At 70.1% G+C, this 55,576-nt stretch carries 45 protein-coding genes; 33 read left to right on the top strand and 12 right to left on the bottom strand.

The genetic code is table 11. The features are described 5' to 3' along the window. Window positions 1-113: 113 nt before the first annotated feature. Window positions 114-1,667: a multicopper oxidase family protein gene (locus ACWC09_RS38760; protein WP_450855741.1), complete on the bottom strand. Its 1,554-nt coding sequence runs from the start codon at window positions 1,665-1,667 to the stop codon at window positions 114-116. A 214-nt stretch (window positions 1,668-1,881) separates the two neighbouring features. Continuing rightward, a complete protein-coding gene (locus ACWC09_RS38755; protein WP_450855740.1) occupies window positions 1,882-2,538 on the bottom strand; it encodes an N-acetylmuramoyl-L-alanine amidase in 657 nt (218 codons plus the stop codon). A gap of 60 nt (window positions 2,539-2,598) precedes the next feature. On the opposite strand from ACWC09_RS38755, the gene mnmA reads away from it, so the two are divergent. From mnmA to ACWC09_RS38730, 5 genes are all read left to right on the top strand, one after another. Continuing rightward, the gene (gene mnmA, locus ACWC09_RS38750) at window positions 2,599-3,729 is read left to right on the top strand and encodes a tRNA 2-thiouridine(34) synthase MnmA (RefSeq protein WP_450855739.1); all 1,131 of its coding nucleotides are present in this window, start codon (window positions 2,599-2,601) and stop codon (window positions 3,727-3,729) included. A gap of 118 nt (window positions 3,730-3,847) precedes the next feature. Then, window positions 3,848-5,146: an AAA family ATPase gene (locus ACWC09_RS38745; protein ID WP_450855738.1), complete on the top strand. Its 1,299-nt coding sequence runs from the start codon at window positions 3,848-3,850 to the stop codon at window positions 5,144-5,146. A gap of 22 nt (window positions 5,147-5,168) precedes the next feature. Next, window positions 5,169-5,936 (top strand): RloB family protein, encoded by a 768-nt coding sequence (locus tag ACWC09_RS38740; RefSeq protein WP_450855737.1) that lies wholly within the window; start codon window positions 5,169-5,171, stop codon window positions 5,934-5,936. A gap of 121 nt (window positions 5,937-6,057) precedes the next feature. After that, complete coding sequence (locus tag ACWC09_RS38735; RefSeq protein WP_450855736.1) at window positions 6,058-8,673, top strand: N-6 DNA methylase; 2,616 nt, start codon at window positions 6,058-6,060, stop codon at window positions 8,671-8,673. Then, window positions 8,663-9,886, top strand: coding sequence for a hypothetical protein (locus ACWC09_RS38730; RefSeq protein ID WP_450855735.1), 1,224 nt, complete (start codon window positions 8,663-8,665; stop codon window positions 9,884-9,886). The genes ACWC09_RS38735 and ACWC09_RS38730 overlap by 11 nt, the downstream gene beginning before the upstream one ends. On the opposite strand, the gene ACWC09_RS38725 is transcribed toward ACWC09_RS38730, so the two are convergent. Both ACWC09_RS38725 and ACWC09_RS38720 read right to left on the bottom strand, forming a co-directional pair. After that, window positions 9,855-10,052, bottom strand: coding sequence for a DUF397 domain-containing protein (locus tag ACWC09_RS38725; RefSeq protein ID WP_450855734.1), 198 nt, complete (start codon window positions 10,050-10,052; stop codon window positions 9,855-9,857). The two genes, ACWC09_RS38730 and ACWC09_RS38725, sit on opposite strands and share 32 nt — an antisense overlap. Window positions 10,053-10,060: 8 nt before the next feature. Then, the gene (locus ACWC09_RS38720) at window positions 10,061-10,909 is read right to left on the bottom strand and encodes a helix-turn-helix domain-containing protein (RefSeq protein ID WP_450855733.1); all 849 of its coding nucleotides are present in this window, start codon (window positions 10,907-10,909) and stop codon (window positions 10,061-10,063) included. 270 nt (window positions 10,910-11,179) lie between these two features. Here ACWC09_RS38720 and ACWC09_RS38715 point away from each other — a divergent pair, with 270 nt between their 5' ends. The 4 genes from ACWC09_RS38715 (at window position 11,180) to ACWC09_RS38700 (ending at window position 17,084) form a co-directional block, all read left to right on the top strand. Next, window positions 11,180-11,725, top strand: coding sequence for an ATP-binding protein (locus tag ACWC09_RS38715; RefSeq protein ID WP_450855732.1), 546 nt, complete (start codon window positions 11,180-11,182; stop codon window positions 11,723-11,725). 146 nt (window positions 11,726-11,871) lie between these two features. Further along, window positions 11,872-12,438, top strand: a complete 567-nt coding sequence (locus ACWC09_RS38710; protein ID WP_450855731.1) for a Uma2 family endonuclease — start codon at window positions 11,872-11,874, stop codon at window positions 12,436-12,438. Between the two features lie 156 nt (window positions 12,439-12,594). After that, entirely contained in the window at window positions 12,595-16,260 is a 3,666-nt protein-coding gene (locus ACWC09_RS38705) for a type I restriction endonuclease subunit R (RefSeq protein ID WP_450855730.1), read from the top strand. A gap of 71 nt (window positions 16,261-16,331) precedes the next feature. Further along, entirely contained in the window at window positions 16,332-17,084 is a 753-nt protein-coding gene (locus ACWC09_RS38700) for a M48 family metallopeptidase (protein ID WP_450855729.1), read from the top strand. Here ACWC09_RS38700 and ACWC09_RS38695 read toward each other — a convergent pair. From ACWC09_RS38695 to ACWC09_RS38675, 5 genes are all read right to left on the bottom strand, one after another. Further along, complete coding sequence (locus tag ACWC09_RS38695; RefSeq protein ID WP_450855728.1) at window positions 17,081-18,721, bottom strand: glycosyltransferase family 39 protein; 1,641 nt, start codon at window positions 18,719-18,721, stop codon at window positions 17,081-17,083. The two genes, ACWC09_RS38700 and ACWC09_RS38695, sit on opposite strands and share 4 nt — an antisense overlap. A gap of 11 nt (window positions 18,722-18,732) precedes the next feature. Continuing rightward, window positions 18,733-19,722, bottom strand: coding sequence for a glycoside hydrolase family 26 protein (locus ACWC09_RS38690; RefSeq protein ID WP_450855727.1), 990 nt, complete (start codon window positions 19,720-19,722; stop codon window positions 18,733-18,735). Further along, window positions 19,719-21,377 (bottom strand): glycosyltransferase family 2 protein, encoded by a 1,659-nt coding sequence (locus tag ACWC09_RS38685; protein WP_450855726.1) that lies wholly within the window; start codon window positions 21,375-21,377, stop codon window positions 19,719-19,721. Before ACWC09_RS38685 ends, ACWC09_RS38690 begins: the two co-directional genes overlap by 4 nt. Window positions 21,378-21,504: 127 nt before the next feature. Further along, entirely contained in the window at window positions 21,505-22,287 is a 783-nt protein-coding gene (locus tag ACWC09_RS38680; RefSeq protein ID WP_450855725.1) for an alpha/beta fold hydrolase, read from the bottom strand. Window positions 22,288-22,324: 37 nt separating this feature from the next. After that, complete coding sequence (locus ACWC09_RS38675) at window positions 22,325-22,648, bottom strand: DUF427 domain-containing protein (protein ID WP_450855724.1); 324 nt, start codon at window positions 22,646-22,648, stop codon at window positions 22,325-22,327. 50 nt (window positions 22,649-22,698) lie between these two features. On the opposite strand from ACWC09_RS38675, the gene ACWC09_RS38670 reads away from it, so the two are divergent. The 11 genes from ACWC09_RS38670 to gatB all read left to right on the top strand — a co-directional run bounded on the left by ACWC09_RS38670 (window position 22,699) and on the right by gatB (window position 34,212). Next, on the top strand, window positions 22,699-23,238 hold the full coding sequence (locus ACWC09_RS38670; protein ID WP_450855723.1) for an LOG family protein: 540 nt from the start codon (window positions 22,699-22,701) through the stop codon (window positions 23,236-23,238). A gap of 30 nt (window positions 23,239-23,268) precedes the next feature. Next, entirely contained in the window at window positions 23,269-23,958 is a 690-nt protein-coding gene (locus ACWC09_RS38665; protein WP_450855722.1) for an SDR family oxidoreductase, read from the top strand. Between the two features lie 40 nt (window positions 23,959-23,998). Then, window positions 23,999-25,000 (top strand): methionine synthase, encoded by a 1,002-nt coding sequence (locus ACWC09_RS38660; protein WP_450855721.1) that lies wholly within the window; start codon window positions 23,999-24,001, stop codon window positions 24,998-25,000. A gap of 15 nt (window positions 25,001-25,015) precedes the next feature. After that, on the top strand, window positions 25,016-27,208 hold the full coding sequence (gene ligA / locus ACWC09_RS38655) for an NAD-dependent DNA ligase LigA (RefSeq protein ID WP_450855720.1): 2,193 nt from the start codon (window positions 25,016-25,018) through the stop codon (window positions 27,206-27,208). 258 nt (window positions 27,209-27,466) lie between these two features. Beyond that, window positions 27,467-29,704: a putative bifunctional diguanylate cyclase/phosphodiesterase gene (locus ACWC09_RS38650; protein ID WP_450855719.1), complete on the top strand. Its 2,238-nt coding sequence runs from the start codon at window positions 27,467-27,469 to the stop codon at window positions 29,702-29,704. After that, window positions 29,705-30,037, top strand: coding sequence for a DUF4267 domain-containing protein (locus ACWC09_RS38645; RefSeq protein WP_450855743.1), 333 nt, complete (start codon window positions 29,705-29,707; stop codon window positions 30,035-30,037). It begins immediately after the preceding gene. Between the two features lie 26 nt (window positions 30,038-30,063). Next, a complete protein-coding gene (locus tag ACWC09_RS38640; protein ID WP_450855718.1) occupies window positions 30,064-30,555 on the top strand; it encodes a cupin domain-containing protein in 492 nt (163 codons plus the stop codon). A gap of 84 nt (window positions 30,556-30,639) precedes the next feature. Beyond that, window positions 30,640-30,936, top strand: coding sequence for an Asp-tRNA(Asn)/Glu-tRNA(Gln) amidotransferase subunit GatC (gene gatC / locus ACWC09_RS38635; RefSeq protein WP_007384860.1), 297 nt, complete (start codon window positions 30,640-30,642; stop codon window positions 30,934-30,936). Window positions 30,937-30,940: 4 nt separating this feature from the next. Continuing rightward, window positions 30,941-32,443: an Asp-tRNA(Asn)/Glu-tRNA(Gln) amidotransferase subunit GatA gene (gatA, locus tag ACWC09_RS38630; protein WP_450855717.1), complete on the top strand. Its 1,503-nt coding sequence runs from the start codon at window positions 30,941-30,943 to the stop codon at window positions 32,441-32,443. Further along, window positions 32,440-32,682, top strand: coding sequence for a hypothetical protein (locus ACWC09_RS38625; RefSeq protein ID WP_356356448.1), 243 nt, complete (start codon window positions 32,440-32,442; stop codon window positions 32,680-32,682). The genes gatA and ACWC09_RS38625 overlap by 4 nt, the downstream gene beginning before the upstream one ends. A 15-nt stretch (window positions 32,683-32,697) precedes the next feature. Next, window positions 32,698-34,212, top strand: a complete 1,515-nt coding sequence (gatB, locus tag ACWC09_RS38620; protein ID WP_450855716.1) for an Asp-tRNA(Asn)/Glu-tRNA(Gln) amidotransferase subunit GatB — start codon at window positions 32,698-32,700, stop codon at window positions 34,210-34,212. A gap of 54 nt (window positions 34,213-34,266) precedes the next feature. Here gatB and ACWC09_RS38615 read toward each other — a convergent pair whose 3' ends face one another. Then, entirely contained in the window at window positions 34,267-35,064 is a 798-nt protein-coding gene (locus ACWC09_RS38615; RefSeq protein ID WP_450855715.1) for a methyltransferase domain-containing protein, read from the bottom strand. Window positions 35,065-35,250: 186 nt separating this feature from the next. Here ACWC09_RS38615 and ACWC09_RS38610 point away from each other — a divergent pair, with 186 nt between their 5' ends. From ACWC09_RS38610 to ACWC09_RS38580, 7 genes are all read left to right on the top strand, one after another. After that, window positions 35,251-35,553, top strand: a complete 303-nt coding sequence (locus tag ACWC09_RS38610) for a hypothetical protein (RefSeq protein ID WP_450855714.1) — start codon at window positions 35,251-35,253, stop codon at window positions 35,551-35,553. 203 nt (window positions 35,554-35,756) lie between these two features. Further along, complete coding sequence (locus ACWC09_RS38605; RefSeq protein ID WP_450855713.1) at window positions 35,757-37,985, top strand: MMPL family transporter; 2,229 nt, start codon at window positions 35,757-35,759, stop codon at window positions 37,983-37,985. After that, window positions 37,963-38,535 (top strand): GNAT family N-acetyltransferase, encoded by a 573-nt coding sequence (locus ACWC09_RS38600; RefSeq protein ID WP_450855712.1) that lies wholly within the window; start codon window positions 37,963-37,965, stop codon window positions 38,533-38,535. Before ACWC09_RS38605 ends, ACWC09_RS38600 begins: the two co-directional genes overlap by 23 nt. Before the next feature lie 71 nt (window positions 38,536-38,606). Beyond that, complete coding sequence (locus ACWC09_RS38595; RefSeq protein WP_450855711.1) at window positions 38,607-39,164, top strand: hypothetical protein; 558 nt, start codon at window positions 38,607-38,609, stop codon at window positions 39,162-39,164. A 197-nt stretch (window positions 39,165-39,361) separates the two neighbouring features. Continuing rightward, window positions 39,362-39,541: a hypothetical protein gene (locus tag ACWC09_RS38590; RefSeq protein WP_450855710.1), complete on the top strand. Its 180-nt coding sequence runs from the start codon at window positions 39,362-39,364 to the stop codon at window positions 39,539-39,541. 173 nt (window positions 39,542-39,714) lie between these two features. Then, complete coding sequence (locus tag ACWC09_RS38585; RefSeq protein ID WP_450855709.1) at window positions 39,715-42,750, top strand: helix-turn-helix transcriptional regulator; 3,036 nt, start codon at window positions 39,715-39,717, stop codon at window positions 42,748-42,750. Window positions 42,751-42,775: 25 nt separating this feature from the next. Then, window positions 42,776-43,018, top strand: a complete 243-nt coding sequence (locus tag ACWC09_RS38580) for a DUF6191 domain-containing protein (protein ID WP_450855708.1) — start codon at window positions 42,776-42,778, stop codon at window positions 43,016-43,018. 15 nt (window positions 43,019-43,033) lie between these two features. Here ACWC09_RS38580 and ACWC09_RS38575 read toward each other — a convergent pair whose 3' ends face one another. After that, a complete protein-coding gene (locus tag ACWC09_RS38575) occupies window positions 43,034-44,188 on the bottom strand; it encodes a PQQ-dependent sugar dehydrogenase (protein ID WP_450855742.1) in 1,155 nt (384 codons plus the stop codon). Between the two features lie 179 nt (window positions 44,189-44,367). Further along, window positions 44,368-45,366 (bottom strand): aldo/keto reductase, encoded by a 999-nt coding sequence (locus ACWC09_RS38570; protein WP_450855707.1) that lies wholly within the window; start codon window positions 45,364-45,366, stop codon window positions 44,368-44,370. Window positions 45,367-45,441: 75 nt separating this feature from the next. Here ACWC09_RS38570 and ACWC09_RS38565 point away from each other — a divergent pair, with 75 nt between their 5' ends. From ACWC09_RS38565 to serA, 6 genes are all read left to right on the top strand, one after another. Beyond that, a complete protein-coding gene (locus ACWC09_RS38565) occupies window positions 45,442-46,392 on the top strand; it encodes a 2-hydroxyacid dehydrogenase (protein ID WP_450855706.1) in 951 nt (316 codons plus the stop codon). A 454-nt stretch (window positions 46,393-46,846) separates the two neighbouring features. Continuing rightward, a complete protein-coding gene (locus ACWC09_RS38560) occupies window positions 46,847-49,882 on the top strand; it encodes a putative bifunctional diguanylate cyclase/phosphodiesterase (protein ID WP_450855705.1) in 3,036 nt (1,011 codons plus the stop codon). 243 nt (window positions 49,883-50,125) lie between these two features. Further along, entirely contained in the window at window positions 50,126-51,970 is a 1,845-nt protein-coding gene (locus tag ACWC09_RS38555; RefSeq protein WP_450855704.1) for an acetolactate synthase large subunit, read from the top strand. Window positions 51,971-52,003: 33 nt separating this feature from the next. Further along, window positions 52,004-52,528, top strand: coding sequence for an acetolactate synthase small subunit (ilvN, locus tag ACWC09_RS38550; RefSeq protein ID WP_356351598.1), 525 nt, complete (start codon window positions 52,004-52,006; stop codon window positions 52,526-52,528). A gap of 115 nt (window positions 52,529-52,643) precedes the next feature. Continuing rightward, window positions 52,644-53,642, top strand: a complete 999-nt coding sequence (ilvC, locus tag ACWC09_RS38545) for a ketol-acid reductoisomerase (protein ID WP_450855703.1) — start codon at window positions 52,644-52,646, stop codon at window positions 53,640-53,642. A gap of 230 nt (window positions 53,643-53,872) precedes the next feature. Next, complete coding sequence (serA, locus tag ACWC09_RS38540) at window positions 53,873-55,462, top strand: phosphoglycerate dehydrogenase (RefSeq protein WP_450855702.1); 1,590 nt, start codon at window positions 53,873-53,875, stop codon at window positions 55,460-55,462. Window positions 55,463-55,576 lie beyond the last annotated feature (114 nt).

The raw sequence follows: 55,576 nt of genomic DNA, 5'->3' as shown, positions 1-55,576 counted from the left end.
GCTGCACGCTCCCCCACTCTCGGCTTCGCTCGAGCGGGGGGACCCCCATGGCCCCGCTCGGCTTGGCCAGGAGGTGCCGTGCCTCACGGCCGACCTGATCCGCCGGACACCCCCTAGCTGTCCGTGATCATGAGGGACGCCATCATGCCCTCGTCCTCGTGTTGCAGCAGATGGCAGTGGAGCATGTACATGTACGTGTCGTCGGAGAAGTCGGTGAACTCCATGGCGATCTCGATCGAGCCGCCGCCGACCACTTCGTAGGTGTCGAACCAGCCGAGGTCGACGCCGGTCGGGTCGTCGCCGTTGATGGAGATCAGCTGGTACGGCACGTCATGCAGATGGAACGAGTGTTCCAGCTGGGTGCTGTTCTTGATCGTCCAGATCTCCTTGGACCCCAGCGTGGTGCTGATCATCGCCATGGACGACATGCTGGTGCCGGCCGAGCCGTTGATCAGCATCGTGGCGCCGCTCTGGCCGAGCGTGATCGTGCGGGCCGTGAAGTCACTGGTGTCGTACCGGTCGATCGTGTTGAGCGAACTCGGCAGGTCGTCCGGGGTGTCGGTGCCGGACGCGGTGATCGCGAGCACGTCGTAGGTGCCGCTGCCGCCCCGCACCCAGCCCGTGGTGACGACGGCCTGGAGGGTGACCGCGTCCGACAGGTCGAGGACGAACTCGGCGCGTGCCCCGGCCACCAGCCGGATGGAGTCCACCTCGGTGGCCGCGGTGAGATAGCCCTGGTCGGTGGCGATCTGGTTCAGCGTGCCGCCGTCGCTGCGCTGGATGGTGATGATGTCGGACGGTGAGGCGTTGAGGCACCGGAACCGGGTGCGGGTCTTCGTCGCCGTGAAGGTGAGGGTGGTGTCGTCGACGTTGGTGCCGTTGAGCAGGAGCGGGAAGCTCAGTCCGTTGGTCAGGTAGCCGGTGAGGTTGTACTTGATGTCGCCGCTGCTGTCGGTGGCGAGGCTCTGGAAGATGAGCGGGATGTCGTCCGTGCCGTAGGTGCTGGGCAGGTCGGAGGAGGCCGTGGAGTCGTCCTCCACGATGATCATCCCGGCCAGTCCGTGGACGGCCTGCTTGGCCGTGGTGCCCAGCGCGTGCGGGTGGTACCAGAGCGTCTTGGCGTCGTCCTTGACTGTGAACGTCGGGGACCAGGTCTCCCCGTCGGCGAAGGCGACCTGGGGGCCGCCGTCCATCTTGGCCGGGACATGGGCGCCGTGGAAGTGGACGGTGGTGTCCTCGCCCAGGCTGTTGGTGATGTTGAGCAGGACCGTGTCGCCGTTGGTCCACTTCATGGTGGGGCCGAGGAAGGACTGGTTGTAGCCCATCGTGCTGCTGGTGACCCCGGAGAGCACCTCGGCGGTGCCGGTCTTGGCCTCCAGGGTGAAGGTGGTGGTGCTGTCGGAGGTGGTGCCCTCCAGGAGGTCCGGGATGGTCAGGGTGGCGGTGCTGTCCGCGGCACTCGCCTTGTTCTTGCCCGCCTCGGTCAGCAGGGAGAAGGCGGCCCCGGCGCCCGCGACGGCGCCGAGACCGACCCCGGCCATGCCGCCGAGGAACTTGCGCCGGTGCACGCCCTTGCCGCCGGCGGTGCGGCTGGTCTTGGTGTGCTTGGTCTTGCCGTGTGTACCCGTGTCGCCCGTGGGGCCATCGGGCGTGGTGATGTCAGCCATGGGTCGGGATGTTTGACGTGAGGTCTGTGTAAGGACTGGGCCGAACTTAGGAGCGAGCCGCGAGCGCTGTGAACGGGCAGTGAGCCGCGCGCACATTCAACTCCCTTGAATGAAAACCAAGTTGAGGAATGCCTGATCCCGCATGACGTGCGGGACGCATCGGACATCCTGCGGCCCCGCCAGATTTTGCCCGCCCGTTGCCTAAGGCGATGAGTCAGCCGTGGGCCTGCTTCACGAGCTTCATGTACCGCTCCCAGTCCCAGTACCGCCCGGGATCGGTGTGGTCCGTCCCCGGCACCTCCACATGCCCGATGATGTGCTCCCGGTCGACGGGTATGCCGTACCGCCCGCATATCCCGGCCGTCAGCCGGGCGGAGGAGGCGTACATCGCGTCCGTGAACGAGGATCTGCGCTCCACGAACCCCTCGTGCTCTATGCCGACACTGCGTTCGTTGTACTCCCGGTTGCCCGCGTGGAACGCCACGTCCAGCTCCCGGATCATCTGCGTGATCTGCCCGTCCTTGCGGATCACGTAGTGGGCCGCGGCCTGGTGGCCGGGGTCCTTGAAGGCCTTCACCGCGCTCGCGTAGCTGCCCTGCGTGACATGGATGACCACCCGGTCTATCGCGTAGTCGTCCGGCCGGTCCGCCCGCCGGTAGTTCGCCGAGGAGGCCGCGATCCACCGCGCGCCCCGGAAGTCCACCGCGCCCGCCACCCGCGGCCTCTCCACACCCGGCAGCCGCCACCACAGATGCGCCAGCTCCTCGCGCGCCAGCGCGGCCGTGCCGACGGCGGCCGCCGCACCGCCGACGATCAACGCACGCCGCCCGAGCCGCCTGTCGGCGTCCATGGCCCTCTTCCCGTCCCCCATGTGATCGTCAACGGATACTCGTGGGCTCCGGTTCCCGCGGGCCCTTACTCTTGAAGGGCTATGACTCACACCCCGCAGCGCCCCCGCCCCCTTCGCGTACTCGCCGCCATGTCCGGCGGGGTCGACTCCGCCGTCGCCGCCGCCCGTGCCGCGGAAGCCGGCCACGACGTGACCGGCGTCCACCTCGCGCTCTCCGCGAACCCGCAATCGTTCCGCACGGGCGCGCGTGGCTGTTGCACCATCGAGGACTCGCGGGACGCGCGGCGCGCCGCGGACGTCATCGGCATCCCGTTCTACGTCTGGGACCTCGCCGACCGCTTCCGCGAGGACGTGGTCGAGGACTTCGTCGCCGAGTACGAGGCCGGCCGCACCCCGAACCCGTGTCTGCGCTGCAACGAGAAGATCAAGTTCGCCGCCCTGCTCGACAAGGCGCTCGCGCTCGGCTTCGACGCGGTCTGCACCGGCCACTACGCCCAGGTGATCGTGAACGAGGACGGCACCCGCGAGCTGCACCGCGCCTCCGACATGGCCAAGGACCAGTCGTACGTCCTGGGTGTCCTGGACGAGAAGCAGCTGGCGCACGCGCTCTTCCCGCTGGGCGACACGGTGACGACCAAGGACGAGATCCGCGCGGAGGCCGAGCGCCGCGGCCTCGCGGTCGCCAAGAAGCCCGACTCGCACGACATCTGCTTCATCGCGGACGGCGACACCCAGGGCTTCCTCGCGAACCGCCTCGGCAAGGCCGAGGGCGACATCGTCGACGAGTCCGGCACCAAGGTCGGCACCCACGAGGGTGCGTACGGCTTCACCATCGGCCAGCGCAAGGGCCTGCGCATCGGCACCCCGGCGCCCGACGGCAAGCCGCGCTACGTCCTCGACATCTCGCCCGTGAACAACACCGTGACGGTCGGCCCGGCCGCCGCCCTCGACGTCACCGCCCTCACCGCCATCAGGCCCCGCTGGTGCGGCACGGCCCCCTCCGGCCCCGGCACCTACACCGCCCAGCTCCGCGCCCACGGCGGCGAGACCGAGGTCACCGCCGAACTGGTCGACGGCACCCTGGAGGTGTCCTTCACCGAGCCGGTCCGCGGCGTCGCCCCCGGCCAGGCGATCGTCCTCTACGACGACACCCGCGTGGTGGGCTCGGCGACGATCGCCACCACGGCTCGCCGGGAAGCCGCCACAGCCTGATCATCGAGAACTCGCAGGAGCTGGCACCGCCCCACCACCCGGCATAGGCTGGCCCCGCGGAAGGCCCGCACAGTGTGAGCCGGCGGCGGGACCTCCCCGCCCCTTCGGGAGGTGGACGGTGCTCCTGCGCTTTCGAGTGGCGAACCACCGCTCGATCCGGGACGAGGCCGAGCTGACACTTGTCGCTGCAGCAGGCAGTGCTGACAGTTCCGACAGCATCGCGCGGGACAGCGGGATCGCTCAGGACGATGGCGGGCACGTGCCGGTGCTGCCCGTGGCCGGGATCTTCGGTGCGAACGCTTCCGGCAAGAGCAACCTGCTCAGCGCATTCCACGCCATGCGGGAGGCGGTACGCACCTCCTTCGCGGACTGGGCCAAGTATCCCGGGGTGCCTGACCGGCAGCCCTTCAAGTTGGACGCCGCCAGCGCCGAGGAGACCACCCTCTTCGAGGTCGACCTGGTCCTCGGCGCCCGTACCCCCGTCCGTTACACGTACGGCTTCGAACTCTCCGACGACCGGGTGGAGGCCGAATGGCTGCACGCCTACCCGGGCGGCATCCGACAGGTCTGGTTCGACAGGGAGGCGGACCGCCCGGCGGAGGACGGCGACGAGTACCTCTTCGAGAGCCCGGCCTTCACCGGCCGCCGCGACGACCTGGTCGCGCTCACCCGGCCGAACGCCCTCTTCCTCTCCACCGCGGCCACCCTCAACGACCCTCAACTGTCCGCCCTGCACCGCTGGTTCCTGAACAACCTGTGGCTGATGACCCCGGGTGAGGACATCACACACCGTGCCGACTGGACCAAGCGCCGCCTCACCGAGCTCCACGCCGACACCGGCTACCGCGAACGACTCGTCCAGCTCCTGGCCTCCGCAGACCTGGGCGTCACCGGCTTCGATCTCGATCCGGACACCGGCGCGGTCTCACTTCGGCACCGGACGGAGGGAGCGGAAGCGGTGGCTCTCGACTTCCTCACCGAGGAAAGCTTTGGTACGCACGCGTGGTTCGCTTTTCTCGGCCCGATGCTCGCCGTCCTCGACAACGGGACGACGCTGCTGGTCGACGAACTCGACTCCAGTCTCCACCCCACGCTGGCCGCCGAGGTCGTGCGTCTCTTCCAGGACCGCAAGGCCAACACCAAGGGCGCCCAGCTGATCTTCACCACCCATGACGCCACGCTGCTCGGCAACGCCGTACTCGACCGTCCGCTCCGCCGCGATCAGGTATGGCTCACCGCCAAGACGAAGTCCGGCGCGAGTGAGCTGTATCCGCTGGTCGCCGCCCACCCGGAAGCGGGCGAGGACCTGGAGCGGGGCTATCTGCGTGGCCGGTACGGAGGGGTGCCCCGGGTGACCCCCGGTGAGATCGCCCGCGAGGTGTCCTGGCTGGAGGAGAAGGCGGCAGCGACGGCGTGAGCGAACGGGGTGGGCACGGAGCATGAGCAGCAGGCGCAGGTCGAAGAAGGACGCGGCGAGCACGGTGATGCCGCCGCAGGCGCCTCCGTCGCAGTACTCACGTCGCGAGCGGGTGCTTTACGTGGGATGCGAGGGCGAGGTGACCGAGTACGACTACCTGCGGTACCTCAACAAGGAGTTCGGGAGCGGGGACAGCGAGACCGGCCGACCACCCTTCACCATCAAGCCGGTCCGCAAGGCCGACGGCCTGATCCCGTCCCGTACCGTAAAGGCGGTGGTCGAAGCCGCTCAGGGGGAGGACGAGACCTGGGTGCTCTTCGACCGGGACAGCCACCATGACATCCCCGAGGCATTCGAGGCCGCCGCGGCCTCGGACACCGAGGTCTGCTTCTCCCACCCCTCCTTCGAACTGTGGTTGCTGCTGCACTTCCAGCCGTTCGGCGGCGCCCAGGGCGCGGCGAAGAACACGCACGTCGTGGAGAAGCTGCGCAAGGCCGACCCCGCGTACAAGCGGTTCGACAAGCCCGACAAGGGTCTCAACGATGCCCGTACCAAGGCGCTGAAGGGCAAGGAGGCGGCGGCGGTGCAGCACGCGCGAGCCCTGGTCGGTCAGTGTGAGCACGGTTCGTGCAAGCCCGCCAACGCCACGTTCGAGGCGCCGAAGTACGGTCGCTCGGCGAAGGAGCGGGCCGCCCGCTCCGGACACGCCAAGAACTGCGAAGTCCTGAGCCGGGACCCGTCCACGGACGTGTGGCGGCTCCTGGTCAGTCTGGGCATCGTGAAGGTCTGAGCGGCGGCGGCGCATGCCCGGCCATGCCGGTCTAAATGTTCCGTTATGGGCGGTTGGCTCCTGGGGTTGCGGGCCGTCTAGTCTTCCGTAGCACCTCCATTTCCATACGAAGGATCAGCGCGTGGCCAGAATCACCCTGCCCGAGCTCGAACGCCATCTCTTCTCGGCCGCCGACATCCTGCGCGGCCGGATGGACGCCTCCGAGTACCGCGACTTCATCTTCGGGATGCTCTTCCTGAAGCGGGCCTCGGACGAGTTCGAGCCGGAGTGGAAGCGGGTGTACGCGGAGCGGCTCGCGCAGACCGGCGGCGACGAGGAGAAGGCGCTGGCCAAGGCGGACAACCCGGCCGCCTACCCCCGCGTCTTCTACGTGCCGCCACGAGCACGCTGGTGGCGTGGACCCCACCACGACCTGGAGAGGCCGGAGAGCCCGGCGCCCGGCATCATGGCCCTGACCGAGAAGGTCGGCCAGGGCCTCGACGAGGCTCTGGTGGCGCTCCAGGACAGCAACGACCTGCTCGCGGGCATCGCCTCGCACATCAACTTCAACGAGGTCGTCGGCACCAAGCCGCGCTTCACCGACCCCGAACTCCGTTCACTGATCCGGCACTTCAGCCTCTACCGGCTGCGCAACGAGGACTTCGAGTTCCCCGACATGCTGGGCGCGGCCTACGAGTACCTCCTCGGCCGGTTCGCGGACTCGGCCGGCCAGCGCGGCGGCGAGTTCTACACGCCGCGTTCGGTCGTACGGATGATGGTGCGCCTGGTCGACCCACAGCCCGGGGAGTCGGTCTACGACCCCTGCGCGGGCTCCGGCGGCATGCTGATCGCGGCCCGCGAGCACGTCGAGGAACACGGCGGCGACCCCGAGGAACTCTCGGTCAACGGCCAGGACAAGAACGGCCCTTCCTGGTCCATGGCCAGCATGAACATGGTCCTGCACGGCATCCACACCTTCGACCTCCAGAACGGGGACACCCTCGCCGAGCCGCTCCACCTCGACGAGAACGGGCGGCTGCGCAAGTTCTCGGCGATCCTGTCCAACCCTCCGTTCTCGCTCCCGTACGACGAGGACGCCGTCGCCAAGGCCGACCAGGACCACGGCAAGCGGATGCAATGGGGCTGGACGCCGGGCAGCGGCAAGAAGGCCGACCTGATGTTCGTCCAGCACATGGTGTCGGTCCTGGAGGAGGACGGCGGACGGGCGGCCGTCGTCATGCCGTACGGGGTGCTGTTCCGGAGCGGCAAGGAGCGTGACATCCGCGTCGGGATGCTGGAGGCCGACTGCGTCGAGGCGGTCATCGGCCTCGGCCCGAAGCTGTTCTACGGCGCGGGCGTCCCGGCCTGCATCCTGATCCTGCGGCCCCCGCACGGGAAGACCGACCCGAAGCGCCTGAAGAAGGTCCTCTTCATCAACGCCGACCGGGACTTCACACCCGGCAGCAACCAGAACGAACTCGGCCCCGAGCACATCGAGAAGATCGTGACGGTCTTCCGTGAGTGGCGCCTCATCGACGGCTACTCACGCGAGGTCCACCGCGACGAACTCCTCGCGCCGGACGCGAAGGGCGTCCCCGAGGCGAACTTCAACATCCGCCGCTGGGTGGACAATTCACCGCCCGCGGAGCCGCAGGACGTACGGGCGCATCTGTACGGGGGTGTGCCGGTCGCCGAAGTCGCGGCGAAGGAGGGGCTGTTCAAGGCGTACGGGGTCGATGCGGGGTCGCTGTTTGTGCGCAGGGACGGTGGCGAGGGTGATGAGTCCTGCGGGTACTACGACTTCCTGCCGGAGGGCGCGGAGGCGACGGCCGCCCGTATTCCGCGACTGACGTCTGCGCGGGAGGCGGAGCTGCGCGAGACATATGACGAGTGGTGGTCGAAGAGCTCCGGTCTCTTTGCTCAACTCGCGGCGGACAAGAAGCTGATGGACCTGCGCAGCGGGCTCCTCGACGGGTTCACGTCGGCTGTCGGCGGGGCCGGGGTCCTGGACGAGTTCACGACGGCGGGCATCATCGCCGCGTGGTGGACGGAGAACCGCTACGACATGAAGGCCCTCGCGGTGGGCGGCTTCGAACGGGTATTGGAGGGCTGGGTCGACTCCGTCGAGGCGATCGTCGACCCGGCGGTCCCTGGCGGCGGCGCGGACGACGCGAAGCGCTCGTCGGTCTCTCCGGCGGAGCGGCGCCGGGCTCTTGACCAGCCGGTGGTACGGGAGTTGATCCCGGAGTTCCTGGAGGCGGTGGCTGCGGCGGACAAGGCGCTCGCGGAGGCGGAGGCCGCGGCGAAGATGGCGGCTGAGGCGAAGGCGGCGGTCGTGGGTTCGGGTACGGACACGGAGGACGAGTCCGACGCCGAGTCCGGTGAACCGGCGGAGCCGGTGTCGCCGGAGCAACTCGCCGCGCTGGACAAGGCGTTGGCGGTAGCCAAGAAGGCTCTGACGGCGGCACGCAAGAAGCGCAAGGCGCTGGACGACCGTTTCCTGCCGGACCTGAAAGCGGCGACGGACCTGAAGAAGGCCGAGGATGGTGGCCCGGAGGGCGTCGTCCTGGCGGTCCTCCGCCGTGACCTGTCCGACCGCCTCAACGTGGCGCTGGCGACGGGCCGCCGCGAAATCGTCGCCTCCTTCCGACGCTGGGCCGAGAAGTACGAGGTGTCGCTGACGGCCCTGGAGGAGGAGAGCGGGGACGCGGCGAAGGGGCTTGCGGAGTGGCTGGGGGTGCTGGGCTATGGGCGTTGAGGTTCGATCCACGGTGGCACTCAAAGATGTGCTGCGAAAGGTGGAGACCGGATGGAGTCCGGTCTGCGACTCGGCGCGACCGGCCACGGACGAGTGGGGGGTTCTGAAGCTCAGCGCGGTTACTTCGGGGAAGTTTGTTGCCTCGGAGGCGAAGCGACTTCCCAGCGAGGTCCTGCCGAGGACCGCCTTTGAAGTACGGCCCGGCGATGTCCTCATGTCCCGGGCCAACGGGGTCAAGGCGCTCGTGGGTGTTGCCTGCACAGTGAATCAGGTGCGCCCGAGACTGCTTCTGCCGGACTTGGTGTTCCGGCTGGTTGCTGATCCTGACGTGCTGGACCCCGGATTCTTGGGAATCGTGCTGACCTCGGCTGCTGCGCGTCGGCAGATCGAGGCGGCCATGCGCGGGACCAGCGGCCAGTACAAGGTGTCGCAGGCCGACGTACGAGCGCTGGGGATTCCGCAATTGCCGCTGCCTGAACAACGCGACATCGTCGCGGCGCACGAGGCGTTCGAGCGGCGGATCGGGGCGTTGGCGCGGGAGTTGGCCAAGCTTCGGGTCGTTGAGCAGGCTGTCGTGGCCCAGACGATGGCTGAGGCCACCCGAAGAGTCGATCTTTCTCAATGCCTGATCGACATCGAGTCTGGGTGGAGCCCTGCATGCGACGCTGAGCAGCCTGACGTCGATGAATGGGGTGTCGTCAAGGTAAGCGCGGTTACGTCTGGCCGGTTCATCGACGGCGAGGCCAAGCGCCTGCCGATGGGGCAGGTTCAGCGCCCGGAGCTGGAGATCAAGAAAGGCGATGTCTTGCTTGCGCGGGCCAATGGTGCCCGTTCTCTGGTGGGAGTTTCTTGCTACGTCACTGCGACTCGTCCACGGCTCATGCTGTCGGACAAGCTGCTGCGACTCATTCCAGACCGGACAGCGGTTGACCCCGTCTATCTGGCAATCTTGCTCGGAACTCCGGGGGTTCGAAGGCAGATTGGAAACTTGCTGAATGGCGGAACAGGCCAGAACAACATCACGCAGGCCGACGTACGAGCCCTGAAGGTTCCGCAACTGCCGCTGCCCGAACAGCGCGACGTCGTTGCTGCGCACGAGGCGTTTGAGCGGAGGATCGGGATGCTGGAGCGAGAGCTGACCAGGCTTCGTGTTACGCAACGGGCCGTAGTCGAAGACCTCCTCAGCGGCCGGTCCCGAGTGACCCGGACCTGAGGCTTTCTATCAGCGCACCGAATGACGCCCGGCCCGTGACGAACGCGGTCGCCGGGCGTTTGCTGTCCCGCACGGCGATCGCGTCCCGTGACGTGGCGACCTCGACGCACGCGTTTCCGGCCGCCTCGGAGTAGGAGGACTTGGTCCAGCTCAGTTCGGGCAGCACGGCACCTTCTAGAGTTCTCCGACGATTTCGAGGATGCGGTCCCTCGATTCCTCCGGATTCAACGCCACCTGTTCGACCAAGTCCAGCCGTCGCCGGAAGTTGGCCAGTTGGGTGGGGCTGTCGAAGAACACCGCGCCGGTGGGGGAGTCCACCTCGACGGTGTCGAGATGGGAGTCGTAGGCCGAGACGTACATCATGGTGTCCCCGGCCATGGGGAACCCTTCTGTGGCCAGCGGGATGACGAGCAGCGTGACGTTGGGGCGTTCACTTTCGGTCAGAAGCCAGTTGAGCTGGGCTTTGGCTGTCTGGCGTCCGCCGATCTGGAACCGGAGCGCGGTTTCATGGATCAGCCCCGTGTATGGGACGGCCCCTTCCTCCACCACTCGGTGGCGTGACAGGCGGTGTGCTACGCGCAGTTCCACCTCCAGACGCGGCAGCGAGGGAACGTACAAGTCGAACAGCGCACGCGCGTGCTCTTCGGTCTGGAACACGCCGGGGATGTGCGCCATTTGAAGTGTGCGCAGGTGGGAGGCGTAGTGTTCCAGCTCAGAGACGTCGAGAAAGTCCGGCGGGATCTTGCCGCGGTACTCGTCCCACCAGCCGTGCGTCCGCCCGCCGGTCATGGCGGCCAGGGCGTCGACGAGACTGGCGTTGTCGCACTCGTAGATGCTGGTCAGGCGGCGGAGTCGAGACTCACTGATGCCAAACCGCCCTGCCTCCACATTGGAGATGGTGGTTCGGTCCGTGCCAAGCAGTTCGGCCGCACGCGGGGCGGACATGCCTGCGGCTTCGCGTAGCCGGCGCAGTTCCGCACCGAACCGGCGCTGCCGGACGGACGGCGTCGGTCGTGGTGCCATCTAGCCTCCCTGAGTTCGCGGTCAGTGTGCCGACGGAGATCCAACCCGTCCACCGATTCCGGTAATTCAACCCGTTGGAGTGGTAACGGTCTCACCCGTTGTACTTTCTGCGCCACTCTTGGTGAACTGTCATCAGCTGAACCGCCGCCCGGCGGAAGCGCACCGGCCCCCTGCCCTCCGGAAGACAGGGATCCGGCACTGCCACCGTCACCCGGTAGTTCGCGACCGGCGCCGCAAAGAACCCGTACCGCACCACGGAGGTAAAACCTCGTGAGCAGCAACGACCTGAGCAACGCACCCAGCAACGAGCCGACCCCACCCGTCAGTTACGACCTCACCTACGGCGACCACCCCACCCCCATCCCCTTCACCGCCCCCTGGGTCTACGAGATCCACCTCCCCTGCGACCCACGCGGCCCCCGGATCGTCAGGGGCACCCTCCGTGCCGTACTCCACGCGCACGGCCTCGGTGAACTCGCCGAGAAGGCAGAGCTGTTGACCTGTGAGCTCGCCACCAACTCGGTGCGGCACACCAAGGGCCCGGTCATCGTCCGGATGCACTGGCTGTGCCCGGCGCTGCGCGTGAGCGTCTGGGACGCCGGCCCGGACCTGCCTCCGTTCGCGCCGGGATCGGCGATGCCTGATCCCACAGCCCTCTGCGGTCGCGGGCTGCCGATCGTCGAGAGCCTCGCCGACCGGTGGGGCGGCTGCGGGGCCGTCGACGGGCCGAACGGCGGGCCGGGCGGCAAGACCATCTGGTTCGAGGTCGCCCTTGGCGGTGATTCCCGGCCGCCGTCCCCGATGCTCGCGGCCTGATCCGCACACCCAGTGCCGTACCTCCCCGCAGTCGACGCAGGCACTGTTCTCACCTGTATGGGTAACGCTGCACGCGTCCCGGTCCAGGACTCACCGCGTCCGTGGTACACCGATCACGCCGTTCCGCGAGAGAAGGCGACGACGCCATGAGCACCCACCCGCAGCCCAACGACAGGTACGCGGACATCGATCACGAGCGTGCCCTGAAGCACGCCATCAGGTACATGGCCGGCAGCCGCGTACAGATCATCGAAGGGATCATCCAACCCGTGCCGCCGACTTGGGACCACGAACGCATCACACGGGTCATTCGCCGTCAGATCGAGGACCGTGTCGACGAACTCGGCTGCGTCGAGGGTTCCGGGGACATCGACCTCCCCGGCTCGCCCAACTGGTACGTTCCGGACATCGCCGTCGTCCCCGAGGAACTCGCGCAGGACGACAACATCGTTGTCACCCCGGATCTGACCCTTCTGGCGGTCGAGGTCACCTCGAAGTCCAACGCCGACACGGACCGCGTCACCAAGCGCAAGCGCTACGCCGAGTACGGCGCTCCGCTGTACCTACTGGTCGACCGTCAGAACCGCGAACTCACCCTCTTCTCCGAGCCGGGCGGACTCGGCTACACCAAGGCCGACGGCCCGCACCCCTTCGGCACCCCGGTCACCCTGCCCGAGCCCTTCGGGATCGTCCTGGACACCACGCGCCTCTGAGCAAGGAGTAGGTGATTTCCGGCCACCCTCCCCGTACTCGCCGCCTGATCCGCGCGCACCCCGCGCCGTGCTCTCCGGCCGCCGATAGAGTTTCGATCACCTGTCCTGTGCCAGAGGGCGGACGGGGATCGAGGCCGGTGGCCGGGGAGGACAGGCGTGGCGGAGCAGCCGGAGTACGTCAGGACCGAGCGGCCGCTGATCGAGCAGCTGACGGCGATGGGCTGGACCCATCTCCGGGGCGGTCTGGCCTCCGGGCCCGCCACCGCGCCGGAGGCCTCGGACCGTAGGAGCTTCGGGACCGTCGTGTACGCGGACCGGTTCAAGGCCGCCGTGGCCAGGATCAACCCGAGGCCGTCGGACGGGGAACCCTGGCTGAGCGACGCGCAGCTCGACCACCTCCTCGCCCTGGTCCAGGGCACCGCTCCGGGGCAGGGCCCGAGGGAACGCGGCGTCGCCGGGAACCTGGAGGTGACCGACCTCCTGCGCAAGGGCCGCAACGCCCGCACCCTGCCGGGCTGGACGAAGGGCGACCCCGAACACGTACGACTCGTCGACTGGGACGGCGAGTTCGGGGCGCGGCCCGACACGCCCGGCGGTGGCAATGACCTGCTCGTCGTCTCCCAGTTCCGGGTCGAGCGCAAGGACGCCACTCCCGTCACGCCCGACCTTGTGCTGTTCGTGAACGGGCTGCCCTGGGTGGTGATCGAGTGCAAGGCGCCGGTCGTGTCCGGGCCTCAGGGAGACGTACGGGCCGCCCTGGACGACGCCGTCGACCAGGTTCTCCGGTGCGCGGGCGTCAACTCCCCGGTCGCCGTACCGGAGTTTGTCCGCTTCGCGCAGGTGCTGGTCGGCACCGACCGCGACCACGCCGAGACCGGCACGGTCACCGCCGAACCCCGGCACTTCGCCCCCTGGCGCACGGTCGCGCCCGTGAGCGAGGACCGCGTACGCGAGGAGGTGCGGAAGCCCGCGTCGGCGGCCCTCACCGACCAGGAGATCCTCGTCGCCGGGATGCTGCGCCCGGCCCATCTCCTCGACCTCGTACGGGACTTCACCACCCGGCTCGGCAGCGGTCACCGTACGGTCAAACTGGTCGGCCGTCACCAGCAGTTCAAGGCGGTGAAGGCGCTCACGCGGAAGCTGGAGGAGCGGGACCGGAAGGCGGCGACCGGCGTGGCCGTCAGCCACCGGGGCGGTGTTGTCTGGCACACCCAGGGCTCCGGCAAGAGCCTGACCATGGCGTTCCTGGTCCGGCACCTGCGCAGCCGGCCCGCGCTGAAGTCGCACAAGGTGGTCGTCGTCACCGACCGCATCGACCTGGAGAAGCAGATCCGGACGAGCCTCGCCGCCACCGAGGAGAAGGTGCACCGCGCGCCGAGCGTCAAGCGGGCCAGGAAGTACCTGGAGGTGGACGTCGGGGACGTCGTCCTCGTCACCCTGCAGAAGGCACAGCGCGACGACACCGCGTACGACGGCCGCGAGGAGTCCCTGCCCGACGCCGCCCCCGCCGACGACGACGAGGAGGGCGGCGAGGGCGCCGGGGGCGAGGGATACGTACAGAACCGGGTGGCCAACCCCCACCACCACGTCGTCGTCCTCGTCGACGAGGCCCACCGGGGCCAGGACAAGTGGCAGGCCGCCCGCTGGCGGGCCATGCTTCCGCGCGCCGCGTTCGTCGGCTTCACCGGCACCCCGGTGATCAGCGACAACCGTAAGCGCAGCGAGGCGATCTTCGGCCCGTACGCCGACACGTACACCCTGCGCGACGCCGAACTCGACGGGTCGGTCAAGCCCGTCCGCTACGAGGCGTACGCCGTACCGCTCGAAGTCGTCGAACAGGCCGCCCTCGACGCCCGGTTCGACGAGAAGGTGCCGTCCGATCCGGAGCTGCGGGCCAAGGTGCTGCGCAAGTTCGGCCGCCGCAAGGAGATCCTGGAAGCCCAGTCGGTGATCGAGGTCAAGGCGGAGCACATGCTCGGCCACTGGGCCAGTACCGCGCTGCCCGACCGCTTCGGGGCGCAGATCGCCACCGTCTCCCGGCTCGCCGCCGTCCGCTACCGCACCGCGCTGCTCGCCGCCCGCGACCGGCTCGTCGCCCGCCTGGACGCGCTCGACCCCGCCCTGATCGACGACCCCATGGCCGCGCACGAGGCCGACGAGGAGGAGCGGGCGCTCCTCATGCTCCTGCCGGACCGCGAGGTGCTGCGCACGCTCGACGCGGCCGTCGTCATCTCCCCGGCCAGGCAGGGCAGCAGGGACCCGGAGTCGTGGCGGCCGTGGATCACCAAGAGCCACCAGGACGCGCACATCGAACGCTTCAAGAAGGGGCTGCCGCCGCGCGACATCACGGCCGACCCGGCATGGAACGTCAGGACACACGGGCTGCAGCCGTCCGGCGCCGGCACCCCGGCGAGCGGCGGCCAGGTGTGGAACGTCGACCTCGACCTGCCCGCGGACGGCGGACCGCCCGCGCCGCCGGACACGGAGGGCGGCGAGCCGCCGGAGACCATGGCCTTCCTGGTGGTCCAGTCGATGCTGCTCACCGGCTTCGACGCACCCGTCGAACAGGTCCTCTACCTGGACTGCAAGCTGTCCGGCGCGGGACTGCTGCAGGCCGTGGCCCGCACCAACCGGCCCTACCCGGCGAAGAAGTGGGGCCAGGTCGTCGACTACGTCGGTATCGGCCGCGCACTGGCCGACTCGCTCGCCGCCTACGACCAGGAGCACCTGCGGCACGTCCTCGGCTACCGGAACGTGTCCGTGGACCACCTCCAGCCGGACTACCAGGGGCCGCAGCCCGACGGCAGCAGCCCGGACCGGGACGGACTGCTGCTGCGGTCCGACGCCGCCGCCAAGGCCCTCCTGGAGGACCTCGCGGCGAAGGTCACCGGTTTCCTGGCCGCACAGAACGTCACCGACTCCGGCGACGAGTCGCAGTGGGAGGACTTCCTCGGCCAGCGCCTCGAAGACCCGCTGCTGCGCGGCGAGTTCGACGAACGCGTCCGCGACTTCCTGACCGCGCTCAACGCGGTCCTGCCGGACCCGATAGCACTGAAATACCGTGCTCTGGCAGGTCAGTTGGGCGTGCTGCAGTACATGGCCAGACGCCGCTACCTCGACGGCCGCGACCAGTTCAGCCCGCGCCGCTACGGGGCCAAGGTCCGCCGGCTCATCTCGCAACACATCCAGACCACCGGGATCCGGCAGCGGATCCCACCCGTCGAACTCACCGACCCGGAGTTCATGGAACGGGTCGACGCGAACGCCGATGCCCGGACCCGCTGTTCGTACATGACCGGCTCGCTGAAGCTGCGCATCAGCGCGAAGATCGGCGGCGACCGGGCGGGCTACCAGCGGTTCAGCGTCCGGCTCGAAGAGATCGTCGCGCGGATGCGGGAGGACTTCGAGCAGGCCGCCGCCGACCTGGCGCGTCTGGTCGGGGACGTGGCCGCGGCGGAGCAGGAGCCGGAGGACGGCGACGGCCTCGACTCCCGGACCGAACGGCTGGTCCTCGCACTGCTCCAGCAGCACGCCGAGGAAGCCGAGCGGGAACCCTGGCCGCCAGACACCGACCTGATCCGGGCGGCCCGCGGCCTCACCGGGGAGATGTCGCTGCTCGTCCGGCGCCCGCAGATACGCACACAGTCCGCTGCCCTTGTCCGGATGCGCAGCGAACTCCGCCAGCGGCTGGAGATCTGGCTCGCCATGGACTGGGACGACATCGGCGATCTCGCAAGCCATCTGACGGAGCTGGCCGTGGAGAGGTACGAGTACTTCCTCGGATACCGGCCGCGCGACGAGGCGGACGACGGGGACGCCTGACTTGGTGACCGCTGACCGCTGCTGACGGCTGCCAAGCAGGAGATGTCGTTGCCGGATGGTAGGAAGTGCGGGTGAGTACCGTCGTCGAACAGGCCATCGCCGATCTCCCCGTGCCCAGCGGGTGGCGGTGGGATGTCGTCGTGCGGCCACGGCGCCGCACCCTCGGCATCGAGATCGCCGAGGACGGCCGGGTGCTCTTCGCGGTTCCCGAGGGCGCGGACCCGAAGGAGGTCGCCGACGCGGTGCGCGGCCGCATGCCGCGTCTCGCCGCCGAGGTCCGCCGCCGCCAGGACCTGCGGGCGGCCGAACCGGTCAAGGACCTGATCGGCGGCGAGGGCTTCGCCTACCTGGGCCGCCGCTACCGGCTCAGGCTCACTCCCGACGACGACGGCGGCCACGTACGACTGCGCCAGGGATGGCTGGAGCTGCCCCGGTCGCTGTCGGCCGCCGCGGACGCGGGGCCCCTGGTGGAGTGGTACAGCAGCCGCGGGGAGCGCTGGCTCGCCGCCCGGCTGCAGCCGCTGGCGGCACTGGCCGGAGTGCGTGATCCGGCGGGAATCGAGGTGCGGGACCTCGGCCGCCGCTGGGGTGCCTGTTCTCCGGAGGGCGCGATCACCGTGCACTGGGCGGTGATACAGCTGCCGGTCGCCCTGGTGGACCTCGTCCTGATCCATGAGCTCTGCCACCTCAGGCACCCCGGCCACGGAGCGGCTTTCCGACGGGCGGTCCGGCTCGCGCTACCCGACGCAGACGTGCGCGAACGGCAGTTCGCGCAGGAGGAGCCGCGACTGTGGCGCGGAGCTGTCTCCTCGACAAGGCCCTAGGACGGCGCCCACAGCTCGAACCGGCTGCTGCCCCACGCCGTGGCGTACGGCACCGTCCCGATGAGGCGGTAGCCGGTCGAGTGCACCAGGGCGTCACGGACCGTCGTGCTCTCGCCGGTCGGGTTGCCCCGGTCCAGCACGATCAGCGTGAAGTGCCGGTCGGACACGGCCGCCCTGAAGCCTGCCGCCCCGGTGAGATGGCGTCCGGAACGGCTCGTGTAGTCGATCGTGTAGGTCGAGTTCCACCGGCGGTACGAGGTGTCCCGGCCCAGCGCGTAGACGGGCACCTCGTAGGTGTCGGCGAGGTAGCTGCCGTGCGCGTTCATGTACGGCCGCAGATCCGCCACCAGACTCCTGGAGTCGGGCCACGCGTGGAAGTTGTCGTACGCCTGCGACATCCCGCTGGAGAGCAGGACCACGCCCAGGAAGATCGCCCACTGCGGGTACTTGAAGTGCGCGCCCATGAGGCGGGTGACGCCGACCCCGGCGAGCGGCGCGGCGAAGAACAGGCCGTAGCCGATGTGCTTGTGGAGCGAGACCTCGGTGTGCAGGTGCAGCTGGTAGGCGGGCGCGAGCAGGGCCGTGCCGACCAGGAGCAGCCCGAGCGTGGCCCGCCAGCGGGCGCCCGGGAGCGCCCCGCGCCAGCCCGGCATCTCGCTCATGCGGCCGCTGCGGACGTACGAGAAGGCCCCCAGGAGGGCCACGGCGACCGCCAGGCCGCCCCAGTGGGCCGAGTCCCGCACGATGGTCCACGAGGGCGTCGTACCCGCCGCACGGGCCGTCGTGGTGGACTGGATCGCCGCCAGGTACCCGGAGGCGTACAGCCCCGCGCCCAGCAGCGCGACGGTGGCCGCCGTGAGCAGCACACCGCGGCCCAACGCCCGCGGCAGACCGCGCCGTTGATAGGCGGTCAGCACCCCGAGCAGCACGACCGTCGGCAGATACAGGGCCGAGGCGTACTTGACCGCCACGGCCAGCGCGGCGACCGGCGCGGCGAGCAGGACGAGCAGCGGGTGCGAGTCCGCGGTGCGTACGACGATCCACGCGGCCAGCGCCAGCAGGAACAGGGCGAGGGCGTCGTAGGTCGCGAAGTTGCCCATGAAGGCGGTGGACTGGGCCACGGCGAAGACGCCGGCCGCGCACAGCCCGGCCCGCTCGTTGAAGAGGCGGCGCGTCATCGCGTACAGCAGCGAGGTGCAGCCCAGCATGCAGGCCAGGCTCAGCGCGCGGGCGCCGGCCAGCCCGAACACCGAGTCGACGGCGGCCGCGAGGACCGGGTAGAGGACGGGCGCGCCGGAGAAGTAGCTGTCGAAGGCGCCGTAGAGCGGGGTGCCGTGCAGCAGATGGGCGATCTCCGCGTGGCCGGCGAAGAGGTAGAGGGCCTCGTCCTCGAAGGCGGTGTTCTGCAGCCGCAGCGACAGGCCCGCCTGCATCACCAGCAGGGCGAGCAGGACGAGTCGGCTGACCCAGATCCGGCGTGAGCTCGGGGCGGCCGACCAGCCGGAGTCGGGGACGGGGCTGAGCGTGTAGCCGGACGGGCGCTGCTTGAGCACGCGCAGCTGCATCGTTTCGGCAACCCGGGACCGCATCTTGGGGCGGGCCACGGGAAGTTGCATGGTGGAGTCGTTGCGCTCCATCTACGGGCCCCCTACGGTTTCCGGACGTCGAAGCCGAAGGAGTCGTCCGCCGCCGCCTTCTTGAACGCGGCGAGCGACAACGGGCCGCTGTCGATGCGCCAGTCGGCCTCCTTCTTGAGGTTGAACCAGACCAGGCCCAGCGCGTCGGCACGCGCGTGTACGCCCGCGAACAGGCCGGCGATCTGGGCGGGTTTGCGCTCCCCGGCCTGGACGCCGGTCTCGGCGATCAGGAACGGCTTGCGGCTGAAGCGGCGGATCTCCGTCAGGGTCGGCCCGAAGAGGGTCCGGAAGGTCGTGGGGCCGCTGAGCGCGTAGTAGCCGACGACACCGATCCAGTCGACGTACGCGTCACCGGGGTAGTACGGCTTGAGCCGCACGTTCGGGACCGGGTTGATCACGTTCGGGCTCCACACCCAGATGACGTCCGCCGCGCCCTCGTCGGTGAACAGGTCGTGGATGTGCCGCCACGCGCGCGCGAAGTCGGCGGCGCCGGTCTTCTTGCTGCCCCAGGGGTACCAGCCGCCGTTCATCTCGTGCCCGAAGCTCAGCGCCAGCGGCCGGTTGTAGTCGCGCACGGCATCGGCGAACTCCCGGATGTACGCGTCGTCCTCGCCGTCGGCGATCTGCGCGGCCGTACGGGAGAAGGGCTCCCAGACCAGGAAGGGCAGCTGGCCGTCGTCCCAGACGGCACGGTTGACGTCCGCCTGGAACGGGTCGCCCCACTTCGCGTAGTACTCGCGCAGGTTGGGCTGCTTGCCCGCCTTCTTGGTGAAGGCCGTCATGGGGGAGGTCGCGCGGGGCGAGCCGTTGAAGGCGACCCCGAGGTACCTGTGGTCGGGCTTGAGCAACGGGCGTATGTCGTAGGGCGGCTCGGCGCTCGGCGACGCCACTTTCGCGTCCGCGGCCGCCGAGGAGACCTGCGGGGCGGGCGGGGCGCAGGCGCTGACGGTCGCCAGCAGACAGCCGACGAGGGCGAGCAGCAGAAGGCGGGGCCCGGTCATACCGCGACCTCCTCGGCGAGCGGCGGCACGGGGGCGGCTTCCTCGGCGTGCGGCTGGATGAGGGCACGGGCGACCGCGACGCCGTAGAAGAGGCCCGAGGCGAGCATCAGGGCGTAGTCGGACGGGCTGAGGGAGGTGCTCATCCGCCAGACCGCGACCGCGATCCAGGCCACCGCCGTCGTCCCGCTCCAGGCCCACATGCCGATCCACAGGCGGCGTGTCTTGCTGCCCTTGGCGCCGCCCGCACCGGTCGGCGTCCAGCCCATCGGGCGGCGGCGCACGGTGTCCCAGATGGCGAAGGCGTGCGCCCAGCCGTACAGGACGCGGGTGGCCCAGGCCTCCAGGCGGTACGGATTGCGGTGCCAGATCGGGTAGATCACCGTCAGGTAGAGCACGCTGGGCAGCACCAGGCCGATGTTCGCGAGCTTCAGCTGCTCGGGGGCCGCCAGCATGATCGTCAGGGCGATCAGCGGGCCGCTGAAGGTCAGCAGCCCGGTCTCGATGTAGTAGACGAAACCGGACAAGTAGCACAGCCGGCTGGCGAACCGCATCTTGGTGCGCCAGAAGTCCTTGCTGCTCAGCATCGCCAGCGAGGCCATGCACCAGCGGTACTGCTGGCTGTAGAAGGCGCCCACGGTGTCCGGGCACACGCCGGTGGACAGCGCGATCGGCACGTACGTCAGGTCCCAGCCCAGGGCCCGCAGCTCGAACCCGGTGTACATGTCCTCGGAGTGCTCGACCAGGCTGGTGCCGCCGATCTCCGCGAGCGCGCTGCGCCGGTAGACCGCGCAACTGCCCACACAGATCGAGCCGTCGCTCTGCTGCCGGGAGACCTGGACGCTGCGGTAGAACAGCTCCTGCACGGCCGCCGCCCCGCGCTCGATCCAGTTCTGCTGATCCAGGACACGGAAGAACTGCGGGGACTGGACGATTCCGGTGCGCGGATCGCGGTCCATGTAGGGCAGCAGCTCGTGCAGCAGATCCGCGCGCGGGGCGAAGTCGGCGTCCAGGATGAGGATGAAGTCACCCGAGGACCGCTCGAAGCCGTGGCGCAGATTGCCGGCCTTCTTCATCCAGCCGCGGTTGGGCCGCACCAGGTACCGGAAGCCGAAGTCGGCGGCCATCGCGCCGATCTCCGGGTCGTCGGAGTCGTCCAGCACGATCGGCGTGACCCGCCCCGGATAGTGCTCGCCCAGGGTGCGCACGTGCAGCCAGGTGTTGTGCAGCACCTCGATGGGCTCGCCGCACACCGGCAGGAAGACGTCCACGTCCGGGTACCGCTCCGGCCGCCACCCCTTGACCAGCCGGCGGTGCCCGCGCAGGTCGAAGCTCGGGGCGAAGGCGTCCAGCCGGAACGAGATCAGATAGCTGACCACGGACAGCACCAGAAGCGGGATGTACGCCCAGATCCAGACACTCGTCGTCGCCGCCCGCACCTGACTGATCACCAGGCAGACGAACCCGACGAGGGACGAGTACGTCAGCACCCAGGTGTGCCGTCGGACGTACGCCACCTTCTCCCGGTCGTCGGGAGGGGAGGGCAGCAGCCCGGGGTGGGTGTGGCCGGAAACGGCCTTGCGGGGTTCGGCCCGGCGGCGGCGCTGCGACGGCACCGTGGATCTGCCGCCGTCGGGCAGGGCGTGCGGGGTGTTCATGGGTCTTGCTCCACAAGCGAGCCGGAATGCCGGGGGACAAGGAGGCTCGCCGCGAAAGCGCGAGTTGATGGTGAATCTTATGTGACTACCGAGCGCGGATCGGTCTCGGGTTGCTCAAGGTTTGCCCTCAAGTCGCTGTGAAGAACTCCGCCAGTGCCGGTGCGAGCACGTTCGGATCCACCATGTGGGTCTGACCCTCCAGGACGCGATACGTCCCCCGGGGCGCGGTTTCGGCCACCGCCCGCGCGGCCTCACGCATCCAGGCGGGGCTCGCGCTGCCCGCGACGGACAGCACGGGCACGTCGATGGCGGCCAGCCTCGCCCGCGGTACCAGCCCGTCGCCCATCACGGCGTTGTCGTACGCGAGACTCGGCGCGATCGACTCCATGCCGGGCCACATGGGGGAGTTGCGGGCGCCCTGGATCATGTCCTCGGCCAGCCCGGTCAGCCTGAGGAACAGTTCGACGGCATCCCCGCGGCGGCCCTGTGCGAGCGCCTCGGTGAGGCTCTCGGTGTACGCGGCGCGCTCCTTGGCGCCGCCCTCGTATACGGCGTACGGCACCTCGTACACGGCGACACCGCGCAGCGGCAGCCCGCTCGCCGCCGCCTCCAGGACCAGGGCGCCGCCGGAGGAGATGCCGTAGAGCGACGCCTCGCCGCCCACGGCGTCGATCAGGGCGGCGAGGTCCTCGACCTCGCGGGCGACGTCGTAGGGCTCGGTGTCGCCGCTCCTGCCGCGCCCCCGGCGGTCGTAGGAGACGACGGTGAAGCCGCCCGACAGCGGTACGGCGAGGGGCGCCACGGTGGCGCCCGTCGACATGGCACCGCTCACCAGGACGACCGCGGGGCCCTCACCGGTGCTCTGGTACGCGATGGCGGTGCCGTCGCGCGAAATGGTGGTGTTGTCCATGCCTGTGCAGACTGCCCCACGGCACGGAAATCATCCGTCACGACACCTCGACTTCGTAGAAGCAGAGATGATCCTTGATCTGCGCGACCTCGGGCTTGGGCTCGGGATACGACCACACCAGGTCCGGTGCGTCGGGCAGCGACCAGTAGGAGGCCGTGCCCTTGAAGGGGCAGTAGGTGTGGGTGTCGGACGGGGTGAGCAGCTCGAGTCGTACGTCCTCCGCCGGGAGGTAGTACCGCACCGGAGACCCCGTCTCCCGCAGCACCAGGGGCCGTTCGCTCTCCGCCAGGACCTGGTCGCCGTGCACCACGCGCACGTGTCGGTCGCCTTGCTCGATGGTGATCTCGTGTCCTTGGGCCATACCGGAAAAGCACTCGCGGGCCCCCGGTTCTTCCCGCGTACGGTGACCTCATGCGAATCTGCGTGTTCCTCTCCGCCGCCGACCTCGACGACCGCTACACGCGGCCCGCGCGCGAGTTCGCGAGACTGCTGGGCAAGGGCGGGCACACGCTCGTGTGGGGCGGCTCCGACGTCGGTCTGATGAAGGTGGTCGCCGACGGCGTGCAGGAGGCGGGAGGCCGGCTGTGCGGGGTCTCGGTCGACTTCCTGGCCGCGAAGGCGCGGGCGGGTGCCGACGAGATGGTGATCGCGAAGGATCTCGCCGAGCGGAAGCGGCTGCTGCTGGAGAAGGCGGATGCCGTGGTCGTCATGGTGGGCGGCACCGGCACCCTTGACGAGGCGACCGAGATCCTGGAGCTCAAGAAGCACGGCCACACCGAGAAGCCGGTGGTGCTCCTGAACACGGCGGGCTTCTACGACGGCCTCAAGGAGCAGTTCCGGCGCATGGAGGAGGAGGGGTTCCTGCCGCGTCCGCTGACCGACCTGGTGTTCTTCGCGGAGGAGCCGGTGGGGGCGTTGGCCTATCTGGAGGAGAACCAGGGCGTGGAGTAGTCCGTCGCCGGTGGGTGCGAGCATGGCGGCATGGCTACACATGTGATCACCGGAGCGGGCTCCGGCATCGGCGCGGCCGTCGCGCGGCGCCTTCACGCGCGCGGGGACGAACTCGTGCTGCACGCGCGTGACGCGGGGCGCGCGAAGGAGCTGGTGGCGGAGTTCCCGGGGGCGAGGACGCTGGTGGGCGACCTGGCCGACCCCGACAAGCTGTCCTGGGCCTTCTCGCACCAGTCGCTCCCCGACCGTGTGGACTCCTTGCTGCACTGCGCGGGCGTGGTCGACCTGGGCCCGGTGGGGGAGCTGACCCCGAAGTCCTGGCGCCACCAGCTGAACGTCAACCTGATCTCGCCCGCGGAACTGACCCGCCACTTCCTGCCCCAGCTCCGGGCCACGCGTGGGCATGTGGTGTTCGTCAACTCCGGCGCGGGGCTGCGGGCGAGCGCGGACTGGTCGGCGTACGCCGCCTCCAAGCACGGCCTGAAGGCGCTGGCGGACGCGCTGCGGAACGAGGAGCACGAGAACGGGGTCCGGGTCACGTCGGTGTATCCCGGGCGTACGGCGAGCCCGATGCAGGCCAAGGTGCATCAGCAGGAGGGCACGGAGTACGACGCCTCGAAGTGGATCGACGCGGAGTCGGTGGCGACGACGATCGTGATGGCCATCGACCTGCCGAGGGACGCCGAGGTGAACGACCTGACGGTGCGACCGGGCCGCTGACGGGTAGGGGCGGCGGGGCCGGGAAACATAGGCTGCTCGTGTGAACGCAGATCTTCCCTTCGGTCCCGCCACCGGCATCGGCTCCATGCCCGGCGGCGACGCCCGCGAGACCGCCAAGACGGTCACCGGCACCTTCGAGGACTTCCCCTTCCTCCCCGAGCTCCCCGCCCGTGGCCCCGGCGCGGACATGATCGGACGGACCGCCGGAATGCTCGTCGAGCTGTACGCGCGCGTGGAGCCCAGCGGCTGGCGGATCGGGGACCGACCGGGGCGGGACACCAAGCGGGCGCGGTCGTGGCTGGGGGAGGACCTCGACGCCCTGGAGGAGTTCACGCAGGAGTACGAGGGGCCGCTGAAGGTGCAGGTCGTCGGGCCCTGGAGCCTCGCCGCCAACCTGGAGTTGAGGAACGGGGAGTCGGCGCTCTCCGACGCCGGTGCGTGTCGCGACCTCGCCGCATCGCTCGCCGAGGGTCTGCGTCTCCACCTCGCCGAGGTCGCCCGCCGCATCCCCGGTGCCCGCCTCGTCCTGCAACTCGACGAGCCCTCCCTCACCGCCGTACTGCGTGGCCAGGTCAAGACCGCCAGCGGGTACCGGACGCACCGCGCCGTGGACCGGCAGATCGCCGAGGCCACCCTCCGCGAGGTCATGGGGGTTCACGGCGACGGCCCCGTCGTGGTCCACTCCTGCGCACCGGACGTCCCCTTCGCCCTCCTCCGCCGTGCCGGCGCCACCGCGATCTCCTTCGACTTCTCGCTCCTCACCGAACGTGACGACGACACGATCGGCGAGGCGGTGGAAGGCGGCACCCGGCTCTTCGCAGGTGTCGTGCCGGGCACGGACGGCCGATTGTCAGACCCTGCCGGTAGCGTCATGGGTGTCAGGACGTTGTGGCGCAGGCTGGGGCTGCAACCGGGGCTTCTCGCGAAGGCGGTCACGATCACGCCGTCGTGCGGACTCGCGGGGGCCTCCCCGGATTACGCGCGCAGGGCGCTCGCCCACTGCGTCCGGGCGGCGAGATCCCTCGCGGACAACCCAGAGTAACGGGAGGACAACACGGTGGCCGGCGACAAGCAAGCGGAGACGACGGTGCCCGCCGAGGCACGGGAGAAGCACGCGAAGCTCGCTGAGCAGATCGAGGAGCACCGCTTCCGGTACTACGTGAACGACGCCCCGGTCGTCAGCGACGCGGAGTTCGACAAGCTGCTGCGGACGTTGGAGGGGCTGGAGGAGGAGTACCCCGAGCTGCGGACCCCCGACTCGCCGACCCAGAAGGTCGCCGGGGCGTACGAGACCGAGTTCACCGCGGTCCAGCACCGCTCGCGCATGCTCTCCCTCGACAACGCCTTCAGCGACGAGGAGCTGGCCGCCTGGGCCGAACGCGTCGCCAAGGACGTCGGCGGGCCCGACTACCACCTGCTGTGCGAGCTGAAGGTCGACGGCCTCGCCGTCAACCTCACCTACGAACACGGCCGCCTCACGCGCGCGGCGACCCGCGGTGATGGGCGGACCGGGGAGGACATCACCCCCAATGTCCGTACGATCGGGGAGATTCCGGACCGGCTGAAGGGTGACAAGGTCCCCGACCTCGTGGAGATCCGCGGCGAGGTCTTCTTTCCCATGGAGAAGTTCGAGGAGCTCAACGCCCGCCTGGTCGAGGCCGGCGACAAGCCCTTCGCCAACCCGCGCAACGCGGCGGCCGGTTCGCTCCGTCAGAAGGACCCGCGCGTCACCGCCACCCGCCCCCTCCACATGGTCGTCCACGGCATCGGCGCCCTGGAGGGCTTCGAGGGACTCACCCGTCTCTCCCAGGCGTACGACCTGCTGAAGACCTGGGGTCTGCCCACCGCCAAGCACAACAGGGTGGTCGACGACCTCGACGGCGTCCGGGAGTTCATCGCGTACTTCGGCGAGAACCGCCACTCCGTGGAGCACGAGATCGACGGCGCCGTCGTCAAGCTCGACGAGATCCCGCTCCAGGGGCGGCTCGGCTCCACCTCGCGCGCACCACGCTGGGCGATCGCGTACAAGTACGCGCCCGAAGAGGTCAACACCAAGCTCATCAACATCCGTGTCGGCGTGGGCCGTACGGGTCGGGTCACGCCGTACGCCCAGGTCGAGCCGGTGACGGTGGCCGGCTCCGAGGTCGAGTTCGCGACCCTGCACAACCAGGACGTCGTCAAGGCGAAGGGCGTCCTCATCGGCGACACCGTGGTGCTGCGCAAGGCCGGTGACGTCATCCCGGAGATCCTCGGTCCGGTCGTCGACCTGCGGGACGGCAGCGAGCGGGAGTTCGTGATGCCGGCCGAGTGCCCCGAGTGCCGTACGGCCCTGCGGCCCATGAAGGAGGCCGACGTCGACCTGCGCTGCCCGAACGCCCGCAGCTGCCCGGCCCAGTTGCGCGAGCGCCTCTTCTACCTCGCGGGCCGCAAGTCGCTGGACATCGAGCACTTCGGTTACGTCGCCGCCGCGGCCCTCACCAAGCCGCTGGAGCCGTCCGACCCGCCGCTGGTCGACGAGGGCGACCTCTTCGACCTCACCATCGAGCAGCTGCTGCCCATCAAGGCGTACGTCCTCGACCAGGACAGCGGCCTGCCCAAGCTCGACCCGAAGACCGGCGAGGAGAAGATCGCCACCGTCTTCGCCAACCAGCAGGGCGAGCCCAAGAAGAACGCGGTCGCCATGCTGGAGAACATCGCGGCGGCCAAGGAGCGTCCGCTGGCCCGGGTCCTGACCGGTCTGTCGATCCGTCACGTCGGGCCGGTCGCGGCCGAGGCGCTGGCCCGCGAGTTCCGCTCGATCGAGCGGATCGAGCAGGCCACCGAGGAGGAGCTGGCGAACACCGACGGCGTCGGCGGGATCATCGCCGCCTCCCTCAAGGAGTGGTTCGCCGAGGAGTGGCACCAGGAGATCCTGCGCAAGTGGCGGGCCGCCGGGGTCCGCATGGAGGAGGAGAGCACCGGCGAGGACGAGGGCCCGCGCCCGCTGGAGGGGATGACCGTCGTGGTCACCGGCACCCTCGAGCACTTCACCCGCGACGGCGCCAAGGAGGCGTTGCAGACCCGGGGAGCGAAAGTGACCGGTTCTGTTTCGAAGAAGACTTCCTTTGTTGTCGTAGGCGACAATCCTGGTTCGAAGTACGACAAGGCGATGCAGCTCAAGGTGCCTGTTCTGAACGAAGAGGGCTTCGACGTCCTGCTGGAACAGGGACCCGAAGCGGCGGCCGAAGTTGCGCTTCCCACAGAGGAGTAGCGGTTGAAGGCCATCTGTTCGGCGCATACCAGATGCATACGGGTGGCCGGAGCCATTCGGGCAACCGGCTACGACCGCTGCCCGTGGAAGCCTTCTGCGGCCTACTGTTGAGATGTGCGCCTGCCGTGCCCAGCTGCGGTTGGGGCATCCCCGTGCTCCTGGTGAGCAAGGGGAAGGGTTTTCCAACGCGGCGCCGTTGATGGATGTCGGGCATCGGGCCGCGTGGCGTGGGCACCGCCGGCTGTGAGAGGGACGGGAATGGAACCGACCGAGAGCGCCCCCCCGGACTCACGGCTGCGCCGGCGCCGGGTCACCGGCGCCTGGCGGACGAGCCGGTGGGCCGGACGGCCCCCGCAGCGTCCGGGCGGGGAGGGGCGCGGCACCGGACAGTACACCGTGACGGACGTACGCGGTGCCCCCCACCTCAACACCGACCACACGTCCCCCCTGCCGGGCACGGACCACGAACGGCACCTGTCCTGGCCCGCCCTGCCCTCGGGTGTCGTCGGCGCGGCCGCCTTCGTCCTCGGCGCCGGGTTCTACCAGGCGTTCACCGGCACCCACGCGCTCTTCCCGTCCGGCACCGTCGGCTGGTCGCTCGCCGTGCTGACCGGCATCATCGTCGGCCACCTGGTGATGCTCGGCCGCTCCCGCTGGTGGGGCGGCACGGGCTCCGGCGCCGCCCTCACCCTCGCCGTCCTGATGCTCTACGGCTGGGTGGCGGCCGGCATGGTCAGCCTCACCGTCGTCGTGCTGGTCGGCATAGCCCGGCGCAACCGCTGGCGGGCCGGCGTGCTGCACGGCTCGGTGGACATCCTCGGCATCGGCGCCGGCGCCCTCGTGCTCGGCGCCTTCGGCCGGGTGCCGTCCGTCGAGAACCCCTGGAACCCCGACAGCTGGACGATCTACACCGCCCCCGAGGTGGTCCTGGTCGCCATCGCCTATCTGCTGGTCACCCGCGCGCTGCTCTGGTATCTGCACGCCCCGCGCGGCGGACTGCCCACCGTCGCCCGTACCGCCCTGGTCAGACAGGGCCTGGTCGCGGTCGCGCTGCTCGGTATCGCCCCGCTGGTGTGCGTGGTCGCCGTCGCCCAGCCGGTGCTGCTGCCGCTGTTCGCCATCCCGCTGATCGCCCTCGACTCCACCCTGTGGATCGCCCGCGCGCGGGCCGAGGAACAGCTGCGCGACCCGCTGACCGGACTGCCCAACCGGCAGTGGCTGCTGGAACGCATCTGGACGGCCCTCGACGACGCCGAGCGCATCGGCGCCCGCTCCGCCCTGATGCTCATAGACCTCGACCGCTTCCGGTCCGTCAACGACACCCTCGGCCATCTCGCCGGCGACCGGCTGCTCCTCCAGATAGCCGACCGGCTGCGCGTCGCACTGCCGCGCGGAGCGGAGGCCGCGCGGCTCGGCGGCGACGAGTTCGCCGTTTTACTACCGGTCGCCGACTCCACGACATCCGCGACCCGCATCGCCCGCGGCCTGGTCACCGCGCTCAGCTCCCCGCTCGACCTCGACGGACTCACCCTCGTCCTGGAGGCCAGTGCGGGCGTCGCCGTTTTCCCGGACCACGCGCTGGACGCGGAGGGGCTGCTGCGGCGGGCGGACGTGGCGATGTACCAGGCGAAGCGGGACCGCACGGGCGTGGAGGTGTACGAGTCCAAGCGGGACTCCAACACACCGGACCGGCTCGGTCTGCTGGGCGATCTGCGGCGCGCGCTGGACGCGCATGAGGTGCAGCTGCACTACCAGCCGAAGGTGCGGTTCGACGGGCAGGTGGCCGGGCTCGAGGCCCTGGTCCGCTGGGTGCATCCCGAGCGGGGGAAGGTGCCGCCGGACGAGTTCATAGCGATCGCCGAGTCCTCGGGGCTGATGCCCCATCTGACGGAGTACGTGCTGGAGACGGCGCTCGGGCAGGTGGCCCGGTGGCGGGCGCAGGGGCTGTATGTGCCGGTCGCGGTGAACGTGTCGCCGCGGGATGTGCACACACCGGGGTTCGCGGGTTCCGTGGCGGCGCGGCTGGCTCGGCACGGCGTGCCGGCGGGGTCGCTTCAGCTGGAGATAACGGAACATGTGCTGCTGGAGGATCCGCAGCGGGCCGCGGACACCTTGGCGGGGCTGACCGGGCACGGCGTGAAGATGTCGCTCGACGACTTCGGTACGGGGTACTCGTCACTGGTGCATCTGCGGCGGCTGCCGGTGAGCGAGCTGAAGATCGACCGGTCGTTCGTGGCTCGGCTGGCGGTCGACACGGAGGACGCGGAGATCGTGCGGTGCACGGTGGATCTCGCGCACTCCCTGGGCCTGCTCGTCGTCGCCGAGGGTGTGGAGGACGACGAGACCTGGGAGCGGTTGCGGGACCTGGGGTGTGACGCCGTGCAGGGGTGGTTGGTGGCGGCCGCGATGCCTCCGGAGGAGGCCACGGCTTGGTTGCTGGCTCGGGGGAGTCGGGGGTGGCAGCGGCCTCGCGCCGCGCTGCCGGCTGCGGAGTAGCTGTTCCGCCTGTTCCTCGGGTATCGGTTCCTGTTCCAGCCGGGTCCCTCCGCCGCGGGATACGGCGTCCCCGCCCGGCCGGAGGGCGACGCCGGGGCCTATCTCTCGATCAAGGGGCTCAGGGACGGCACCCTCGGTGTCATCGGCCTTGTCCTGCTGGTCGCCGCCGGGGCGCACACAGAGGCCTGGCTCATGCTGTGCGTGGCACTCATTCCGCTCGGCGACACGCTGATAGTCCTGCGCAACGGCGGTACGAAGGCCGTGGCCTTCGGGATCCACTTCGCCACCGCGATCGTTGTACTGATCAGTGCCGGGCTGCTCTTCGCGGTCTGACGACGTTTCACAGGGGGAGTCGCATCATGTCGCTGTTCGTACCGAAGTTCGACGAGACCGTCCTGGTCCGTGACGCGGAGGCCGAGGTGGTCGGGGGTGGCCCCGTCGCCGTACGGCTGCTGGCCGACAGCAGCGCCAGCGGCGGTGCCCTGTCCACCGTGCGCGTGACCCTCGCGGAGGGCGCCGACGGCGCCCGGCCGCATCTGCACCGCAACTCCGCCGAGATGTTCTACCTCCTCGACGGCGCCGCCGAGGTCCTCTCCGGCGACGACGTCGTCACCGCCGAGCGTGGCGATCTGATCATCGTCCCGCCGGATCGCCCGCACGCCTTCGCCGCCGCCCCCGGTGCCACGGCGGATCTGCTCATCGTCATCACGCCGGGCGTCGAACGCTTCGAGTACTTCCGCCACCTGCAGCGCATCCGCCTGGGCGAGGTCGCTCCGGAGAGCCTGCTGGAGGTGCAGGAGCTGTACGACAACCACTTCCTGCGCAGCCCCACCTGGGACGCTCGCCGGTGACGGACGAAACCGTTTAACGGCCGGAGGCCGCTGCCCCCTAGGATTGGGCCCAAACCACACACACTCACCCCAGAGGAACGCTGCATGCCTGGCATCACGCGCGAGGAGGTCGCCCACCTCGCCCGGCTGGCGCGTCTGGAGCTGAAGCCCGAAGAGCTCGAACACTTCGCGGGACAGCTGGACGACATCATCGGCGCGGTCGCCCGCGTCAGCGAGGTCGCCGACCAAGACGTACCGCCGACCTCGCACCCGCTCCCGCTGACGAACGTCATGCGGGCGGACGAGGTCCGTCCCTCGCTCACCCCCGAGCAGGCGCTCTCCGGCGCCCCGGCCCAGGAGCAGCAGCGTTTCAAGGTGCCGCAGATCCTGGGGGAGGACTAATCGCATGACGGACCACGTCACCATCATCAAGCTCACGGCCGCCGAGACCGCCGCGAAGATCGCCTCCGGCGAGCTCACGGCCGTCCAGGTCGCCGAGGCCCACCTGGCCCGTATCGAGGCCGTCGACGAGAAGGTGCACGCCTTCCTGTACGTCGACCGCGAGGGTGCTCTGGCGCAGGCGCGCGCCGTAGACGAGAAGCGCGAGCGGGGCGAGAAGCTCGGTCCTCTCGCCGGCGTTCCCCTCGCGCTCAAGGACATCTTCACCACCCAGGGCATCCCGACGACCGTCGGTTCCAAGATCCTGGAAGGGTGGATTCCGCCGTACGACGCCACCCTCACCAAGAAGCTCAAGGCCGCTGACGTCGTCATCCTCGGCAAGACCAACATGGACGAGTTCGCCATGGGGTCCAGCACCGAGAACAGCGCGTACGGCCCGACCGGCAACCCGTGGGACCTGACCCGTATCCCCGGCGGCTCCGGTGGTGGGTCGAGTGCCGCGCTCGCCTCCTTCCAGGCGCCCCTCGCCATCGGCACCGACACCGGCGGTTCCATCCGCCAGCCGGCCGCCGTCACCGGCACGGTGGGCGTGAAGCCGACGTACGGGGCGGTCTCCCGCTACGGCATGGTGGCGTTCTCGTCCTCCCTCGACCAGGGCGGCCCCTGCGCCCGTACGGTCCTGGACGCGGCGCTCCTGCACGAGGTCATCGCCGGGCACGACCCGCTGGACTCCACGTCCATCGACGCGCCGGTCCCGCCGGTCGTCGAGGCCGCCCGCAACGGCAGTGTCGAGGGCATGCGCGTCGGTGTGGTGAAGCAGTTCCGCGGTGAGGGCTACCAGGCCGGTGTCATCCAGCGCTTCGACGAGTCCGTCGCCCTCCTCAAGGAGCTGGGCGCCGAGATCGTCGAGCTGGACTGTCCGTCCTTCGACCTCGCGCTCTCCGCGTACTACCTGATCGCGCCCTCCGAGTGCTCCTCCAACCTCGCCCGCTTCGACGGCCTGCGCTACGGCCTCCGGAGCGGCGACGACGGCACCCACTCGGCCGAGGAGGTCACCTCCCTCACCCGCGCCGAGGGCTTCGGCCCCGAGGTGAAGCGCCGCATCATGCTGGGCACGTACGCGCTGAGCTCCGGCTACTACGACGCCTACTACGGCTCCGCCCAGAAGGTCCGCACGCTCATCACCCGCGACTTCGAGAAGGCCTTCGAGCAGGTCGACGTCATCGTGTCGCCGACCACGCCCACCACCGCCTTCCCGATCGGCGAGCGCGCCGACGACCCGATGGCGATGTACCTGGCCGACCTCTGCACCATCCCGACGAACCTCGCGGGCAACTCGGCCATGTCGCTGCCCTGCGGTCTCGCGCCGGAGGACAACCTCCCGGTCGGTCTGCAGATCATCGCCCCGGCGCTGAAGGACGACCGGCTTTACAAGGTCGGCGCAGCCGTCGAGGCCGCCTTCGTGGAAAAGTGGGGGCACCCGCTCCTCGAGGAGGCTCCGTCGCTGTGACCAAGGCACTCACCAAGGCTCAGGACTTCAAGAAGTCCAAGTCCGGTACGTATGTGTCCATCGCCACCACCGCCTTCGGCGCGCTCGGTGTCGCCAAGCGGATCAAGAAGGCCCGCGCGGAGCAGGACACGCTGCGACTGATCGACGCGACGGTCGCCGCCGTCGGCATCGTCACCGGCCTGGCCATCCTTTACCGCGAGCTGAAGCGGCTGGGCGACGACGACGTCCTGCTGGGCTGAGAGGGAAGTTTCACCGTGACCACCACGACCGACCTGGTGTCGTACGAGGACGCGCTGGCGTCGTACGACCCCGTCATGGGCCTTGAGGTCCATGTCGAACTCGGCACCAAGACCAAGATGTTCTGCGGCTGTTCGACCGAGCTCGGTCAGGACGCCAACACGCAGACCTGCCCCACCTGCCTCGGCCTGCCCGGCGCGCTCCCGGTCGTCAACGCGATCGGCATCGAGTCGGCGATCAAGATCGGTCTCGCGCTGAACTGCGAGATCGCCGAGTGGTGCCGTTTCGCCCGGAAGAACTACTTCTATCCGGACATGCCGAAGAACTTCCAGACCTCCCAGTACGACGAGCCGATCGCCTTCAACGGCTACCTCGACGTACAGCTGGAGGACGGCGAGACCTTCCGGGTGGAGATCGAGCGCGCCCACATGGAGGAGGACACCGGCAAGTCGACCCACGTGGGCGGCGCGACGGGCCGTATCCACGGCGCCTCGCACTCGCTGCTGGACTACAACCGCGCCGGCATCCCGCTCATCGAGATCGTCACCAAGCCGATCGAGGGCGCGGGCGAGCGTGCTCCCGAGGTCGCTCGGGCGTACGTCCGTGAGCTGCGCGAGGTCATCAAGGCGCTCGGTGTGTCGGAAGCCCGGATGGAGATGGGCCAGATGCGCTGCGACGTGAACCTGTCGCTGCGCCCGAACGGCACCGAGAAGTTCGGCACGCGCTCGGAGACGAAGAACGTCAACTCGCTGCGGTCCGTGGAGCGTGCGGCCCGCTTCGAGATCCAGCGGCACGCGGCCGTGCTGAGCAGCGGCGGGACGATCATCCAGGAGACCCGGCACTTCCACGAGGACACGGGGTCGACGACCTCGGGCCGAGTGAAGGAAGAGGCCGAGGACTACCGGTACTTCCCGGAGCCGGACCTGGTGCCGGTCGCCCCGTCCCGTGAGTGGGTCGAGGAGATCCGGGCCGCGCTGCCCGAGCTGCCGCTGGTCCGCCGCAACCGGCTCCTCGCGGAGTGGGGCATCTCGGCCACCGAGATGCAGGCGATCCTCAACGCCGGTGCGCTGGACCCGATCGTCGCCACGATCGACGCCGGTGCCGACGCGGCCTCCGCCCGCAAGTGGTGGATGGGCGAACTGGCGCGCAGCGCCAACGAGTCGGGCACGTCCCTGGACGAGCTGGCGATCACCCCGGCGCAGGTCGCCCGGGTCACCGAGCTGGTCTCGAAGGGCGACCTGAACGACAAGCTGGCCCGCCAGGTCATCGAGGGCGTCCTCGCGGGCGAGGGCACCCCGGACGAGGTCGTCGACAAGCGCGGTCTGAAGGTCGTCTCCGACGAGGGCGCCCTGACCACCGCCGTCGAGGAGGCCATCGCCGGCAACCCGGGCATCGCCGACAAGATCCGCGGCGGCAAGGTGGCCGCGGCCGGCGCCCTGGTCGGTGCGGTCATGAAGGCGACCCGCGGTCAGGCCGACGCGGCCCGCGTCAAGGAGCTGATCCTGGAGAAGCTGGGCGTCGGCGAGGGCTGAGCCCCCGTGCGCGGTGCGGCCCCGGAGGGATGCCCTCCGGGGCCGTACGCATGCTTACTTACGGCGTCCCACGACCCGTACGAATCCCAGTGCGCGGCCTTCGTCGGCCCGTACCATCTCGCCCACCTGGCGGGCCATCGTGCGGTGGAACTCCTCGGGGCTCTCCTCGGCGACCACCTCGCACCACAGCAGCCAGTCCCGCCAGCCGTCCTCCAGCCAGTCGGCGGCCTCGACCTCGACGGCGCCGCTGCGGGTCCAGTGGCGCCGCCACCAGTCGGCGGAGTGGAAGCACCAGTAGCCGGGCTCCCACCAGGCCTTGAGGTGCTCGGGCGGTTCGGCGCCTGCCGGCTCCTCGCGGAGCGCCGGTACGACGACGCCGATCCGTCCGCCGGGCTTCAACAGCCTGGTCAGGGTGGGCAGATAGAGGTCGGCGGTGCCGAAGTACTGGTACGCGTCGATGCTCACGACCGCGTCGAAGGAACCCTCGGCGAAGGGCAGGTCGTGCGCCTCGGTGTGCACGGCCTGGACGCGGTCGGCGAAGCCCGCCTCGGCGATCCGCCGGGCGTTGTCGTCGGGCTTGACCCAGAGGTCGGCCGCGGTGACCTGGGCGTGGAACTCGCGGGCCAGGAAGATCGAGGTCATCGCCCGGCCGCAGCCCAGGTCGAGGACGCGTGCGCAGGGGCGCAGGGTGTCCAGGCCGAGGGCGGGGGCCAGCCATTCCAGCAGCCACAGGGCGTTGGGGCCCATCTGGTTGTCGACGACCCAGCGGGCGTCGTACTGGCTGCTGCGCGGGTAACGAGGGAGGTTCAGACGGTCAGTCAGGTCGTCGTTCGTGGTCCTGATGTCGGGCATCGGTGAACGGGCTCCTTGTGATCTTCGTAGTGGAAGTCGATGCGTAGGAGCTCGGTCGGACCTTCAAACAATGCACCCGCTTCGGTCGTCGGCGAGGGGCCGGTGAGGGCTGACCAGCGGAAGCTAGCAGTTGTGCGGGTCGCCCCGCAGTCGCTTTCTCAGGAGGACGCGCTACGCTCGCCCGCCATGAGCGGACGAGATGATTCCCCGATACGGGACGTCGAGGACGACATGGACACGGCCTACGACGCCCGCCGGGCCCGCTGGACGGCCACCGGGACCGGCACACTGCTGACCCTCGCGGGGCTGGCCGCCTCGCTGCTCCGGCTGACCGGGCCCGCCCCGGCCGTCGTGCCCGGGGCCTACGCCTTCGGCGCCGCCGTCTGTGCGTTCGCGGCGGTGCTGGGCGCCCGTGGGCACACGCGCCGGGCCCTGTGGCTGCTGGTCGTCGGGGCGATGGTGATGGCGCTGGGGGACCAGTTCGACTGAGGTGACAGAGTCATCGTTACTGTCCTGTGATCTGCCTCCCACTCTTGTGAATAAGCCCACGAATGGCGTAAACGATCACTTCTGGCTGTAAACATGGTCCTCGCATTGCTCATGCGTTCTTTGCGGGCTGTTCATGTTGTGAACGACTGTTCCACGAATCTTCCCGGTCAAAGATCCACAAATCGTCCCCCGGGAGCTCGTACGTGGCAGCCCTTGCACGCTGGTGTGTTCGGAACCGTCTCGTCTCGGTACTGCTCTGGCTCCTCGCCTTCGGCGGGGTGACCGCGGCCGCCGCCGTCACCGGCTCGGCGTACTCGAACGACTACGAGGCCCCCGGTACCGAGTCCGGCGCCGCGACCCAGCTGCTGCAGGAGGGCTTCCCGGGGCTGGGCGGGGACAGCGACACCGTCGTCTGGCACACGAGCTCCGGCACGGTCCGCGCCGCCGCCGTCGAGCAGACGATGACCCAGACCCTGGAGAAGATCTCCGACCTGCCCGGGGTCGCCTCCGTGACCGGCCCGTACGGCGACGACGGCTCCGCCCGGATCAGCAAGGACGGGCACACCGCCTACGCCACGGTGACCTTCGACGACCGGGCCGAGGACATCAAGAAGTCCGAGGCCGAGGCCGTCGTCCACGCGGCCAAGGCGGCCGAGGGCGACGGGCTCCAGGTGGAGCTGGGCGGCAGCGCCGTCGCACTCACCGAGTCGAGCGGCGGGCACGTCGCCGAGATCGTCGGTGTGGTCGTCGCGGCGGCCGTCCTGTTCCTGGCCTTCGGGTCGCTCGCCGCCTCCGTGCTGCCCATCGCCACCGCACTGGTGAGCGTGGGCACGGCGTACGCCGCGATCGTGCTGCTCGGGCACGCCATGACCGTCGCCGACTTCGCGCCCATGCTCGGCATGCTGATCGGGCTCGGCGTCGGCATCGACTACGCGCTCTTCATCGTCACCAGACACCGTCGCGGACTGAAACGCGGCCTGTCCGTCACCGAGGCGGTCACCAGTGCCGTGGCCACGACGGGACGCGCCGTCGTGTTCGCGGGTGCCACCGTTTGCATCGCCCTGCTGGGGATGCTCATCCTGCAGCTCAGCTTCCTCAACGGCGTCGCGATCGCCGCCTCGCTGACCGTCGTCCTGACGGTCGCCGCATCCGTCACACTGCTGCCCGCGCTGCTGTCCCTCATCGGCATGCGTGCGCTGAGCCGGCGCGAACGGCGGCGGCTGGACGAGCACGGTCCGCAGCCCGAGCTGCCGACCGGGTTCGCCCACCGCTGGTCGGCGTTCGTGGAGCGCCACCCCAAGGTGCTCGGCGTGGTCGCGCTGGCCGTGATGGCGGTCCTCGCGCTGCCGACGCTCTCCCTCCACCTCGGCACCTCCGACCAGGGCAACGATCCCAGGACGTCGACCACGAGGCAGGCGTACGACCTTCTCGCCGACGGCTTCGGCCCCGGCGTCAACGGCCCGCTCACGCTCGTCACGCACGTCGACGGTGCCGAGGACAAGCTCGCCCTCGACAACCTCGACGCCACCATCCGCACCACCGAGGGCGTCGCCTCGGTGACCCCGGTGACCTACGACACCGGCGGCGACACCGCGTACTTCACGATCGTCCCGACCTCCGAGCCGCAGTCGCAGAAGACCAGCGACCTCGTCGACCGGCTGCGCACCGAGGTGCTGCCGCGCGCCGAGACCGGCACCTCGCTGGACGTCCATGTCGGCGGTGTGACGGCGTCGTACGACGACTTCGCGGACGTGATCGTGGGCAAGCTGCCCCTGTTCGTGGGCGTGGTCATCGGCCTGGGCTGTCTGCTCCTGCTGCTCGCCTTCCGCTCGATCGGCATCCCGCTGAAGGCCGCCGCGATGAACGTCGCCGCCGTCGCCGCCGCCTTCGGCATCGTCGTCGCGATCTTCCAGTGGGGCTGGGGGAGCGAGCTGCTCGGCCTCGGCCGCGCCGGTCCGATCGAGCCCTTCCTCCCCGTGATCATGGTGTCGGTCCTCTTCGGGCTCTCCATGGACTACCAGGTCTTCCTGGTCAGCCGGATGTACGAGGAGTGGCTGGAGACCGGCGACAACCGGCGGGCCGTGCGCGTGGGCCTCGCCGAGACCAGCCGGGTGATCAACTCCGCCGCGGTCATCATGATCTCGGTCTTCCTCGCCTTCGTCCTCAGCGGCGACCGGGTGATCGCCATGTTCGGCATCGCGCTGGCCTCCGCGGTCGCCCTGGACGCCTTCGTCCTGCGGACGCTCCTGGTTCCGGCCCTCATGCACCTGCTCGGCGGCGCCAACTGGTGGCTGCCGGCCTGGCTGGACCGCCGTATGCCCCGCATCAGCATCGAACCGCCCGAGTGCCGTGCCGCCCATGAGAGGCTCACCGATGTCGTGGCGGAACTGGAGAAGGAGCAGCGGGGCGATGTACGCGATATCCCTGGGTGACGACGGGGCCGAACTGCGGCCGCTGGAGCCCTGGCACGCCGAGGAGTTCCTGGCGAACCTGGAGCGCGGGCGGGAGTTCATCGGGCAGTTCATCCCGTTCGGGCAGCAGGCTGTGGACGGGCCCTCCGCGCGCGAGACGCTCCAGCGGTACGCCGACATGCGCGCCGCCGACACCGCCTCCTACCACGGCATCTGGCTGGACGGAAAACTCGTGGGCGGTGTCCTCACGCTGAACTTCGACGCGGCCGAGGGCAACGCCGAGGTCGGCTGCTGGCTGGAGCCCGCCGCGACCGGGCGCGGGCTGATCACGCGGGCGATGCGGGTGCTGATCGACTGGGCGGTGGAGGAGCGCGGCATCCACCGCGTCGAGTGGATCGCCGCCTCGGGGAATCTGCCCAGTCTGAACGTGGCCCGGCGCCTCGGATTCACCCGCGATGGCGTGCTCCGCGAGAGGTACCCCTATGGTGGGGTGCGGCACGACGCCGAGGTGTGGTCGATTCTTGCCCCCGAGTGGCGTGAAGCACGCGAGCGTGCCGCACACAACCAATAAGCAGAGGGCTCTGCGGATCGCCCCGGCGATCATTCAGAAACCTCTCATCCAGCGTCCGTACGGTGCGAGGTATGGGAACCACCAAGACTGATGACGAGGCCGTGACCGAGGCCACCGAAGTGAAGCCCGACGAGGAGACGGTGGACGCCACCGCAGCCGAGACCGAGGAGGAGGCGTCCGTCGAGGCCGACCTTGTCGAGAACGGCTCCGAGGGCGACGAGGAGGGCCCCACCGGCGTCGGGCAGGGCGCGGGTGCGATCGTCTCAGCCGCGCTCGGGTTCGTCTCGCTCAGCGGCAGCTGGGTCGGCACCATCGCGTCCGCACGCCAGGAGCTGAAGGGCCAGCTTCAGGCGCAGACCTCGTCGTCCTCCAGCGTTGCCAAGCTGCTCGACCAGGGGTACTACCAGGCGTGGCACGCCACCGCGCTGTGGGCCGGCGTGTTCGCGCTGCTCGCCCTGATCGCCGGCGTCGTCGTCCTGATCCGTCCCGCGTTCGGCGCCCCCGGGAAGCCGCAGCCCGTCTGGATCAAGTCCGTCGCCTGGGGCGGTGTCGCACTCGGTGTCATCGGTCTGCTCCTGGCCGTCCTCAAGTACACCGACGCCCTGCTCGGAGCGGTCTCCGCGAGCTGAATCACCGCAGGTCCTGAGGGGTCTTAGGGCATCCGCAAGCACCTTACGGAGCCCCTGAGGCCCCTCACGTGCGTCTAAGGCCCCCGGCGCCGCCGAAGATGCGGAACTCTCCCGATGTGGCGCACCCCCCTTGGAGACGAAGGTTGAGGCATCGCAGAAAGCGAGCCCACCGAACCGCCTCTCACAAGGGACACACCATGTACGAGTTCGAGATCTCCCAGATCCGCTCCGCCGAACTGATCCGCCGGGCCGACCAGGAACGCCTGGCCCGCGAGGTCACCCGAGAGCGCCGCGCCGCCCGCCGCGAGGCCCGCCACGCAGCGGAGAACGAACCGCATAGTTTCAGCCTCCGCCGACTGCGGTCACGCGCGGCGTGACGATGGGGGCGGCACCGCTCGACGCCGGTCCGGACAACTCGGCCCGTCCTGCGTTTGAGGACGAGGCCCCTTCAGGGCCGAAGCGGGGGCCTGGGGGCGGCAGCCCCCAGAAGACGGTCACCCCCACACCGCTCACGCCGAAAACCGCTGCCCTCACCTCCGCGGCACATGCGATGCTCGGCCCCGTGGAGACCAGGTCCGTCAGCCCCGTGTTCGTCGGTCGAGCCGAAGAGTTGGACACGCTGAACGACGCGCTCGCCCGTGCCGCCGCGGGCGAGCCGCAGGCGTTGCTCATCGGCGGTGAGGCCGGCGTCGGCAAGACGCGGCTCGTCGAGGAGTTCGCCACGGCCGCCTGTCGGCAGGGCGCCGTCGTCGCGCTCGGCGGCTGCGTCGAGATCGGCGCCGACGGCCTGCCCTTCGCCCCGTTCTCCACCGCCCTGCGCGCCCTGCGCCGCGAACTGCCCGAGGACCTCGCCGCCGCTGCGGCCGGACAGGAGGAAGAACTCGCCCGGCTGCTCCCCGAGTTGGGCGAGGCCACGGGAGGCGGCCGGCACGACGAGGAGGGCATGGCCCGCCTCTTCGAACTCACCGCCCGCGTCCTGGAGCGCGTCGCCGCCGACCGCACCGTCGTCGTCGCCCTGGAGGACCTCCACTGGGCCGACGCCTCCACCCGCCACCTCCTCGCCTACCTCTTCCGCACCCTGCGCTCCGGCCGCCTCGTCGTCCTCGCCACCTACCGCGCCGACGACATCCACCGCCGCCACCCGCTGCGCCCCCTCCTCGCCGAACTCGACCGCCTGCGCACGGTCCGCCGCGTCGAGCTCGCCCGCTTCAACCGCGAGGAGGTCGGCCGCCAGATAGCCGGCATCCTCGCCACCGAACCCGACCCCTCCCAGATCGACGACATCTTCGAACGCTCCGACGGCAACGCCTTCTTCGTCGAGGAACTCGCCGTCTGCGACAGCCGCGGCTGCTTCTCCGGCCTCACCGACTCCCTCCGCGACCTGCTCCTGGTCCGCGTCGAGGGGATGCCCGAGATCGCCCAGCGCGTCGCCCGGATCGTCGCCGAGGGGGGCTCCACCGTCGAGTACCGGCTGCTCGCCGCCGTCGCCCGGCTCGCCGAGGACGACCTCATCGAGGCCCTGCGGGCCGCCGTGAACGCCAACATCCTGCTCGCCACCCCCGAAGGCGACGGCTACCGCTTCCGCCACTCCCTGGTCCGCGAGGCCGTCAGCGACGACCTGCTCCCCGGCGAGCGCTCCCGCCTCAACCGCCGCTACGCCGAGGCCCTGGAGGCCGACCCCACGCTCGTCCCCGCCGACGAACGTGTCATGCGCCTGGCCAGCTACTGGTACCACGCCCACCACCCGGCAAAAGCCCTCCCCGCCGTCCTGGACGCCTCCGTCGAGGCCCGCTGCCGCCACGCCTACAGCGAGCAACTGCGGCTCCTGGAGCGGGCGATGGAGCTGTGGGACACGGCCCCGGACGCCGTACGGGACGAACTGCGCCCCATCGACTACACCGAGGTCTACCCTCCCTGCGGCTGCGACCCGGCCACCACACCCCTGCGCTACCTCGACCTGATGGCCGAGGCGGCCGTCGCCGGGCGGCTGTCCGGCGAGCGCGAACGCGCCCTGAAGATCACCAAGCGGGCGCTGCACCTCCTGGAGGACGACGGCGACCCGTTGCGCGCCGCCTGGTTCTGGGTCCAGCGCTCCCGGCTCGTGCAGGCACAGGGCCGCGGCGACGGCTGGAAGGAACTCGCCACAGCCCAGGACCTGGTCCGCGGCCTGCCGCCCTCCGAGGTGCACGCCGAGGTCCTCACCACCGTCGCCGGCTGGTCCATGCTCCACGAGCCCGGCCCCGACGCCCTCTCGGCCGCCGAACGCGCCGTCGAGTACGCGCGCATGGTCGGCGCCCGCGAGATCGAACTCAACGCCCGCCTCACCCTCGGCGGCCTCATGGTCGACGCCGGCTCGACCGATGCGGGCCTCGCCGAGATGCGGGAGGTCAAGGACCGGGCCATCGAGGAGGGCGTCGCCTACGTCGCCGGCCGTGCCTACGTCAATCTGCCCTCCGAACTCGACGCGGTCGGCCGCACCCGCGAGGCCGTGCCCCTCCTGGAGGAAGGCCTCGCCTATGCCAGGAAGTTCGGCCAGCGGGACTCCGAGGCCTGGGTGTGCGCCAATCTCTCGGAGAGCCTGTACGCCCTGGGCCGCTGGGACGAGGCCGCCGACGCCGCCGCGAGCGCCCTGCGCGTGAGCCACGGTGCCAAGCCCCGGGGCGGTGGCGCCATGTGTCTGGCCCACATCGCCCTCGGCCGTGGCGACCTGCCCGAGGCGTCCCGTCAACTGGCCGCCGCCCGTGGCCACTTGGGCACCCACGACCCCATGCCCCAAGAGACCCTCCTCCTCTCCCATATCGAGATCGGCGTCGCGGCCGGCGAGGGCCGCCTCCTCGACGCCCGCACCGAACTCGCCCGCGTCCTGGACACCGACATGTCGCCCGGCACCCAGCGCTACGGCTGGCCCCTGCTCCTCGCCGCCGCCACCGCCGAGGCCGACGCCCGCGCCCTGCCCACCGCCGGCCAGGGCCGCACCGCCGTTCTCGAACGGCTCCTGGACGCCGCCAAGCAGACCACCACCGGCGTCCCCGTCTGGCTCGCCCACGAGAAGTGGGTCCGCGCCGAGCTCGCCCGCGCCGAGGGCAGGGACACCGCCGACATCTGGTCGGATGTGGTCACCGCCTTCGAGTGCCTGGACCGCCCCTACGACCTCGCCCGCGTCCGCCACCGCCTCGCCGAGGCCCTCCTGGGAGCCGGCGGGGACGACGAGCGCGACCGCGCCACGGAGCTGCTGCGGCTCGCCCACGCCGTCGCCGCGCAGCTCGGTGCCCGCCCGCTCGCCGAGGCCGTGACCCTGCTCGCCCAGCGCGCCCGCCTGATCCTGAACCGTGTCCCGGACCGGCGCTCCGCCGACCCCGTCGAGGCCCTCGGCCTCACCACCCGCGAACGCGACGTCCTGCGCCTGGTCGCCGCAGGCCGCACCAACCGCCAGATCGCCGAGGAGCTCTTCATCTCCCCGAAAACCGCCAGCGTCCATGTGTCGAACATTCTGGCCAAGCTCGGCGTCTCAGGAAGGGGAGAGGCGGCGGCGGTGGCGCATCGGCTGGGGCTGTTCCCGGCCGACACCCTCGACTCGACCAGGTGAGGCACCGAACAGGGAGGCAGGCACCGTGTTCAACGCGTTCGAGGAGCTGTTCGCACCCGGCCGCAAGCACACCCACGACGAGCAGAAGCGACTGGAGCTGACCCGCGAGGACGTCGGCGACAACGACCCCGGACGCGGACCGATCGACCTCGAGTCCGGGCAGGTCGTCATCCGGCCGCCGAAGCCGCCGGAACCGGAGGGATCCCGGGAAACCGAGGAAGCCCGGGAGCCCGAAGAACCCCAGACGCCCGAGGAACCGGAGCAGTAGGGTTCGCCGTCGCCCCTACTTCACCTCCAGCTCCAGAATCCGGTCGTCCCCGCTCTTCGGCGTGCCCCTGCCGTCCGTGTTGCTGGTCGTCAGCCACAGCTTGTCGCCGCCCGCCGAGACCACCGTGCGCAGGCGGCCGTACGTGCCGGTGAGGAAGGCCTGCGGGGCCGCCGAGGCCTCGGTGCCCTTCAGGGGTATGCGCCACAGGCGCCGGCCCTTCAGCGAGGCCATCCATATCGAGCCCTCGGCATAGGCGATGCCGCTGGGGGAGGCGTCGTCGGTGTGCCACTGGGCTATCGGGTTGTGGTACTTGGGGTTGGAGGACCTGCCCTCGGCGTCCGGCCAGCCGTAGTCGTCGCCCGGCTTGATCGCGTTGAGCTCGTCCCAGGTGTCCTGGCCGAACTCCGAGGCGAACAGGCGCTGTTTGGAGTCCCAGGCCAGGCCCTGCACATTGCGGTGGCCGTAGGTGTAGACGGGGGAGTTGGGGAACGGGTTGCCCGGGGCCGGGTCGCCCTCCGGGGTCAGACGGAGGATCTTGCCGCCCAGGGACTTCTTGTCCTGGGCCAGCCCGCGGTTGCCGCTCTCGCCGGTGCCCGCGTACAGCATCCCGTCCGGGCCGAAGGCGATCCGGCCGCCGTTGTGGATATAGCCCTTGGGGATGCCCTTGAAGATCGTGTCCGGTGCGCCCAGCTGCTCGCCCGCCGGCTTCTCGGCGTCGTACAGCATCCGCACGATGCGGTTGTCCGAGGCCGAGGTGAAGTACGCGTAGATCATGTGGTCCGAGGCGTAGTCCCGGGAGAGGGCGATGCCGAGGAGGCCGCCCTCGCCGGCCGGGGAGACGCCGGACACCTTGCCCAGCTCGGTTTTCTTGCCCGTCCTCGCGTCGACCTCGGTGATGGTCCCCTCGTCGCGGGAGGCGACGAGGAGGGCGCTGTCGTCGGGGAGCGGGGCCAGACCCCAGGGTGTGGTCAGGCCCGTGGTGACCGTGCGCAGCACCTTGACCGAGCCCTTGGCGGGCGGGGCCTGCTCGGCCGCTTGTCGCGACGGGGACGAACTCGCGGGCGTCGAGCCCGGTGTCGTACTGCCGCCGCCCGACGATGCACCTCCACTCCCGCCGCCGGAGCAGCCGGCCGTGAGCAGGAGCGCGGTCGCGGCCAGTACGGCCGGCACAGCTCGTCGTAGCACGATCTTGGTCCTTTCGGCGCGGCGGTCCAACGGCAGGTTCTCCTTCTCATACACCGCTCGCGCCCTCCAGGTTCCCGATCAGTCGACCCGGAATCCCCGGCGTCGCGGCGTCCTCCGCGCTCTCGGTCCCGCGCCGGCGAGTCCGGCCGCGGAACCGCCGTTCCTCAGTCCCACGATCCCTGCGCCCCCGGCAACTCCGCCACCTCGGCGAGATCCTGCGACGTCAGCCGGAGGTCGGCCGCCGCCGCGTTCTCCGCCGCCCACCGTTCCTGCTTGGTGCCCGGGACCGGGACCACGTGCCGGCCCTGGGCCAGGATCCAGGCCAGGGCCACCTGGGCCGGGGTGACCTCGGCGCCGTGCCGGGAGGCGATGCGGCGCAGACCGGAGACGATCGGCTGGTTGGCGGCCATCATCTCGGCGGTGAAGCGGGGGTGGCGGGCGCGGACGTCGTCCGGTTCGAAGCCCTCGCCGGGGGTGAGGGTGCCGGTGAGGAAGCCGTTGCCGAGCGGCATCGCGGCCAGGAAGCCGACGTCACGGGCCTCGCACCACGGCAGTAGCGACTCCAGGGCCTCCGGGGACCAGACCGACAGCTCGGCCTCCACCGCGCTCACCGGGAACACCTGCTGGACCCGCTGGAGCTGTTTGATCGTCGCGTCGTGCAGACGGCCTCCGGAGCGGCGGCCGCCGCGCGCGCCGATCGCGCACAGGCCCAACGCCCGTACCTTTCCGGCCTGGACGAGCTCCGCCATCGCGCCCCACGTCTCCTCGACCGGGACCTCCGGGTCGGCGCGGTGCAGCTGGTAGAGGTCGATGACGTCCGTCTGCAGGCGGCGCAGGGACGCGTCACAGGCGCGCTTCACATAGCCGGGGCGGCCGTTGGCCACGACGTGCTGTTCGCCCACCAGCAGGCCGACCTTCGTCGACACGAAGGCGTCCTCGCGCCGCTCCTTCAACACCCGCCCCACCAGCAGCTCGTTGGTGAAGGGGCCGTACATGTCGGCCGTGTCCAGGAGGGTCGCGCCCGCGTCCAGCGCCCGGTGCACCGCCCTGACCGACTCGTCGCCCCGCTGCCGCGACCCACTGTAGGCCCAGCTCATCGGCATGCACCCGAGGCCGACGGCCCCCACCGCGAGTGCTCTCGCGCCGATCGTCCTGCGCTCCACCTGCCCGTGACCCTCCCTCTGCCGAGCCCCCAACCTAACCTCTGCGCCCTCACCTGCCTGACATAGCCTCCTGTCATGACTGCTGACGTGTGGCTTCCGATTCCGCCGGCCGAGATCGAGGACCTCCCCGAGGGCCCGAACTACCGCTTCTGGAACGGCGAGGAGGACTTCCCCGCCGACCCGGCCGACTGCGTCTTCTACGTCGTCCCCTACATGCGGCCCACCGAGGTCGTCGTACGACCGCTGCCCGAGCTGAGCTCCGTGGAGGTCGTGCAGACACTGTCGGCGGGCATCGACGTCCTGCTGCCGGGGCTGCCGCGGCTGCGGCCCGGCGTACAGGTCTGCAACGCGCGCGGGGTCCACGAGGCGAGCACCGCCGAGCTCGCGCTCACGCTGATCCTCGCGTCCCTGCGCGGGATTCCCGACTTCGTACGGGGGCAGGAGCGCGGGGAGTGGCTCAGCGGGTTCCGGCCCGCGCTGGCCGACAAGAACGTGCTCATCGTGGGCTACGGGGCGATCGGATCGGCGATCGAGGACCGGCTCGTTCCGTTCGAGGTCGCGCGGGTGGCGCGGGTCGCACGCTCCGCGCGCACTACGGAGCGCGGGCCCGTGCACCCGCTCACCGACCTGCCCGAACTGCTCCCCGAAGCCGACGTCGTCGTCCTCATCACGCCCCTCACCGAGACCACCCGCGGTCTCGCCGGCGCCGACTTCCTCGCCCGCATGAAGGACGGCGCGCTCCTGGTCAACGTCTCGCGCGGACCCGTCGTCGACACCAAGGCGCTGCTCGCCGAGCTGGAGAACGGCCGAATCACCGCCGCCCTGGACGTGACCGACCCCGAGCCGCTGCCCGCCGAACACCCCTTGTGGCGCGCGCCCGGCGTGCTCATCAGCCCCCATGTCGGTGGCCCCACATCCGCTTTCCGGCCCCGGGCGGAGCGACTCCTGGTAAGCCAGCTGACACGTTTCGTGAACCAGGAGCCCCTGCGGAACGTGATCCTTAGGACAGGCGCAACAGGCGCGTGACCCCGACGACCTGAGCGTCCCGCGCGCGACCCGCGCGACCGGCGCAACAGGCGTGCAGTCCGTTTCCGGCACCCTCCGCAACCTCTCGGACGCGGTGCGTGCCCGTAACGCCGCTGGTCGTCACGGAGCGTAGAGGAACTATGTCCCTGAGTGACGAGACTGGTGTATCGTCCCGACAGGGGCTGCGCCGCGCACCATTCGGCGCCGGGGATGGACATTCCAGACTGTGAGGGGGGCGACGGGCGATGCACGGCCTATGGACGAGCGATCCGACGCGGCGGAGCCGCCGACGACGGCGACTCTGGCGTTCGGCCACGCGCAGACGCGGTCACCACGGCAGCCACGGCTGCCGGCACAGCCACCACCACCGCAGGCACAGCAGCCACAGGGGGCATGCGCACCCAGCGCACCGGGACCCGCACGACGCGGGAGCGGCGCGGACCGGGAGGGCCCGGTGACTTCGCCGCCGCCTGTCACGACCACCCTCGACGGAGTGCTGCGACCACAGCCTTCGCGGGGGGCGCTGCTGCCCCGTCCGCCGTCCATCGGCGGCCGGGCCGGCCTGGTCCACCAACTGGTCCTGGCCCTGATCTGCGCGGGATACGCCGTCGGTTCCGCGCTCGGTTGGGGTTCGGTCGAACTCGCCGACATCATGGGCGACTTCGGGCTGAGCGCGGCCGCGGCCGCGGCCGCCGTGTCCTGTTTCCTCTACGCGTACACGCATTGCGTGCGCTTTCGATCCGCCTGGCTGCTGTTCGCCCTCTCCTCGGCGATGGCGGCCCTGGGCAACGCGGTCTGGGGGTGGTACGAGGTCGTGCTGAACGAGCGCGTGCCCACCGTCAGCTACGCCAACCTGTTCTTCGTCGGGTTCGCGCCGCCCGCCATCGTAGGGCTGCTCGTGCTCGCCAAGCGGCCGGTGACCAAGGCCGGTTGGGTCTGTCTGGGCCTGGACGCCTGGCTGATCGGCGGCTCCCTGCTCACGCTCTCCTGGAGCCTCGCGCTCGCCAAGGCGGCCCAGTCCGACGGGCCGGGCGTGGCCCGCACCGCGCTGCTGCTGGCGTACCCGCTGCTGGACATCGCGCTGGTCAGCGTGGTGCTCGCGCTCCACTTCAGGCGCTCGGCGGCCAACCGCGCGGCGATCAACACAGCGATCGGCGCGCTCGCGCTGACGGTGATGTGCGACGCCCTGTTCAACTCGCCCCTGGTGCACAGCAGCTACCAGTCGGGCCAACTGCTCGACGCGGGCTGGTTCGCCGGCTCGCTGCTCCTCGCGTACGCCCCCTGGGCGGCGCCGCGGGGCGGGCAGCAGTCCGGGGAGGACGACGGGCACACGCGCGTGGTCCGCGAACACCTCCCGGGCCGGCGGGACGACACCCCTGCGCACCCCGCACCCCCGCAAGAAGGTGATCACAGCCGGTACCCGGCCGCCCGCCCCATCGCCGGCTCCCTGGCCGCGCTGACGCCGTATCTCGCCGCCGCCGTCTGCACCTTGGGGATCCTGTACAACGTCCTCAACGGCCGCCGCGTCGACAACGTGGTGCTCATCATCGGGGGCACCGTCGTGCTCGCCCTCGTGGTGCGCCAGGGCATCATGCTGCTCGACAACATCACCCTCACCCAGGAACTGGCGCAGAAGGAGAACCACTTCCGCTCCCTGGTGCAGGGCTCCAGCGACGTCATCATGATCGCCGCGCCCAGCGGTGTCCTCCGGTACGTCTCCCCGGCCGCCGCCGGGGTCTACGGACGGTCCGCCGAGGAGCTGGTGGGCACCGAACTGGCCAATCTCATCCACCCGGAGGACCTGGGCTGCGTGGTGCACGAGGTGCGCCGCTTCCTCGCCGCCAGCCCCCAGGACGAACCCACCACCCGCATCGAGTGCCGCTTCCGGTCCGGCGGTGCGGGCACCTCCCGCTCGAGCGAAGCCGAGAGTGGGGGAGGCTGGCTCAACGTCGAGTCCACCGTCAACCGCCACCACGGCGGCCTCATCTTCAACAGCCGGGACGTGACCGAAAGGGTGCGCCTGCAGGCGCAGCTGCAACACAACGCCGAGCACGACCCGCTCACCGACCTGCCCAACCGCGCCCTGTTCACCCAGCGCGTCCAGCAGGCCCTGTCCGGCCGCCGGGCCGCCGACCGGGTGTCCCTGCGCGGGACGGCCGTCCTCTTCATCGACCTCGACGGCTTCAAGGCCGTCAACGACACGATCGGGCACCAGGCCGGGGACGAGCTGCTCGTCCAGGCCGCCCGCAGACTCCAGGACGCGGTCCGGCAGGGGGACACCGCCTCCCGGCTCGGCGGCGACGAGTTCGCGGCCCTGATCGTGGGGGACGGCACCCGTGACCGCTCCGCGCGCGAACGTCACATCCTGGAGCTCGCCGACCGCCTCAGGATCACGCTCTCGCAGCCGTACCTCATCGACGGCAACGATGTCCGGGTGGCCGCCTCCATCGGCGTCGCCTTCGCCGAACCAGGCCTCGGGGCGGGCGAGTTGCTGCGCAACGCCGACCTCGCCATGTACCGCGCCAAGGCGGGCGGCAAGGGCCGCGTCGAGCTGTACGCACCCCAGATGCAGCAGGACGTCGTACGGAAGGCGGAGCTGGCCACGCGGCTGCGTGCCGCACTGCACGACGGCGAGTTCGCCCTGCTGCACCAGCCCGTGGTCTGCCTGGAGAGCGGCCGGATCACCTCGGTCGAGGCCCAGGCGCGGTGGCGCTCCTCGCAGGGGGTGCTGTTCACGCCGGCCGAGTTCCTGCGGGTCGCCGAGGACAGCGACAAGACGCAGGAGCTGGGCCGCTGGATCCTGGAGGAGGCCGTCGAGCAGGCCGCCGAGCGCACCGCCACGGGGCTCGCCGTGCCCGTGGCGGTCCGGATGAGCGCCCGGCGCCTGTTGGACAGGTCGATGCCGCTCGGCTCGATCGAGGCCCTGCTGACCCGGCACGGGCTGCCCTCCGGGGCCCTGCTGATCGAGCTGTCCGACACCGACCCCAAGGTCTCCCTGGACGAGCTGGAGCGGAGACTGTCCGCCCTGCACCGCCTCGGCGTCCGGATCGCCCTGGACGGCTTCGGCAGCGGCCATGCGGCGATCACGGCACTGCGCAGACTCCCCGTCGACGTGTTGAAACTCGACCGCGGTCTGGTCGATGGCGTCGTCGAGTCCGCGCGGCTGCACAAGATCACCAGCGGGCTGCTCAGGATCGCCACCGACCTCGGGCTGCAGTCCGTGGCCGACGGCGTCGACCTGCCGGAACAGGTGGTCGCCCTGCGCGCGATGGGCTGCACGCACGGACAGGGCATGGCCTTCTCCGGGCCGCTGGACGAGTACCGGCTGCGCAGAGCGCTCGGATCCGGCCATTATCCGGTGCCGCACGGGCCGATCGAGCCCGCGTTCGCGGGCGGCGGCTCACCGGTGTACACAAGTGGTGTGCCCGCCGTTCTCGGAGGCGGAACCGCCCTCCGCTCACATAATGAGACTCCCGTCCCACCCACTTGACACGTGGTGCGCGTCGGGGGGAGGGTCAGTGCCATGCGCACCCGAATTCTCGTACTTGGAAAGCGCGTCGGCTGAAGCTGGTGACGTCCGGACGGACCCGGAACTCCCAGCGACCCCACCCGGCGCGCTCCCCTCGCTTGCCTTATGGCACGAGGGGTTTTTTGTTGCACAGGCACCTGCCGAACGGCAACAGAACCCCGCACAAACCTCGCAAAAACCCTCAGCATCGAGAAGAGAATGACGATGACCGAGCAGGCCACCGGGGCTCATCCGCAGCCGCGGCCCCGATCCGGAGGACAGCAGTCCGCCCCCGAGCACGTCACGGGTGCGCAGTCCCTCATCCGCTCGCTCGAGGAGGTCGGGGCCGACACGGTATTCGGCATTCCCGGCGGTGCGATCCTTCCCGCGTACGACCCGATGATGGACTCGACCCGGGTGCGCCACGTCCTGGTCCGGCACGAGCAGGGCGCCGGTCACGCGGCCACGGGTTACGCGCAGGCCACCGGCAAGGTCGGCGTCTGCATGGCGACCTCCGGCCCCGGTGCCACCAACCTGGTGACGCCGATCGCGGACGCGCACATGGACTCGGTGCCGCTCGTGGCGATCACCGGCCAGGTCGCGTCCAAGGCGATCGGCACGGACGCCTTCCAGGAGGCGGACATCGTCGGCATCACGATGCCGATCACCAAGCACAACTTCCTGGTCACCAAGGCGGAGGACATCCCGCGCGTCATCGCGCAGGCCTTCCACATCGCCTCCACCGGCCGCCCGGGCCCGGTCCTGGTCGACATCGCGAAGGACGCGCTGCAGGCGCAGACGACCTTCTCCTGGCCGCCCGTGATGGACCTGCCCGGCTACCGCCCGGTGACCAAGCCGCACGCCAAGCAGATCCGCGAGGCCGCGAAGCTCATCACGGCCGCCAAGCGGCCCGTCCTCTACGTCGGCGGCGGCGTCATCAAGGCGCAGGCCACCGCCGAGCTCAAGGTCCTCGCCGAGCTCACCGGAGCGCCCGTCACCACCACCCTGATGGCGCTCGGCGCATTCCCCGACAGCCACCCGCAGCACGTGGGAATGCCGGGCATGCACGGTGCGGTCACCGCCGTCACCGCGCTGCAGAAGGCCGACCTGATCGTCGCCCTCGGAGCCCGCTTCGACGACCGCGTCACCGGCAAGCTGGACAGCTTCGCCCCGTACGCCAAGATCGTCCACGCCGATGTCGACCCGGCGGAGATCGGCAAGAACCGCGCCGCGGACGTGCCGATCGTCGGTGACGCCCGCGAGGTCATCGCCGACCTGATCCAGGCAGTGCAGAAGGAGCACAGCGAGGGCCACCAGGGCGACTACAGCGCCTGGTGGAAGGACCTCAACCGCTGGCGCGAGACCTACCCGCTGGGCTACGAGCAGCCGGAGAACGGCCAGCTCTCGCCCCAGCAGGTCATCGAGCGCATCGGGCAGCTCGCGCCCGCGGGCACGATCTTCACCGCCGGTGTCGGCCAGCACCAGATGTGGGCCGCGCACTACATCACCTACGACAAGCCCGCCACCTGGCTGAACTCGGGCGGCGCGGGGACCATGGGCTACGCGGTCCCGGCCGCGATGGGCGCCAAGGCCGGCGCCCCGGGCCAGACGGTCTGGGCGATCGACGGTGACGGCTGCTTCCAGATGACCAACCAGGAACTCACCACCTGCGCCCTGAACAACATCCCGATCAAGGTCGCCGTCATCAACAACGGCGCCCTCGGGATGGTCCGCCAGTGGCAGACCCTCTTCTACAACCAGCGGTACTCCAACACCGTGCTGCACTCCGGGCCCGACGACGTCAACCCGGACGCCCGCGGTACCCGCGTCCCCGACTTCGTGAAGCTGTCGGAGGCCATGGGCTGCTACGCGATCCGCTGCGAGTCCCCGGACGACCTCGACAAGGTCATCGAAGAGGCGAACTCCATCAACGACCGCCCGGTCGTCGTCGACTTCATCGTCCACGAGGACGCGATGGTGTGGCCGATGGTCGCCGCCGGCACCTCCAACGACGAGATCATGGCCGCCCGGGACGTCCGCCCCGACTTCGGCGACAACGAAGACGACTGAGCGAGACAGACGCAGAGAGAGACGTAACCGATCATGTCCAAGCACACGCTCTCCGTCCTGGTGGAGAACACCCCGGGCATCCTGGCCCGGATCGCCGCCCTCTTCTCCCGCCGGGGCTTCAACATCGACTCGCTCGCCGTCGGTGTCACCGAGCACCCCGACATCTCCCGCATCACGATCGTCGTCAGCGTGGAGGAGTTCCCGCTGGAGCAGGTGACGAAGCAGCTCAACAAGCTCGTCAACGTGCTGAAGATCGTCGAGTTGGAGCCCACGCAGGCGGTTCAGCGTGAACTCGTTCTGGTGAAGGTGAAGGCCGACAACGAGACGCGCTCCCAGATCGTCGAGATCGTCCAGCTGTTCCGCGCCAAGACCGTCGACGTCTCCCCGGAGGCCGTCACCATCGAGGCCACCGGCAGCAGCGACAAGCTGTCCGCCATGCTGAAGATGCTGGAGCCCTACGGCATCAAGGAGCTCGTCCAGTCCGGCACGATCGCCATCGGCCGCGGCGCCCGCTCCATCACGGACCGCTCGCTGCGCGCGCTCGACCGATCTGCGTGACGCTGTCATACGGGCGGTCGTCGTCGGCCGCCCGTATCGCGAGACCCGAAGACTTCACTTCCGCCCGCCGTCATACGGTGGGACGCACAACCTGCACTCAAGGAGAGAACCCAAAGTGGCCGAGCTGTTCTACGACGCCGACGCCGACCTGTCCATCATCCAGGGCCGCAAGGTCGCGGTCATCGGTTACGGCAGCCAGGGCCACGCCCACGCGCTGTCGCTCCGTGACTCGGGTGTCGACGTGCGTGTCGGTCTGCACGAGGGCTCCAAGTCCAAGGCCAAGGCCGAGGAGCAGGGCCTGCGCGTGGTGACGCCCGCCGAGGCCGCCGCCGAGGCCGACGTCATCATGATCCTCGTCCCGGACCCGATCCAGGCCCAGGTCTACGAGGAGTCCATCGCCCCGAACCTGAACGACGGCGACGCGCTGTTCTTCGGCCACGGCCTGAACATCCGCTTCGACTTCATCAAGCCCCCGGCCGGCGTCGACGTGTGCATGGTCGCCCCCAAGGGCCCGGGTCACCTCGTCCGTCGTCAGTACGAGGAGGGCCGCGGCGTTCCCTGCATCGTGGCCGTCGAGCAGGACGCGACCGGCAACGGCTTCGCGCTGGCCCTGTCGTACGCCAAGGGCATCGGCGGCACCCGCGCCGGCGTCATCAAGACGACCTTCACCGAGGAGACCGAGACCGACCTCTTCGGCGAGCAGGCCGTCCTGTGTGGTGGCACCTCCGCCCTGGTCAAGGCCGGCTTCGAGACCCTGGTCGAGGCGGGCTACCAGCCGGAGATCGCCTACTTCGAGTGCCTCCACGAGCTGAAGCTGATCGTCGACCTCATGTACGAGGGCGGCCTGGAGAAGATGCGCTGGTCCGTCTCCGAGACCGCCGAGTGGGGCGACTACGTCACCGGCCCGCGGATCATCACGGACGCCACCAAGGCCGAGATGAAGAAGGTCCTCGCCGAGATCCAGGACGGCACCTTCGCGCGTGAGTGGATGGCCGAGTACCACGGCGGCCTGAAGAAGTACAACGAGTACAAGACCGCGGACTCCGAGCACCTGCTGGAGACCACCGGCAAGCAGCTGCGCAAGCTGATGAGCTGGGTCGACGAGGAGGCGTGAGCCTCCGGTGACAGGGCCGGAGCGGACCGCTCCGGCCCCGTTGTCCAGCCCGTCGCATCACGGACGGGTGATCCTTCCGCAGAGGCGTAAGACGACCTTCGCCGCGCCACTACACTGCCGTATTACATACGCGTCAGGCCCACAGCGTCGTGCGTCTTCCACGCGGCCAGTACCCTCCACCGCCAGCGGCCGTCGGGACGGCCGTCCGCATTGGACTTGTGAGGACTCACGTGAGCTCGAAACCCGTCGTACTCATCGCTGAAGAGCTGTCGCCCGCGACCGTGGACGCGCTTGGCCCCGACTTCGAGATCCGGCACTGCAACGGAGCGGACCGAGCCGAACTGCTCCCGGCCATCGCCGATGTCGACGCCATCCTGATCCGCTCGGCCACCAAGGTCGACGCCGAGGCCATCGCCGCGGCGAACAAGCTGAAGGTCGTCGCACGAGCCGGCGTCGGCCTGGACAACGTCGACGTCTCCGCCGCCACCAAGGCCGGCGTGATGGTCGTCAACGCCCCCACCTCGAACATCGTGACCGCCGCCGAGCTGGCCTGCGGTCTCCTCGTCGCCACCGCCCGCCACATCCCGCAGGCCAACGCCGCGCTGAAGAACGGCGAGTGGAAGCGCAGCAAGTACACGGGCGTCGAGCTCGCCGAGAAGACCCTTGGTGTCGTCGGTCTCGGGCGGATCGGTGCGCTGGTCGCCCAGCGCATGTCCGGGTTCGGCATGAAGGTCGTCGCCTACGACCCGTACATCCAGCCCGCGCGCGCCGCGCAGATGGGCGTCAAGGTGCTGTCGCTGGACGAGCTGCTCGAGGTCTCCGACTTCATCACCGTCCACCTGCCCAAGACCCCCGAGACCGTCGGCCTCATCGGCGACGAGGCACTGCGCAAGGTCAAGCCGAGCGTGCGCATCGTCAACGCCGCGCGGGGCGGGATCGTCGACGAGGAGGCGCTGTACTCGGCGCTGAAGGAGGGGCGCGTCGCGGGCGCCGGTCTGGACGTGTACGCGAAGGAGCCGTGCACGGACTCGCCGCTGTTCGAGTTCGACCAGGTGGTGGCCACTCCGCACCTGGGCGCCTCGACGGACGAGGCGCAGGAGAAGGCGGGTATCGCGGTCGCCCGCTCGGTGCGGCTGGCTCTCGCGGGTGAGCTCGTGCCCGACGCCGTCAACGTCCAGGGCGGTGTCATCGCCGAGGACGTCAAGCCGGGTCTGCCGCTCGCCGAGCGCCTCGGCCGGATCTTCACCGCGCTCGCCGGGGAGGTCGCGGTCCGCCTCGATGTCGAGGTGTACGGCGAGATCACCCAGCACGACGTGAAGGTGCTGGAGCTGTCCGCCCTCAAGGGTGTCTTCGAGGACGTCGTCGCCGAGACGGTCTCCTACGTCAACGCCCCGCTGTTCGCCCAGGAGCGCGGCGTCGAGGTGCGGCTGACGACCAGCTCGGAGGCGACCGACCACCGTAACGTCGTGACGGTGCGCGGCACGCTGGGCAACGGCGAGGAGGTGTCGGTCTCCGGCACGCTCGCCGGGCCCAAGCACCTGCAGAAGATCGTCGCGGTGGGCGAGTACGACGTCGATCTCGCGCTGGCCGACCACATGGTCGTCCTCAAGTACGAGGACCGTCCGGGCGTCGTCGGCACGGTGGGCCGTATCTTCGGTGAGGCCGGGATCAACATCGCCGGCATGCAGGTGTCGCGCGCGGTCGCCGGTGGCGAGGCGCTCGCGGTTCTCACGGTGGACGACACGGTGTCGCAGGCGGTGCTGACGGAGGTGGCCGAGGAGATCGGCGCGACGTCGGCTCGTTCCGTGAACCTGGTCTGAGGTTGCCGTCGTCTGGGGGCCTGGACGGCGTTGTCACCATCCATGACCCGGACGGCCGTTCCCTTGCGCCCGTCGGCCGTGGCGAAGATATTTTCCCCGAGGACGCGGGAGACA

This window comes from Streptomyces sp. NPDC001617, from assembly GCF_053596855.1.
Note: the sequence above shows the minus strand (reverse complement) of the source record. Positions and strands in the feature narration are given on the sequence as shown.

Coding starts and splice junctions, on each gene's coding strand:
- ACWC09_RS38760 (WP_450855741.1), bottom strand. CDS start 1,667: ATGGCTGACATCACCACGCCCGATGGCCCCACGGGCGACACGGGTACA.
- ACWC09_RS38755 (WP_450855740.1), bottom strand. CDS start 2,538: ATGGGGGACGGGAAGAGGGCCATGGACGCCGACAGGCGGCTCGGGCGG.
- mnmA (WP_450855739.1), top strand. CDS start 2,599: ATGACTCACACCCCGCAGCGCCCCCGCCCCCTTCGCGTACTCGCCGCC.
- ACWC09_RS38740 (WP_450855737.1), top strand. CDS start 5,169: ATGAGCAGCAGGCGCAGGTCGAAGAAGGACGCGGCGAGCACGGTGATG.
- ACWC09_RS38730 (WP_450855735.1), top strand. CDS start 8,663: ATGGGCGTTGAGGTTCGATCCACGGTGGCACTCAAAGATGTGCTGCGA.
- ACWC09_RS38720 (WP_450855733.1), bottom strand. CDS start 10,909: ATGGCACCACGACCGACGCCGTCCGTCCGGCAGCGCCGGTTCGGTGCG.
- ACWC09_RS38710 (WP_450855731.1), top strand. CDS start 11,872: ATGAGCACCCACCCGCAGCCCAACGACAGGTACGCGGACATCGATCAC.
- ACWC09_RS38695 (WP_450855728.1), bottom strand. CDS start 18,721: ATGGAGCGCAACGACTCCACCATGCAACTTCCCGTGGCCCGCCCCAAG.
- ACWC09_RS38690 (WP_450855727.1), bottom strand. CDS start 19,722: ATGACCGGGCCCCGCCTTCTGCTGCTCGCCCTCGTCGGCTGTCTGCTG.
- ACWC09_RS38685 (WP_450855726.1), bottom strand. CDS start 21,377: ATGAACACCCCGCACGCCCTGCCCGACGGCGGCAGATCCACGGTGCCG.
- ACWC09_RS38680 (WP_450855725.1), bottom strand. CDS start 22,287: ATGGACAACACCACCATTTCGCGCGACGGCACCGCCATCGCGTACCAG.
- ACWC09_RS38675 (WP_450855724.1), bottom strand. CDS start 22,648: ATGGCCCAAGGACACGAGATCACCATCGAGCAAGGCGACCGACACGTG.
- ACWC09_RS38670 (WP_450855723.1), top strand. CDS start 22,699: ATGCGAATCTGCGTGTTCCTCTCCGCCGCCGACCTCGACGACCGCTAC.
- ACWC09_RS38665 (WP_450855722.1), top strand. CDS start 23,269: ATGGCTACACATGTGATCACCGGAGCGGGCTCCGGCATCGGCGCGGCC.
- ACWC09_RS38650 (WP_450855719.1), top strand. CDS start 27,467: ATGGAACCGACCGAGAGCGCCCCCCCGGACTCACGGCTGCGCCGGCGC.
- ACWC09_RS38640 (WP_450855718.1), top strand. CDS start 30,064: ATGTCGCTGTTCGTACCGAAGTTCGACGAGACCGTCCTGGTCCGTGAC.
- gatC (WP_007384860.1), top strand. CDS start 30,640: ATGCCTGGCATCACGCGCGAGGAGGTCGCCCACCTCGCCCGGCTGGCG.
- gatA (WP_450855717.1), top strand. CDS start 30,941: ATGACGGACCACGTCACCATCATCAAGCTCACGGCCGCCGAGACCGCC.
- ACWC09_RS38615 (WP_450855715.1), bottom strand. CDS start 35,064: ATGCCCGACATCAGGACCACGAACGACGACCTGACTGACCGTCTGAAC.
- ACWC09_RS38610 (WP_450855714.1), top strand. CDS start 35,251: ATGAGCGGACGAGATGATTCCCCGATACGGGACGTCGAGGACGACATG.
- ACWC09_RS38600 (WP_450855712.1), top strand. CDS start 37,963: ATGTACGCGATATCCCTGGGTGACGACGGGGCCGAACTGCGGCCGCTG.
- ACWC09_RS38595 (WP_450855711.1), top strand. CDS start 38,607: ATGGGAACCACCAAGACTGATGACGAGGCCGTGACCGAGGCCACCGAA.
- ACWC09_RS38590 (WP_450855710.1), top strand. CDS start 39,362: ATGTACGAGTTCGAGATCTCCCAGATCCGCTCCGCCGAACTGATCCGC.
- ACWC09_RS38585 (WP_450855709.1), top strand. CDS start 39,715: ATGCTCGGCCCCGTGGAGACCAGGTCCGTCAGCCCCGTGTTCGTCGGT.
- ACWC09_RS38565 (WP_450855706.1), top strand. CDS start 45,442: ATGACTGCTGACGTGTGGCTTCCGATTCCGCCGGCCGAGATCGAGGAC.
- ACWC09_RS38555 (WP_450855704.1), top strand. CDS start 50,126: ATGACCGAGCAGGCCACCGGGGCTCATCCGCAGCCGCGGCCCCGATCC.
- ilvN (WP_356351598.1), top strand. CDS start 52,004: ATGTCCAAGCACACGCTCTCCGTCCTGGTGGAGAACACCCCGGGCATC.